We start from the raw sequence: 54,380 nt of genomic DNA, 5'->3' as shown, positions 1-54,380 counted from the left end.
GTCGAAGCCCGCCGCTCCGACGGCGGGCCCCAGCAGGCCGGTCAGCTCGGCGACGGCGGCGTCGCGCGGGGGCCGTGCGGAACCGGCGGCGCGCCGCCGGCCGGCGCCCCGCTCGGGGGCGCGCCTCCCGGCGCGGTGCCCGCCCTGAGCGCGGCCACCGCGGGACTCGACGCTCATGGGCCCTCCTCGTGTTCCCTCTGTTGTCACGCCTGCGGTCGCGGATGTCGCCGTATCGCTCGTCCGCCCACATCTCAAGACTATCGACAGCCGGGGACCGCGGCGGTCTTTCGGACGGCTCACCGGCGCGGCGGATATGGAATGCTTGAGCTGGCCCGATGTGCGCGTTCGGGGACGGGGACCGCGGAGGGCCACCGCCACCACACCACCGGGTGAGGAGTCTGCCTTGCCAGAGGCGATGCCGCGGCGCGCGCTGCTGCTCGGCGGCGGGGCCGCGCTGGTCCTGCCGTGGCTCTCGGGCTGCGCCGCGGAGGCGGCCCCGCGCAGGGACGTGTCCGTGCTCGTCCGCGCGATGGCGTCCGAGCAGGAGCTGATCGCGGCGTACGGGGCGGCGCGGTCCGCCGGCTCCGCGCCCGCCGGGCGGCTCGACGCCGCCCTCGCGCACCACCGGGAGCATCTGGCCGTCCTGAAGCGCCACTACGTGCCGGGGTCCGGCGACCGGGCGGACGAGGGCGGCGCCATGCCGGGCCCGAGCCCCGCCCCCGCGGTGCCCGGCGGCTCGGTCCTCTCGTGGCTGCGCGGGCTGGAGGACCGCGCGGCGCGGGCCCGCACGGCCGACGCCGCGGCGGCCGGCCCCGCGCTGGCCCAGCTGCTCGCCAGCATCGGCGCCTGCGAGGCGGGCCACGCCGGGACGAACAGGGGGGAGCCGCCCGCCGTCCGCTCGACGTCCGACGCCGAGGCGGTGCGGACGGCGCTGGCCGCCGAGCACGCCGCCGTGTACGGGTACGGGGTGCTCGGGGCCAAGCTGAGCGGAGCGCTGCGCGGGACCGCGAAGGACATGTGGAACGACCACCGGGCGCAGCGCGACGAACTGGAGTCGGTGCTGTCGGTCCGGCCCGTCCCGGCGGCGGCCGCGTACCGGCTGCCGGTCCGGGTGACCGACGCCCGCAGTGCCGCGCGGCTCGCCGCCGCGCTGGAGGACGACCTCGTCGGCGCCTATGTCGGCCTCGCCGGCCTCTCCTCCCCCGACCTGCGGGCCTTCGGCGCCGACAGCGCGCAGCGGGCGGCGGCGCGGGCGGCCCGGTGGCGGGAGAAGGCGGGCGCCGCGGTGCCGCGGGACGCGTTCCCCGGGCTGCCGCCGGCGGCGCTGTCGCCGCGTCCCGAACCGGGTGAGTGATCTTCCGCACGGCGGGAACGATGCGCGGGATCGACCGCGTTGCCCCTATGGCGGCACGCATAGAAGGACACCCATAGAGGGACACGCACAGAAGGACACGGGTACTACGAGGACACAGGTACAGGGACGACTCGGGGGAGGAGCCCAGAGGTGACCACGACTCCGAGGGAGGGCGGACGCAGCGCCCTCGACGAGCTGCGGGACGCCTACCGCGAACAGCTGAACCAGCTCGCGGCCGAGCGCGACGCCGCGCGGCGCCAGGCGCGCAGGGCGCAGGCGCAGGCGGACGTGGCGCGCGCCGATCTCGCGAGCCTGCGGAGCCGCGTGCAGGAGCTGCTGGCGGCCGCCGCACGGCATCTCCCGGACCTGCCGCCTCCGGAGGTGCCGGCCGGGGAAAGTCGGGCGGAGCTCGGAGCGGGCGACGCGCCGGAGGTCTCCGCCGCCGGGGACGCGCGGGCCCTGCCCGCCGCTCCGGACGCTCCCGCGGACGACGCCGCGCGTCCTGAACGGTCCGGGCCCCGCACACGACCCGAACGCGCCGAGCGTCCGGCGCGGGCGGCCTGACCGGGGAGGAACGGCCCGCCCAAGGGCCGTGCGGGGGCCGCCGGGACCCCGTCCCGGCGGTCTCCGCTCGCGGCGTCCCTTAGGGTTCTGCGAATGACCGCGTACGGCCTTCTCGTCTCCCCCTCCCACAACCGCGTGTACGCCCAGTCCGCCGCCGCCCTGGTGCGCGCCGAGCTGACCGTGTTCGGTGAGCGGGCCCTCGGCGGACGGCTCGGCGACGTCCGGGAGACGGAGATCGGCGGCGTCCCGTACGTGACCTTCGACGCCGACGAGCTGACGGAACTGGACATCCGTCTCCTGTCGAACCTGTCGTCGTTGTACGCGCTGTTCCAGATCGAGGGCGATCTGCTGCGCCCGGTCCCACTCCAGCCGCTGGACCTGTTCGGCAGCGATCTCCTGTCCATCCAGAAGTACTCCGGCAAGACGAACGAGTACTTCACCAAGCTGCTGCTGAACGTCACGGCGATGGCGATGGATTCGCCCATGGACCTGGTGACCGGCCGCCCCCGCGTCCTCGACCCCATGTGCGGACGGGGCACGACCCTCAACCAGGCCATGATGTACGGGCTGGACGCCGCCGGGATCGACATCGACGGCAAGGACTTCGACGCCTACGCGGCCTTCATCAAGACCTGGCTGAAGAACAACAGGGTCAAGCACCAGGCGGAGACGGCCAACATCCGGCGGGAGAAGGCCGTCATCGGGCGCCGCCTGCACGTGACGCTCGGGGCGTCCAAGGAGCGGTACAAGAGCGGCGAGACGATGGAGATCACCGTCGTGAACGGCGATGCCGTCGAGGCCGAGCGGTTCTTCCGCCCCGCCTCGTTCGACCTGATCGTGACGGACGCGCCGTACGGCGTCCAGCACGGCAGCCGCCGCGGCCGCGCGGGGGACTCCCCCCGCACCGCCAAGGGTGCGCAGCCCGGCCGCGGGGGGAAGGCGCGGCTGTCGCGCAGCCCCGTCGAGCTGCTGGCCGCGGCGGTCCCCGGGTGGGCGCGGCTGCTGCGCCCCGGCGGCGCGATCGGGATCTCCTGGAACACCTTCGTCGGCCGCCGCGAGCAGCTCGCCGGGATCCTCGCCGCTAGCGGCCTGGAGGTGCAGGACTCCGAGTCCTACCGCGGTTTCCGCCACCGCGTGGACCAGGCCATCTCCCGCGACCTCATCGTGGCCCGGAGGCCGTCAGGCTGAATGCCACTGCTCTACGTGCGGGAGCAGCTCGTCCAGGCCGTGGATGACGGCGTCCGGGGGCGTGAGGCCGGGGCGCTGGAAGGCGTGGGTGGTCTGGTGCCAGATCTGGACGGCGCGCAGGCCGGCGGACTTGGCGCCGTGGATGTCGTCGTACGGCCGGTCGCCGACGAAGACGCAGGCGGCGGGGTCTGTGGCGCCGACGGCGTCCATGGCGGCGCGGAACGCCTCCGCGTGCGGCTTCGTCCAGGGGATCTCGCTGGAGTAGACGGCGCCGTCGAGCAGGTCGAGGACGTCGTCGCGGGCGAAGACCCGCTCGTGCCACTCGCGGGTCCAGATGGTGTTGGACAGGACGCCGATCTTGATGCCGCGCTCGCGGAGGGCGTGGAACAGGCCGGGGACGGCCGGGTCGGTGTGGGTGTGCGGGGTCCACGTCTCGAAGTGCGTCGCGAGGAGCTCCTCGGTGGGCTCCACGCCCGCCATCTCGAACGCCTCGGCGAGCGTGGCGCTGCGGTGCTCCTCGACGCCGCGGCGCCACAGCTCCAGCTCGGCTCCGGCGAGCGCGGCGGCGGCCTTCTCGACCTCGTCCTCGGGCAGGTGGGCGGAGCAGATCGCCCGCCACATGTCGGCCAGTTCGAGGTCGTGCCACGGGGTCAGGGTGCCGCCCCAGTCGAAGATCACAGCTTGTACGCCCATGACCGGATCGTAACCATAGGGCGGAGACGGACGATCACCGTTTACGCTGTGGATCCTCCCGGAGGGCGCGACCGGGGGCAGGTCACGTCCGACGAGGAGCCCTCGATGCGCAGACCCCTGCTCGCCGCCCTGCTCGCCGCCGCCCTGGCGGCGCCCATGGCCGGCGCGGCCGCGCCGGCGGCGGCCGACCCGATCCCCGACGGGCCCGGCAGGGGCTTCGTCCCGGCGTTCGTCGGCGGGCCCGCCGTGCCGGAGCCGCTGGCCGGACGTCCTGTTCCGGCCAACCCGCACCAAGGGCCGGTGGGGACCTCGTCGATGCACGCCGACAGCTACGCGTCCGACACGTACCCGTTCCTCGGGCCGCTCGGCCGCGCCCCCGAGGTCCTGGACGAGGCCAAGGGCGGCGGGCTGCCGGGGCTGTGCTCGACGGTGACGTTCGCCCGCCGGACCGGCCTGATCGTCGCGCAGTGCACCCGCGGGCAGAACTTCGTCCTGCGGCTGATCGACCCGAAGACGCTGAAGGACCTCGCGACGTACGACCTGCCGCCCAGGCCGTCGACCGTCCAGGCGGTGTTCTCGCTCAGCCTGGACAAGGTGCTCACCGACACTTCCGGCGGGGCGTACTACTACCTGGACCCGCAGGACCGCGCGGTGCTGGCGGACTCGGCGTTCCATCTCCGCCGTTTCGCGCACGAGAAGGGCCCGGACGGCAAGTGGCGCTTCAGGGTGACCGACGACTGGGACCTCAGCGGCCGCCTCCCCCACGACTGCGCCACGTGGACGAACCCGTGGCCGAAGGGCGAATGCGACCCCATCACCGCGGTCGGCCCCGACTGGGACGGCCTGATCTGGTGGATCACCCGGAACGGGCGCGTCGGCACGGTGGACCCGGACTCCGGCGCCGTCCGGATGACGCGGCTCGCGGGTGAGAGCATCCAGAACTCCTTCGCCGCGGCCGAGAACGGCGTCTCGATCGTGTCCGACCACGCGCTCTACCAGATGCGGGCCGACGCGAGCGGCACCCCCGAAGTCGTGTGGCGCCGTACTTACGACAGGGGGACGGGACGCAAGCCCGGCCAGATCGACCAGGGCTCGGGAACGACGCCCACGTTCTTCGGAGACGGCTACGTCGCCATCACCGACAACGCCGACGACCGCATGCACGTCATCGTCCGCCGCAGCGACGACGGTGGGCTGGTCTGCCAGATCCCCGTCTTCGGCAGCGGGGCAAGCGCGACGGACAACTCGCTGATCGGCTACGGCGACAGCCTCTTCGTCGAGAACAACTACGGGTACCGCAACTTCTTCGAGCTTCCGCCGGGAGGGTCGTCCGCGGGCGGGGTGAGCCGCGTGGACGTGAAGCCCGGCGGGAAGGGGTGCGAAACGGCCTGGACGAGCGCGGAGCGTTCGCCGTCCACCGTGCCGAAGGTCTCCGTCCCGGCCGGGCTGCTGTACCTCTACACGAAGGAGCCCCGCAGGGACCTCCTCGACGCCTGGTACCTGACCGCGGTGGACGTCCACACGGGCCGGACCGTCTACAAGGTCCTCACCGGCATGGGCAAGTGGTTCGACAACAACTGGGCGCCCATCACCATCGGCCCGGACGGAACCGCGTACGTGGGCGTCATCGGCGGGCTCGTCGCGGTCCGCGACCGCGGGTAGGGCGGGTCCGCGACCGCGGGTAGGGCGGGTCAGCGGCCGCGGTGGCGCGGTTCCGCGGCCGCGAGTAGGGGCGCGGTCAGCGGGGATACCGGTGCGATCAGCTGAAACCGCTGCGAACCGGGAGGAATCCATGAGGGCAGGCGAGCCCGGCGGGACCCGCGGCTTCCGCGAGGACGCCGACGACATGGGCGACAACGATCAGGACGAGGAGATCGCCCTGACCGAGGAGTACGTGACCGATCCGCCGGAGGAGCTGGTGATCGAGGAGCCCGAGCAGAGCAGGGACGGGCTCGGCATCACCGAGTACGAGGAGCAGGCCGCCAGGCCCGGCGACGACGAGCGCCCCCATCCGGACGCCCCCGCCGAGTCCGACGCGGTGAACCCCACCCGCCGGCCCTGAACCCGACCTCGCCCCTCGTACCGCCCGGGGCGCCCGCGTCCGATCCCGGGGTGCGGGAGCCGGGGGCGAGATCGCCGAAGGGCCCGCGGCGCGACCGCGGTGACGCGTGTGGCAGGGGTCTCTTTGCGGTTCGTTTCCGCATCGGGGGGAATGTCATAGGCGGGCCGTAGGTTGCGCTTGGCGGGCTGACTTGCGAGGTGACCGGGACATGCACGAAACAGTCGCGGCACCGGCCCGTCCCCCGGCCGAGGCCGAAGCCGAATCCCCGTTCCCGCCCGCCGGTCCGGCGCGGGACGACGACGCGGCCCGGCGCCCCTGGTGGCGGCGCAGGCTGGGGCTGATCACGCAGTGGGCGCTGGTCCTGGCGGCCCTCGCCGCCGTCCCGCTCTACCGCGACGAGCTGCCCGACCTCGGCGCCGTCTGGTCGGCCGCGGCGCACGCCGACCCCGGCTGGCTCACCGTGGTCGTCCTCGCCGTGGCGGGGTCGATGGGCGCGTTCGCCCGGCTGCAGCGCCGGCTGCTGCGCGTCGGCGGCCTGCGGATGACGCTGCGCCGCGCGTTCGCGATCACCTACGCGGGCAACGCGCTGTCCACGACGCTGCCGGCGGGCCCCGCGGTGAGCGTCGTCTACACGTTCCGGCAGTTCCGCCGCGGCGGTGCGTCGGCCCGGCTGGCGACCGCGGTGATCCTGGCCGGCGGCGTCATCACCACCACCGCCTACTCGCTGGTGGGCCTGCTGGCGCTGCTCGCCGACCCGCACGCCCGCGGCCCCGCGCTGATCGCGCTGGCCGTCCCGCTGGCCCTCGCGGCCGCGCTCGTCCCCGCGCTGCGCCGGCCGCGGCTGCGCGCCCGGGTGACGGCGCCGCTGCGCCGCGCCCGCCGGTTCGCGCTCGCCCACCCCAGGACGGCCCCGTACGCCGAGCGGCTGGCGGGCGTGCGCGACGTGCTGCGCCCCACCGGCCGCGACTGGGCGGCGCTCGCCTCGCTGGCCCTGCTGAACTGGGTGTTCGACATCCTGGCGCTGCTGTCGGCGGCGCACGCGGTCGGCATCGACGTCGCGCCCAACGGCGTCGCCCTCACCTACTTCGCCGCCCAGGCGGCGGGCAGCATGCTGCCGCTGCTGCCCGGCGGGCTCGGCGCGATCGAGGGCAGCATGGCCGCCTCCCTCGTCGCGTTCGGCGCCGCCCTGTCCCCCGCCGCCGCGGCCGTCGGCCTCTACCGCCTGGTGTCCTACTGGGCGGTCGTCGCGGTCGGCTGGCTGGCCTGGGCCGCCCTGCACGAGCACGCCCGCGTCAAGTCCCGCCTCGCCGCCGCCGGAACCCTGCTGATGGACGGCATGACGGCCTTCGCCTTCGCCACCCCGTACACCACCGTCCCGCTGAACCCCCAGGCCAAGCCCAACCGCCCGTGACGCGGCCGGGCGCAACGGCACGGGGCGGCTAGACGGGGCTGTCCTCGGGGGCGCGGAGCCTGGTCAGCACCTGGACGGGGTCGGCGAGGACCTCGGCGAAGGCGAACTCGGCGGCGCCGACGAGGGTCGTGTCGTCGCCGAGCGCGGCGGTGCGGAGCTTGACCTTCTCGCGCGGCGCGGCGAGGGCGCCGGTCGCGAGGACGCTGCGGATCTGCGCGGCGGCGCCGAGGTAGATGTCGCGGAGCGTCCCGCCGAAGACGACCATGCCGGGGTTGAACACGTTGACGAGGTTGGCGACGCCGAGGCCGAGCCAGGCGCCGACGCGCTGCAGCGCCTCCCGCGCCACGATGTCGCCCGCGTCCGCGGACGCGAGGACGTCGCGCACCGCGTCGCGCCCCGCCTGCCCGGGGGTCTCCTCCCGGCCGGCGTGGGCGAGCAGGGCCCGCTCCCCCACCTCGGCCTCCAGGCAGCCCTTGGAGCCGCACGCGCAGCGCCGCCCGCCCGGGTTGATGATCATGTGGCCGATCTCGCCGCCGAAGCCCTCGTCGCCGCCGAGCAGCCGGCCGTGCGCGATGATGCCGCCGCCGACGCCGACGTCGCCGTGCAGGTAGATGAGGTTGTCGCAGTTGACCCCGGCGCCGCGCTCGTGCTCGGCCAGCGCGCCGAGGTTGGCGTCGTTGCAGACGGAGACCGGGATGCCGAGGCCGAGGCGGCGCGACAGCGCGTCGCCGAGCCGCAGCTCGCCGACGTCGAGGTTCGGGCCGAACATGATGGTGTCGTCGGAGCGGCGGACGGTGCCCGGGAAGCCGAGCGCCGCGCCCACGCAGACGGCGTCGCGCTCGGCCTTGCGGACCAGGGAGCGGGCGCCGGCGACGAGCACGCCGAGCAGCTCCGACGGGTCGGAGTCGCGGGTCCGCACGCCCTCGCGCCGGTCCAGCACGACGCCGCCGAGCCCGACGCGGGCGACGACGAGCCGGTCGACGCCGACCTCGAACGCCAGCACGTACACGCGGGTCGACTCGGGCCGCACGACGAGGGACGGCCGCCCGGCGCGCCGCCCGGGGCCGCGCGGCAGCTCCTCGCGGACGAGTCCGGCCGCGGTGAGGTCGGCCGTCAGCGCCATGATCGTGCTGCGGTTGAGGCCGAGGGACTCGGCGAGCGTCGCCCGCGACGCCGGGCCGCGCAGGTGCACGAACCGCAGCAGGGTTCCGAGGTTGTGTCGCCGGATGTCCTCTTGTGACGGGCCCGCCTTCATCATCGGCGCAGCCCCAGCTCTCCCGTGGTGCCCGAGGTGATCAGCTCGACCACCTGCCGGTGGGTGATGTCGGCGGTCCTGACCTGGGCGACCATGCGGCCGAGGTACAGGGCGGCGATCCGGTCGGAGATCGCGAAGACGTCGTTCATGTTGTGCGAGATGAGCACGACCGCGAGGCCCTTGTCGGCGAGCCGCCGGACGAACTCCAGGACCTGCTGGCTCTGCGCGATGCCGAGCGCGGCGGACGGCTCGTCCAGCACGACGACCTTGGCGTCCAGCAGGACGGCGCGGGCGATCGCGACGATCTGCCGCTGCCCGCCGGACAGCGTGGCGACCCGCCGCCGGACCGAGCCCAGCGTGCGGACGGCGAGCGTCGACAGCGCGGTGCGCGCCGTCTCCTCCATCAGCTCCTCGTCCAGGGTGAGGCGGCTGCGCTCCTCGCGGCCGAGGAAGAGGTTCTCGACGATGTCGAGGTTCTCGCAGAGCGCGAGGTCCTGGTGGACGATCTGGATGCCGAGCCGGGTGGCGGCGCGCGGGCTGGACACCTTCACCGGCTCGCCCTCGAACCGGTACTCGCCCCGGTCGATGGGGTGTATGCCGCCGATGCAGTTCACCAGCGTCGTCTTGCCGGCGCCGTTGTCGCCGACGAGCGCGGTGACCTCGCCGGGGTAGGCGGAGAACGAGACATCGTGCAGGACCTTGACGGACCCGAAGCTCTTGTCGATGCCGCGCAGGTCCAAGGCCGGCGTCACTGACATGCCGAGGGGCTCCCACCGTGCCGCACCGCCGCCGTGCGCCAGGCGGTCGTGGCTCGTGAGCGTATCAGCCGTGCCCGGAGCCCCGGAACCGCCGGAGGCCCCGTCCGGCCACGCCTGGGAGCCGATGGTGCGGGCCACCGGCTCCCAGGCGTCCCGGGCCGCGTTCACGGGATCACCGCGTCCGCGGTCTCATCGCCCGGCGGACGACCGCCGGCGCCTGGCCAGCGCGTCCATGGTGGCGGCGAGCAGGAGCACCACCCCGGTGATGAGGAAGCTCAGGTACGCCTTGGTCCCGAGCAGGCCCAGGCCGTTCTCGATGATGGCGATGACGAGGCCGCCGAGGACGGCGTCGCGGGCCTTGCCGCGCCCGCCGAACAGGCTCGTCCCGCCGATGACGGCGGCGCCGACCGCGTACAGCAGCGTGTTGCCGCCGCCCGCGTCGGTGGCGACCGAGTTGAGCCGGGAGGCGGCGACGATGCCGCTCACCGCGGCCATCCCGGACCCGATCATGAAGACGGAGATCCGGATGCGGGTGACGTTGATGCCGGCCCGGCGCGCGGCCTCGGCGTTGCCGCCGACGGCGTAGATGTGCCGCCCGTAGGCGGTGCGGCCGAGCACGAACGTGCAGACGATCAGCAGGATGCCGACCAGCAGGACGCCCCACGGGATGCCGCCCAGCGTGATCAGCGGGCTCGGCGCCCGGTCCTGGCTGAGCACGTAGGTGCTGATCAGCAGCGCCGCGGCGACGACCGCGGACTGCGCGATCACGAACTCCAGCGGCTTGGAGTGCAGGCCGCGGACGCGCTGGCGCCGCCAGCGCAGCAGCAGGGTCGCGGTGTAGCCGATCGAGCAGGCGGCGGCGAGCGTCCAGCCGAGCCAGATCGGCATGTTCTTGGTGGCGATCGCGACGATGACGTCGTCGCGGACGGGCACCGTGCCGCCCTCACCGATGAGCCGCAGGGTGATGCCCTGCAGGCCGAGGAAGAAGGCGAGCGTGACGACGAACGACGGGATGCGCAGTACGGCGACCAGCCAGCCGATGACGGTGCCGATGACGATGCCGGTCGCGATCGCGCTGATGATCGTGACGTACCAGGGCTGGCCGCCGTCCACGAGGAGCTTGGCCATGACGGCCGCGCTGAGCCCGCTCGCGACGCCCGCGGCCAGGTCGATCTCGCCGACCAGCAGGACGAACACCAGGCCCATGGCGAGGATCGTGATGGGGAGCGCCTGGGTGGACAGGTTGGCGAGGTTCGCCTTGCTGAGGAAGGTGTCGGGCTTCAGGGCGGTGAACAGGATGACGAGGGAGATCAGGCCGAGGATGGCGGGCAGCGCGCCCAGCTCACCGGACTTGATCTTGTTCCAGTAGTCCTGCACCGCCGACTTCACGTCGTGTTCGCGCCGGTCGGTCGCGAAGTCCGAGTCCGCCAGCTTCATGGCGGCGTCCTTCTGGCTCGGGATGTCGGTGGACACGCGGTCCCCCTTCAGATGCTTTCGGCGGCGGTCGTCGGCGCGAGGCCGAGATCACCGGAACGGCCGGCGGTGATGAGCTCCACGACCTGGCCGTGGGTGACCTCGGAGCGGGCGACGTCCGCGGCGACACGGCCGAGGTACAGCGCGGTGATCCGGTCGGCCACCTCGAAGACGTCGTTCATGTTGTGCGAGATGAGCACGACGGCGTGGCCGCTGTCGGCCAGGCGCCGGACGAGGTTGAGCACCTGCCGGGTCTGGGCGACGCCGAGGGCCGCGGTGGGCTCGTCCAGGATCACGACCTTGGACTCCCACAGCGCCGCCTTGGCGATGGCGACCGTCTGCCGCTGCCCGCCGGACAGGCTCGACACCTGCTGGCGGACGGACTTGACGGTGCGGACGGAGAGCCGCGCGAGGACCTCGCGGGCGGACTCCTCCATCGACGCCTCGTCCAGGACGATGCCGGTGCGGCGTTCGCGGCCGAGGAACATGTTCTGCACGATGTCCAGGTTGTCGGCGAGCGCGAGGTCCTGGTAGACGACCTCGATGCCGAGTTCGGACGCGGTGCGCGGTCCGTCGATCGTCACCGGGCGGCCGTCGAACTCGATCTGCCCCGAGTCGATGGGGTGGATGCCGGCGATGCACTTGATCAGCGTCGACTTGCCGGCTCCGTTGTCGCCGACCAGGGCCATCACCTCGCCCAGCCGCAGCGTGAAGTCCACGTCGTGCAGGACGTGGACGGCGCCGAAGCTCTTGTTGAGCCCGGTCAGGCGGAGGACGGGGTCTCCGTTTTCAGCCACGTGTTTCCTTCCAGGTTCTGCCGCACGCCCGTGGCGGGCCCCTGGCGTCCCGGGCTTCCGGGTACCCGGGACGCCCTCAGCGGTGCGGGGCCCGCCACGAGGTTCGACGGGGGTCGTTACTGGACCGTGATGCCGGCGGCCTCGCACTTGGCCGCGTACGCCCCCTTGCAGAGGTCGGCCGCCTTGACGGAGCCGTCGTCGACGACCTTCTTCACGTTCTCCTTGGTGACGCTGATCGGGTCGAGCAGCACCGACGGGACGTCCCGCTTGCCGACCGGGTCGTGCTCGGTGGCCGTGGTCTCGCCCTTCTCACCCTTGATCAGCGAGATGGCGAGCTTGGCGGCCGCGTCGGCCTCCTGCTTGGTCGGCTTGTAGACCGTCATGCACTGGTTGCCGTCGAGGATGTTCTGCAGACCCTGGACGGTGGCGTCCTGACCGGTGACCGGGATGTCGCCGGCCCGCTTGTTCTTCTTCAGGATCGAGATGACGGCGTTGCCGAGGTTGTCGTTCGCGGCGATGACACCGTCGATCTTGCCGTGCTGCTCGGTCCACATCTGCTCGAAGATCGTCGCGGCCTTCTCGGCCTCCCAGTCCGGGACGGGCTGCTCGGCGACCTTCTTGTAGTTGGAGACCTTGTCGAGGACGTTGTGCGCGCCCTTGGCGAACAGGGTCGCGTTGTTGTCGGTCGGGGCGCCGTTCAGGTAGACGATGTTGGAGTCCTTGTCGCCCAGGCACTTCTGCAGGCCCGCGCCCATCGTCTCGCCGACCTTCACGTTGTCGAAGGAGACGTAGTAGTCGGCGACGCCGCCCAGGGTGAGCCGGTCGTAGTCGATGGTCTTGACGCCCTGCGCCTGCGCCTTGCGCTGCACGGCGGCGGCGGAGTTGGAGTCGAGGCCGGTGATCAGCATGACCGTGACGCCGCTGGTGAGCATCTGGTCGGCGATGGTCTGGAACCGCTGGGCCGAGCCCTCGGCGTTCTGGATGTCGCTCTGGATGCCGGCCGCCTTGAAGGCCTGCTCCAGGTAGGGGCGGTCGAAGTTCTCCCAGCGGGGGGAGGAGGCCGTGTCGGGCAGGATCACGCCGACCTTGCCCTTGGCCGCTTCTCCGCCGCCGGAGTCGTTTCCGTCGTCCCCGCACGCGGTGAGGCTGAGCGCCGCGGCCGTCGTGAGGGCCATCAGGCTGAGGATCCCCTTGCGCATTGCCCGGGTCCTTTCTGGGGGCGGCCGCCGTGGCGCGGCCGGGGGTCTGCATTGGCCCGGTGAGCGAGATCACACGTTCACCGGGGTGAATGTTGTGTCCCGCAACTTATGTCGCCCATGTCCGTCGCGCCAGACCTGACGGCATGTTGATTTGTTGTCGGCGGTAACAATCACGTAACACGAGATCAACAAGGGTGATCCGCACGATGACCGGGACGCGGCGGCGGGGCGCCGCGGCGGGGCCCCGGGCATGCCCGTGCGGGGCCGCGTCCAGCGAAATGTTTCTCGGCTCAACATTCAGCCCGAGCCGCCGGGGCCGCCCGTCCCTCCCCCGGGACCGGGCGGTGCGGGGCTCGGGCCGGACTCCGGAGCCGTCCCGGAGTCAGCGCACGGCGAGGACGGCCGCGATGCGGTCGGCTGCGGCGGTGACGTCGTCGGCCCCGGCGATGCGCTCGCCCCACGACCACCAGTACCACCAGCCGTCCGCGCCCTGCTCCGCCAGGATGTTCTCGGTGAGGGCGGCGGCGTCCGGATTCATCACGTGCAGGCTCGGCGACTGCCCGCGGGGCAGCAGCAGGCGCACCCGGAGGCCGCGCTTGACCAGCTCGCCGCCGAGCTCTTCCAGATATTCGATCCGCGTCTTCGACGGCGCGGCCGTTCCCGTATCGTCAGGCGTCATCCTTGCTTCCTCACGGACTCCGCGCGGCCCGACGTGCCTTCACCCTCCCGCTTCACCGGCCGGGGCGCAAGCACATCGGCTGGTCAGCGCGGTGCGCCGCCCGTCCGGGGGCGGCGGACGGCCCGCGTTCGGCGGGTCCCCGGGACCCTATCCGGGATATGTTGCGCGTAGCACACGAACCGGAACAGGGGGACGGAGATGACGGTGGACGCGGACGTCCCGGCGGCATCGGGCGTGCGGACGTGGCACCGGTTCCACACCGCGGTCGGCGTGTTCCTCCTCGCGTACGGCGTGACGACCCTGCTCAGCGGGCTGCTGCTCTGGGGCGACCGGGTGGACGAGGCCGAGGGCTACTTCGGGTCCGGCCCCGCGACCGGCGTCCTCGTCGTCGTCAAGGCGGTGGAGGTCCTGCTCGTCCTCTGCGCGGCGGCGGGCACGGCGCTCCGCCGCGACGTGCTGTTCGTGCCGCCGCTGGCCGGCTGGATGGCGGGTTTCGCCATGTTCGCCGTCCTGGACGTCTTCAAGGGGCGGTGGGGCGGCCTGATCGAGCACCTGCTGTACCTGGCGGCGTTCGTCGTGCTGCTGTTCCTGTCCTACGGGCTCAGCGCGAAGGCCCAGCTCGCGAGCGCGCCGCGGGCCGCCGCCGGGCCCGGCGCGCCGCCCGCCGGGCCGCGCGGGCTCACCCGCACCCAGGAGTTCGCCCTCCAGGCGATCGAGCGGGCCGCCGCGCTGACCGGGCCGCGCCCGCGCCCCCGCCCGGAGAAGCGCGACTGATCTCGGCGGAGGCCGCCGGCGGCGGGGCCTCTCGCCCGGCGGCCCGCCTCCGCGCCGTTCGCGCTACCCGCGGACGATCCACGCGATCGCGGTCATGGTGCCCGGCGGGACCTCGGTGAACCCGCCGTCGCGCACGGCGACCGCCGCCTTCTTCACGCACATGCTCCACGGGACGTCCCGGGCCAGGTGCACGGGGGCGCCCGCGTCGACCCACGCCGCGACGTCCTTGCGGCGGCCCTGCCGGAGCAGCAGCTGGGCCGCGTGCCCGCACTGCGCGGCGGCCTTCCCGGTCGTGATCGTCACGTCCGGGTTGAGGGCCATCGCCGCGTACGGGGGCGCGGGCGGCGGCGGGGGCTCCTCGGCCTCGGCCAGGTCGAGGCCCGCGACCTGCAGCTTCGCCAGCTGCGGCGGGACGTCCGACACCGGGCCGGGCGGGAACGCCCGCACCTGCGCGCCCGCGTGCTCGACGGTGACGCCGGGCAGCGCCTGCACCTCCGGCCACCGCACCCCGCGCGCCCGCCTCGTCACCTTCCGTATGCGCCGCGACTCCCACTCGCGGACGGCGTCCCGCCATTCGCCCTCGACGGCGCGCGGGTCGGTGAGCAGCCGGACGACCGCGGTCGCGGCCGCCTCGCAGACCGCGCCGTGACTGGGCGGATCGGCCTTCTCTGCGCGTACTACCAGCTGCATCGCCCAGGGCGGATCATCGAGGGGGTCGTAGTCGGGTCGCACCCGAGGAGTATTCCAAAACCGGATCCGGCTTTCTCCCCGCGGATGCGGGGTAATGCAACTCTTGCCGTCCCCCGGACGTCGTTCAGGTACGGGAGGTCTCCGGTGACCAGTGGTACGTGGAGTGATTCCATACCGGGAATCGGAACATACTTCGTCGGTATCGACGTCGCTCCCGGCCGTTACCGATGCGAGGACGGCAAGGGCGGCTGGTGGGTGCGCTTCACCGGCCCGGGCGGGGGCGACCCGGTCGGCTCCTGGCCGCTGCCCGCCGGCCCGACCGAGATCGAGATCGCGCGGACCGACTTCGCGTTCGAGACCCACGTCTCCACGTCCTGGCGGCGGATCGCGCCCCCGCGCTCGCCCGAGGACGGCTCGCCCGGCGAGCCGCGCCCCGTCGCCGACCCCACGCTGCGCGCCGAGCTGGACACGATCGTCGGGCGCCGCCGCCCGCTGCTGTGGCTGGCGCCGCTCACGGTGCTCGCCCTCGGGCTGGTCGGGTCGCCGCTGCTCGGCTCCCTGTGGCTGATCGGCCTCGGCATGCTGGCGGTGCTGGTCGCTCTCGGCACCCCGTCGGTCTCGCTGGACCTGCGCCGCGCCCGCGAGCTGGAGCGGCGCCGCGACCGCTACCTGACCCCGGAGGACCTCGACGACGAGGGCCGCGCGATGCTGGCCCGCGTCCAGGCGGCGATCGACGCCGTCCGCGACTCCGCCGTCAACCGCGAGGGCCTGCTGGACGCCGTGGACAACGCGGTCACGCTGCCCCACCAGGAGTGGGAGATCGCGCAGGTCCTCGCCAAGCAGTCGAAGCTGCGCGCCGACCACGCGGCGATGGCCGGGGAGTCGGCCCTCCCCGAGGTCGCGGCGGCGCTCCGCCCGCTGCGCGAGAAGCTCGACATCTCGGTCGAGGCGGTGACGCGCCGCGTCGAGGCGCTGGAGCGCTACGCCGAGCGCGCCAAGGCGGCCGACGAGGTCCTGCGCGCCCAGCGCCACCTGGAGGCGATCGCCGAGAAGGCGCACGAGTACGACGAGCTGCTCGCCGACACCGTCCGCGACGACCTGGCGCTCCCCGCGATCGAGCGGCTCACCGAGCAGGGCGAGGAGCTGCTCCGCACCCTCCGCGAGCGCCTCGCCAAGGCCGCCGAGGCCGGCAGCGAGCTCCCGCCACCGCGGTGACCCCTCCGCCGGGCGCCGCCCGCGGACGCTAGCGCGGGAGGACCTCGTCCAGGTGGCGGCGGAGGATCTCCATCGCGGACTCCGCGCTCCGCCGCCCCACCAGGACGCTCGTCCCGAGGCCGTGGGCGAGGGCGAGCAGGCGCGCCGCCTCAAGGCCGGGGTCGCCGGGCGCGCCCGCCTCGGCGAAGAGCTCCGCGAGCTGCCGTTCCAGGCGGTCGGGGCCGTCCACGAAGGGCTGCGCCGCCAGCGAGGGCTCGGTCAGCGCCAGCACGGCGTAGGACGTCCACACCTGGTGGAACGCGCGGCTCTCCGGATCGGTCGGCAGCGCCTCGGCGAGCAGCGCCTCGACGACCTCGCGCGGTGACGGGTCGTCCAGGCCCGCGAGGCGGGCCGCCCACCGCTCGCGGCTCTGCCGTTCCAGCCGCTCCAGCGCCGCGTTCATGAGCCGCGCCTTGCTCTCGAAGTAGTACTGGACGAGCCGCAGCGACACCCCCGCCTCCGCGGCCACCGACCGCATGGTGACGGCGTGCAGCCCGTCCCGCGCGGCGGAGCGGACCAGCCCGTCGATGATCTGCGCGCGGCGCGCGTCGTGGTCGGCGGTTCTCGGCACACCCCTATGGTACCGATGTATCATAATGATACAGCCGTACCACAGTGAGGAGCCCTCCCGCCGCCCCTCGGGCTGACGACTTCCGGGGACGCCGCCTCCGGCGCGTCAGGCGGTCAGGGAGCGGACCTGGGCGGGGCCGGTGAAGACCTCGGCGCGCATGCCCGCTTCGCGGGCGGCGCGGACGTTGCGCTCGCTGTCGTCGAAGAACAGGACGTCGCCGGGTGCGGCGCCGAGGCGCTCGGCGCAGATCTCGAAGGCGCGCGGGTCGGGCTTGGCGACGCCGATGCGGCACGAGTAGACGAGCGCGTCGAAGCGGTCGAGCAGGGCGCCGTGCCGGGCCTCGAAGCGCGGGACGAGGTCGGCGATGATGTTGGAGAGCAGGCCGAGGGTGCGGCCCGCGTCGGCGAGGTCGTGGACGAGGGCGACCATCTCGTCGTCCACGCGGGTCCAGCTGTCGAGGTCGGCCTCGATCAGCGCGGGGACGTCGCGGAACCGGACGCCGAGGCGGGCCGCGACGTCCGCCCAGTAGGCCGCGCTCTCCTGGCCGGCGTCGTAGGCGGGGCGGCAGGCCCAGTAGGCGTCCCAGAACGCCGGGCCGCCCGCCCCGGCCAGCTCCTCGATCCGCCGGACCGCCTCCGGCGCCTGGGTGCGGGCGATCACTCCGTACAGGTCGAACACGATCACATCGGCCATGCGCCCGAGCCTATGCGGCGCGCGGCGGATCCCTCCGCACGGACCCGTAGCAAGCGCTTGGTAATACCCGTAGCCTGGGGCGGCGGCCGAATCGAGCAAGCGGTTGGGCGGCACGGCATAATGAGAGGGTGACGACCACGAGCGCTAAGTCCGGACGAACCAGAACCCGCGCGGCGGGCGAGGGCGGTCCCCGCCGGCGCGGCAGGGGCTCCTCGGCCCTGACGTCGGAACGGCGCGAGCACCTGGTCAGACTCGCGGCCGAACTCTTCGCCGAGAAGGGCTTCCAGGCCACCACGGTCCGCAACATCGCCGACGAGGCGGGCATCCTGTCCGGCAGCCTCTACCACCACTTCGACTCCAAGGAGTCGATCGTGGACGAGATCCTCTCCGGCTTCTTCACCGAGATCATGGCCTCCTACCGGGCCGTGATCGAGGAGGGCCGCGACCCGCGCGAGACCATCGCCGGGCTGGTCAGGGTCGCGTTCGGCACGCTGGAGCCGCACCGGGCCGCCATCACGGTGATGCAGAACGACTGGAACTACCTCAAGGGCATGGACCGGTTCGCCTACCTGACCAAGTCCGAGGACGAGGTCGAGAAGATGTGGGTGGACACGCTCGCCGCGGGCCAGAAGGAGGGGCTCTTCCGCCCCGACCTCGACCCGAAGCTCACCTACCGGATGATCCGCGACACCGTGTGGGTGGCGGTCCGCTGGTTCCGGCCGGGCGGCCGGCTGGACGCCCAGGGCCTGGCCGAGCACTACCTCAAGGTCATGTTCGACGGCATCAACCTGCACTAGCCCCTGCCCGCCCGCAGGCCCCGTGCGGCGCGCCCCGGCCTTTCGGCCCTCCGAATACGTCCGTTCGGACACATCCGGCGCGGTATCCCACAGTGAGCGGCTGCTAACCCCCATAGTGTGCTTAGTCACAAATCGCCGAGTAGGGGTGACGCATTGGCCCGTGGGGACGCTGTTAGCGGACTGATCGACGGGGGAGGGCGGCATGACGGCTGAGCGCGGCACCGCCGGTCATGACGGGCCCACGCCCGCGGCCCTGCGAGCCGCCACGGCGCGCGCCCTTCAGGAGACGTTCCCCGGAGTACGGGTCTGGTACGGCGAGGCGACCGGATCGTGGTGGGCGATGGTGCTCCTGCGGGACGGGCCGCGGCTGGTGGAGGCGCCCTCGGCGGAGCGGCTCCGCGAGGAGATCGTGAACCTGCGCGGCTTCGGCTGACCGCGCCCCGCCGGCCGGGAGGCGTGCGCCGCCCGCCGGGAACGGGGCGCGATCCGTTCCCGGCGGGCGTCTCTGCAGAAACTAACCCGAAATTCGTTCGGACACAAGCGCTTGCTCGGTTACGCTCGGCGCTCACATCTCGTACTGGATCGCCGCGCGCTCCGCGACGATCGGGGTGATGTAGGCGTCGATCACCGCGCGGTGGTCGGGATGGTCCCGGTAGACGAGGTAGGCGTCCCGGTCGGCGAAGTCCGCGACGACCGCGAACTCGTAGCCGCCGGGGTTCACGCCCGCGTTCACCCCGAGGCTGTACGTCTTGATCTCGGGGATGCGGCCGGGCAGCTCGCCCAGCTTCTCCGCGACCTCGTCCTGCTGGCGGGTCGTCGTGCCCTCGACCCATTTGAACAACACCACATGGCGGAATCCACTCATGGGGGAAAGCTATCGGCCGGCCCCTCAGACGCCGCCGAGTTCCGCCGCGGTGATGGCGCCGAGTTCCCAGCACGCCTCCAGGTCGGCCCGGCCGGGCTCGCCGGTCACCACCACGGGCGGCTGGACCGCCTTCCACTTCAGCCCGCCGGTGATGGAGGTCAGCGCGCGCAGCGCGCCGGTCGCGTCGCTGTTGCCGTGCAGGAACGCCCCGAACGGGCGGCGGACCGTCTCCTCCAGGCACGGGTAGTAGATCTGGTCGAAGAAGTGCTTGAGCGCCCCGGAGAGGTAGCCGAGGTTGACGGGCGAGCCGAGCAGGTAGCCGTCGGCCTCCAGCACGTCCACGGCGGACGCCGTCAGCGCCGGGCGGGACACGATCTCCACGCCCTCGATCTCGTCGGTGGACGCGCCCGCGCGCACCGCCTCGAACATCGCCTGGACGGACGGGGACGGCGTGTGGTGGACGATCAGCAGCCTCTTCATCACCACGAGACTATCGGCGGCCCGCCGCCCCTGGCCGGGTGCGGCCACCGCCCGGCCCTCCGCCGTAGGCTGCACTTACGAGGCATACTCAACGTCCGCCCCGGGGAATGAGTTCCAAAGGATCTTGGTTGGGGGCTCAGCGGAGGTGTACTTCGTGCGACCAGACGAGTCATCGCGGGGGCCGGGCCCCCAAGGCTCCCCGGCGGAGGGGCGGGAGGCCGATCCGCCCGCGCGGTCGGTGCGCCCGCTCGCGCTGGCCACGGCGCTCGTCGCCGTGCTCGTCGCGGTGCCGGCGCTGCCCGCCGCCCCGTCCTGGCTGGAGCGGCTGTCCCGGCTCGTCACCGGCAGCCCGCTCGCCCCCGCGCACGCCCTCGCCCTCGGGCTGGCGCTCGCGCTCGTCGCCCGCGGCGTGCTGCTGCTGCGCCGCGCCGCCTGGTACGGCCTCGTCGTGCTGATCGCGCTCGGCCTGCTCGCCGTCGTCACCGGCGAGGACCCGCTGTGGCGGCTGCCGCTGCTCGGCGCCGTCCTCGGCGGGCTGTGGCTGGAGCGCGACCGGTTCCCGGTGCGCCCGCACCACGAGCGCGTCCGCACGGCGCTGAAGACCGGCGCGCTGCTGGTCGTCGCCGCCATCGCCGTCTCGCTGGTGTTCGGCGGCGTGTCGGTCCGGTCGGTCGGCGCGGTCGCGGCCGGCCTCGGCTCGACCGGGGCGCCGCTGGACGGCGCGTCCTGGCTGCCCGGGCTCCTCGGCCTGGCCGGCGCCGCCGGGCTGCTCGTCCTCGTCACCACGCTGCTCGCGCCCGACCCGTCCCCGCCGCCCGGCGACGAGCCGGAGCGCCGCCGCGTCGCCGCCCTCGTCGCGCACCCCGGCTCCGACACCCTCGCCCCGTTCGCGCTGCGCCGCGACAAGGCGTACGTGTTCAGCGCGGACGGCCGGGCCGCGATCGGCTACCGCGTGCTGTTCGGCGTCGCGGTCGCGGGCGGGGACCCGGTCGGCGACCCCGCCTCGCACGCCGCGGCCGTCCAGGAGTTCCTCGCGATGTGCCGGGCGGCGGGCTGGCGCCCGGCCGTCCTCGGCGCGAGCGACGAGCTGCTCCCCGCCTGGGGCCGCGTCCGCACCATCGGGTTCGGCGACGAGGTCGTCATCGAGCCCGGCGCGTTCACGCTGACCGGGCGCCGGATGCGCAACGTCCGGCAGGCGGTGCAGCGCACCGAGAACGCGGGCGTCACCTCCGAGATCGTCGCGGAGCGCGACCTCGCGCCGGAGCTGCGCGGCAGGCTGCTGGACGTCGCGTCCAGGTCCCTCGGCGGCGCGGCCGAGCGCGGCTTCTCGATGAACCTGGACGAGCTGCTCACCGGCTACCACCCGGGCGCGGTCGTCGCGATCGCCTACGACGAGGACAAGGAGCCCATCGCGTTCCAGCGCTACGTCACCGCCGGGCAGGGCATCAGCCTGGACGCGATGCGGCGCGTCCCCGGCGGGCCCAACGGGGTCAACGAGCGGCTCATCGTCGAGATGATCGAGTACGCCGCCGAGCGCGGCCACGGCGTCGTCTCGCTGAACTTCGCCGCCTTCCGCGAGCTGCTCGACAACGACGAGCGCGGCGTCCTGGAGAAGGCCGGCTACCAGGCGCTCCACCTGCTGGACCCGTGGATCGCCGTGGAGTCGCTGTACCTGTTCAACAAGAAGTTCCGGCCGTCCTACAAGCCGCGCAACGTGGTGTTCCGCTCCTGGTCCGACATCGTGCTGCTGGCCGCCGCGCTGCTGACGCTGGAGTTCGGCCGCACCCGCGCGGCCCGGCCCGCGGCGGAGCCCCTCACCGAGCCCGTCCACCACCTGGGCCGCTGACCGCCCGCCCTCGCCGGGGAATCCTAGAACGTGATTCTATGGACTCCCGTCGAGAGGAATGCGGCATGAGCACACAGGTGCAGGGCCACTGCGACCCCGCGTTCGCGGGCGTCCGCGAGGTGTTCGAGCGGAACTTCGCCGAGGGGCGCGAGCTGGGCGCCGCCGTCGCCGTCTACGCGGGCGACCGCAAGGTCGTCGACCTGTGGGGCGGCGTCGCCGACCGGCGCACCGGCCGCGCGTGGCTGCCCGACACGCCCTGCTTCGGGTTCTCCTGCACCAAGGCGGTCACGGCCGCCGCCGCGCTGCTGCTCGCCGAGCGCGGCGCCTACGACGTGGACGGCCCGGTCACCGGCTGGTGGCCGGAGTTCGGCGCGGAGGGCAAGGACGGCGCGACCGCCGCCCACCTCCTCTCCCACCAGGCGGGGCTGCCCGCGTTCGCGCGCCCGGTGCCGGCGGAGGACGCGGCCGACGCCCCCGGCCTCGCGGCCGAGCTGGCCGCGCAGAAGCCGGAGTGGACGCCCGGCGAGGCGCACGGCTACCACGCGCTGACCTACGGCTGGCTGGCCGGCGAGATCGTCCGGCGGCACTCGGGCCGGACGGTCGGCGCGTTCGTGAAGGACGAGTTCGCCCGCGGCCTGGACCTGTGGATCGGCGCCCCGGACCACGTGATCGAGCGGGCCGCGAAGCTGTCGGCCGCACGGCGCGGCGCCGCCCCCGCCGCCGAGGCCACCGAGGCCGCCGACGCGTCCGCGGGCGCCGAGGCCCGCAGAGGCGCCGGCCGCGACCTGCTGGCGCGCCTCGCCGCCGCGTACACCGACCCGGACAGCATGATGAACCGGGCGCTGAACAACCCGCACCCCGGCAAGGGCGGGTACAACAACCCGGTCGTGCTGCGCGCGGGCTGGCCGTCCGCCGGGATGCTCGCCACCGCGCCCGCGTTCGCCGCGTTCTACCGCGACCTCGTGGCCGGCCGGATCGTGCGGCCCGACACGCTGCGCGAGGCGATCCGCCCGCGCGTCAGCGGCCCGGACCGGACGATGCTCGTCGACAGCGCGTTCGGGCTCGGCTTCATGCGGCCGGCGCAGACGTTCTTCGTCCCGGCGGCGGGGCGGGAGACGGCGTTCGGGCACACGGGCGCGGGCGGGTCCATCGGCCTCGGCGACCCCGACGCCGGGCTCGCGTTCGCATACCTGCCGAACCTGATGGGCGACCAGCTGTCCGGCGACCTGCGCGCCTACCGGCTGGTCGAGGCCGCCTACGCGGCCCTGTCCTGAACGGGATCCGAGCGCCCGGTAACGTGCCGGGGCATGGAGGTGCGCGAGCTTCATGCCTGGCCGGCCACGGCCGAGGAGGCCGAGGCCGTCCAGGACCGGCTGCGCCCGATGCTCGAACTGGACGTCCCCGGGCCCGCCGCGCCGCGCACGGTCGCCGGCCTGGACGTCTCCTACGCGGGCGACGGCGGCGGCACCGGCACGCGGCTGGCCGCCGCCGCGGTCGTGCTGGACGCCGCGACCCTGGAGGTGCTGGAGGAGTCGGTGGCCGTCGGCACCGCCTCCTTCCCCTACGTGCCGGGCCTGTTCGCGTTCCGCGAGCTGCCCACGCTGCTCGACGCGCTCCGCGCCCTGAAGACCACCCCCGACCTGCTCGTCTGCGACGGGTTCGGGATCGCGCATCCCCGGCGGTTCGGGCTCGCCTGCCACGTGGGCGTGCTGACCGGGCTGCCGGCGGTCGGCGTCGGCAAGACCGCCTTCGTCGGCGCCTACGAGCGGCCGGGCCCGCGGCGCGGCGACGCGAGCCCGCTGCTGGACGGAGGCGAGGTCGTGGGGCGCGTCCTGCGCACCCGGGACGGGGTGAAGCCGGTGTTCGTGTCCGTCGGGAACCGCATCGGCCTCGACACCGCGTGCCGCCACGTCCTGTCGCTGGCGCGCCGCTACCGGCTGCCGGAGACCACCCGCCGGGCCGACCGGCTGTCCCGCGACGCCCTCGCCGGGTAGCGCTCGCCCCCTCGGAGATGGCAGGCTCGTCCCAACGCCAGTCGGCGACCATCGCAGGTCGTCCGCTGAACCGCTGGACGGTGCCCATGGACACCCGGCCGATGCGGGCCGACGCCCGCCGCAACTACGAACGACTCATCACGACCGCCCGCATCGCGTTCACCGAGCACGGCACGGGCGCGTCCCTCGACGACATCGCCAAGCGCGCGGGCGTCGGCTCCGGGACGCTGTACCGGCACTTCCCCACCCGCGACGCGCTGCTGCACGCCGTCCTGCGCGAACGGATCGACGGGCTCCTCGCGCACGCCGACGAGCTGCTGGCCGAACCCGACCTGTCCGAGGCGGAGGCCGCGCTCGGCCGCTGGCTGCGCACCTATCTCGCCGGCGCGATGACGCCGCGCGGCACGGCCACCGTGATCATCGAGGCGATGGGCGCGGAGTGGGCGGACACCGGCCTCGGCGCCGCGGCCGCGGCGATCTGCGACGCGCTCGGCCGGCTGCTCGACCGGGCGCAGCGCGCGGGGGCGATCCGCGCCGAGATCGACCCGCGCGACCTGCTGCGGATCACCAACGCGATCGGCGTCGCGTCCGAGCGCACCCCCGACCCGCCGGCCTACGCCGACCGGATGCTGAACCTGCTCTTCGACGGCCTGCGCACCGGCTAGGGCGCCTTGTTCGGTTGACCAAGCGTTCGCTAGGTTACTGGACAGGCAACCGGCTTCGAGGAGCGTTGATGGGGCAGCTTGACGGCAAGGTGGCGCTGATCACCGGCGGCGCGCGCGGGATGGGCAAGGCGCACGTCCGCCGGTTCCTGGCCGAGGGCGCCAGGGTGGTGTTCGGCGACGTCCTGGAGGAGGAGGGCGCCAAGCTCGCCGCCGACCTCGGGGACGGCGCCCGGTTCGTCCGGATGGACGTGACATCGCCGGACGACTGGCGGGCGGCCGTCGAGACCGCGACGACCACGTTCGGCGCGCTGAACGTCCTGGTCAACAACGCCGGCATCATCCGGCACAAGACCATCGAGGACATGGCGCTCGACGAGTTCCGCCGCATCCTGGAGGTGAACCTCGTCGGCCAGTGGCTCGGCGTGAAGTCGGTGATCGCGCCGATGCGGGAGGCGGGCGGCGGCTCGATCGTCAACGTGTCCTCGACCGAGGGGTTCATCGGCGCGGCCGGCCTCGCCGCCTACAGCTCCAGCAAGTTCGGCGTCCGCGGCCTCACCAAGTCCGCCGCCCGCGAGCTCGGGCAGTACGGCATCCGGGTGAACTCCATCCACCCCGGCGGCGTGGTGACCCCGCTGTTCATGCAGGACGACATCATCGCGGCGAAGGCGGGCAGCGCCGACGCGTTCATGAACTCGCTGCCCCTCGGCCGCATGGCCAAGTCCAAGGAGGTCTCGGGCCTCGTCGTCTACCTCGCCTCGGACGACTCGTCCTACTGCACCGGCAGCGAGGTCCTGGTCGACGGCGGGATGCTGACCGGCGCGGGGTACTGAGCCGGTAGCGCCGTCACGGACGCCGCTCGACCCACCCCTCGACCGCCTCCAGCTGGGCGGCGAGCGAGATGAGCGTGGCCTCGTCGGAGTCGTGCCCGAGGAGCTGGGCCCCGATCGGCAGTCCGCTCCTGGTGAACCCCGCCGGGACGTTCACCCCGGGCCAGCCGAGCACATTCCACGTCCACGCGTAGGGGCAGGCCGCCGCGACGCCCGACTGCGTCTTCCGGTAGCCGGCCCCGTCGAAGGCCCCCACCCGGAAGGGCGGCTGAGCGGTGGTGGGGGTCATCACGACATCGGCGAACCGGAAGATGCGCCCGACCTTCCGCCGCAGGTACGGATCCATCTTCTTCGCCAGGGGCAGCAGCCGCTTCCCGACGACCCTGCCGATGCGCGCCTCGGCCTCCGTCCGGGGATCGGGCCGCGGATTCGGCAGGGAATCCAGCCAGTCCGCCACGCCGGCCGTCCCGCGCGGGATGAGCCCGAGCCCCACCGGCCCGTAGTCGGGATCGGCGGGGAAGACCTTGTGCCCCAGGTCGGTCAGCCGCCTCGCGAGCCTTTCGACGGCCGCCCGGATCTCGGGGTCGAGTCTGCCGCTCACCCCGAAGGCCGTCCGGAACGAAACGGCGATACGCAACCGCCTCGGCTCGCGCCTCGCCGCCTCGGCGAAGGAGCGCACCGGCGGGTCGAGCTGATACACGTCCTCCGGATGGCTCCCGGTCAGGACGTCGAGCATCAGTGCGGCGTCCTCGACGCTCCTGGCCAGCGGCCCCCACACCGTGATGCCGTTGAACGGATCGGTCTGCGGATACCCGGAGACCCGTCCCCGCTGCGGCTTGATGCCCACCAGCCCCGTCCATGCCGCCGGAATCCGGATCGAACCGGCCCCGTCGGAACCGACCGCCCCGGCGACCATCCCCGCCGCCACGGCCGCCGCCGACCCGCCCGACGACCCGCCCGGCGTGTACTCGGGATTCCACGGGTTCCGGGCGCACCCGAACTCCTCGGACTCGCTGAACGGCCACAGCCCCAGCTCGCACGTCGTGGTCTTCCCGACGATGACGGCCCCGGCCGCCCGCAGCCTGCGCACGACCTCCGCGTCCCGCTTCGCCGGAAGGTGGTCCCCCGACACCGCGAACGGCGTGGTCTCCCCCGCCAGGTCGGTGTCGTCCTTGACCGCCACGGGCACCCCGAGCAGCGGCAGGCGCTCCCCGTCCGCGAGGCGCTTGTCCGCCTCCAGCGCCTCCTGCGCCGCGGCCTCGGACCGCACCACCCGGAACGCCCCGAGCGACTCCTTGCGCCCGATGCGCTCCAGGCTCTCCTCGACCAGCTCGCTGGACGTGACATCGCCCCGCGCCAACGCCTCAGCCTGCCCCGCCAGCCCCAGCACCACGCGACCTCCCGCTATCGTTCGTTCGAACGAACGATACAGAACGCACCGGCCGTAGGGAAGACTGTGCACCGATGAGCGCCCGCGACGAAATCCTCCAGGCCACCCTCCGCCTCATCGGCGAGCGAGGGATCGGCGCCGTGACCAACCGCGCCGTCGCCCGCGCGGCCGGCGTCTCCCTCGGATCCCTCACCTACCACTTCCCGAGCCAGGAGGACCTCCTCCGCGAGGCCCTGCACACCTTCGTCGAACGAGAGATAACCCGCATCACCGCCTATGTCACGGCCCTCGCCGAAACGGGCATGCCCCCCGACCAGGCCCCCGACGAGGTGGAGAAGGCCATACTCGCCTTCACCGACGGCCCCGAGCACATAGCGAACCTGGAGCTCCACCTGCACGCGGCCCGCGACCCGGGGCTCCGCGAGACCTCGAAGCGCTCCGTGGCCGCCTACGACGAGCTCGCCACCGCGGTCCTGAAGGCCCTCGGCATCCCGGACGCGGAGAGCCACGCCCCCGCGGTCGTCACGATGCTCTACGGACTCGCCATCCGCCGCCTCGCCACCGGCGACACCTCCGGCACCGGCACCGCGGACGCCTTCCGCCTGCTCCTCTTGGGCGCACTCCCCCGCTGAAAAAGGATTCTGGCCCGCACGGCCCCAGAGCGGGGTTACGGGGCCGTGCGGGCCAGAAACCTGTCTCAATCAGGAACCTCAGTCGGAACCTCAGCCGACGTTCGCTTCGCTCTCCGCCTGTGCACCTCCGCCGTCTCTTCAATCTGACACCCGCAACGCTAGGCCCCGCGAACCCCCGGCAGAACGCCCTTAAGCCTCACTTAGGGAAGCGCTGAGCCGCGCTTATTCGGGGCGGGCGGTGACCGCCGGAAAGGTGGCCGGGCGCCGGAAATGTGTTCCGTGTTCGGAACGTGGCAGGGCTGTGATCTGGGATGGCGTACGATCGGCGGCTGTGAGGTGGGTCACAGCGGTCCTCGCGGCGTGCATGCTCGCCGCCGCGGCCGGGTGCGGAGCGCCGGAGGCGCGGCCCTGGCGGCTGGTGATCGCGACCGGGAACCGGGAGGGCGTCTACTACGCCTACGGCCAGGGGCTCGCCAAGGTGGCCCGGGAGCGGCTGCCGGGGGCGCGGCCGCAGGTCATCTCGACCGGGGCCTCGGTGGAGAACCTCCGGCTGATGGGCCTGGGCCGGGCCGACGTGGCGTTCACGCTGGCCGACTCGGCCGCACTGGCGTTCGAGGGGCGGCCCCCCTTCACGAGACGCGAGCCGGTCGTCGCGCTGGCGCGGCTGTACGAGAACTACACGCACCTCGTCGTCCCGGCGGACAGCGGGATCCGGCGGCTGACCGACCTGAAGGGGCGGACCGTGTCGCTCGGGGCGGCCGGTTCGGGGACGGAGCTGATCGCGACCCGGCTGCTCACGGTCGCCGGGGTCGGCCGGGACGGGGTCCGGGTCCGCGAGCTGCCGGTGGGAGAGGCCGCGGACGCGCTGCGGAGCGGCCGCGTCGACGCGTTCTTCTTCTCCGGTGGGCTGCCCACCGGGGCGATCGCCGAGCTGGCGCGGCAGATGCCCATCCGGCTGATCGACCTCAGCGGCTACGTCGAGCCGTTGAAGCGGCGGTACCGGGCGTTCTACGAGGAGCGGTCGATCCTCGCGTCCGCGTACGGCCTGGTGAAGCAGGTGGGGACGGTCGGGGTGCCGAACTACCTGGTGGTCAACGCCTCGATGCCGGACGAGCGCGCCTACGAGCTGACCCGGCTGCTGTTCACGCGGCGGGACGAGCTCGCCGCCGTGCACCCGGAGGCGCTGCACCTGAACCGGAGGTCGGCGGTCTCGACGTACCCGCTGCCCCTGCATCCGGGCGCGATTCGGTACTACCGGGAGGCGAAGCGCCAGGGCTGACCGCCGGCAGGACGACGGTGGCGTGCAGGCCGTGCGGCTGGGCGGGGCGGAGCCGCAGGGCGCCGCCGGACGCCTCGGCGAGGGCCGTGGCGATGCTCAGGCCGAGGCCGGTGCCGTCGACGTTCTGGTGCTCCGGGCTGCGCCAGAACCGCTGGGCGGCGTTGGCCAGGTCGGTCTCGGGGAGGCCCGGTCCGTCGTCGACGACGTCGATCGCGACCATCGGGCCGTCCGGGGAGGGGAAGGGGCGCGACACCGCGACGGTGACGGTCGCCCCCCGGCCGGCGAACTTGACCGCGTTGTCGAGGAGGGCGTCGAGGATCTGGCCGACGCCGTCGTGCACGGCGAGGACGGCGGCGTGCTTCGCGCCGCGGTGCCGGACGCGCACACCGGACGGGTCGCCGCGGAGCGCCTCCACGCGTTCCCGGACCACCCGGCCGCAGTCGACCACGCCGATGGGGCAGCCGCCGCCCTCCGCTCGGGCCAGCGCCAGGATGCCGTCCAGGATGCGGCCCAGCCGGGCGACCTCGTCGACGGCCAGCGCGAGGTCGCGCTCCCCGTCGGGCGGGACGTGCGGGGCCAGGTTCTCCACCCGCAGCCGCAGCGTGGCGAGGGGGTTGCGCATCTGGTGGCCGGCGTAGGAGACGAACGAGCGCTGCTGTTCCAGGACCCGGCCGACCGCCGTGACCATCGCGTTGAAATGCTCGGCGAGCCGCCGCAGCTCGGCGGGGCCGGTCGTCACGGCGACCCGGGCCTGCCACTGGCCGGCGGACAGCTCGCCGGTGACCTCGTCCAGCCGGCGGACCGGGTGCAGCACCCAGCGGGTCAGCGGGACGGCGGCGAAGCCGAAGACCAGCATGGCGGCGAGGCCGGCGGCGGCCAGCTCCGCCCACCGGGTGAGGGTGTGGGACCGGACGGCGCCGGTGGGCGAGATCGTGATGACGGCGGCGACGACCCGGCCGCCGAGGCCCACCGGCTCCGCCACGATCATCGGCGCGCGCTGCCAGGGCCACACCACGTCCTTGTTGTCGGAGCGCTCCCCGGAGAGGGCGTCGCGCACCCGGAGCCGGGCGGTCTCGCCGAGGGCCAGCCCGCGGCGCGAGGCCAGCACGACGGTCCCGTTCCGGTCGATGACGGCCGCCGCGATGCCGTAGAGGTCGTCGTAGCGGGTGAGCTCCGCGCGCAGCGTGACCATCTCGCCGGTGCGCAGCGCCGGCTCGGTCAGCGAGGCGAACCGGGCGGTGTCGTTGAGCTGGTCGATGAACAGGTTCTGGGTGCTGCGGGCGGCGAACCCGATGGCGAGCGGGATCTCCAAAGCGGCCAGCACCAGCAGCAGCAGCGACGCGTAGAGCACCAGCATTCGGCGCAGCATGCCTCTCACCCTCCCGGCCGCAGCCGCATCACGCGTCCTTCCCCGGTCGTCCGGATCCGCCGGGAGCGGCCGGGGCGGCGCCGGCGGCGGGGGCGGCGCCGACGGCGAGCCGGTAGCCGACGCCGTGCACGGTCTGCACGATCCCCGGATCGCCGAGCTTGGCCCGCAGCGTCGCCATGTGCACGTCGAGGGTGCGCCGCCCGCCCGGCCACGTGCTGTGCCACACCTCGGCGAGCAGCCGATCCCGGGGGACGACGACGCCGGGTTCGCGGGTGAGGGCGGCGAGCAGCTCGAACTCCTTGCGGGTCAGCGTGATCTCGGCGCCCTCGGCGGTGGTGACGCGGCGCCGGGCGGGGTCGACGCGCACGCCGCGCACGGTCACGACCGGGCGCGCGGCGGGCCGGACCCGGCGCATGACGGCGTCGATGCGGGCGCTCAGCTCGGCGATGCCGAACGGCTTGACCAGGTAGTCGTCGGCGCCGGAGCGCAGCCCGATGACGCGGTCCCGCTCCTCCCCGCGGGCGGTGATGGCGATGATCGCCACGTCGCCGCCGCGCAGCCGCCGGCACACCTCGATGCCGTCGAGGTCGGGCAGGCCGAGGTCCAGCAGGACGAGGTCGGGTTCGGGCGCGCTGAGCGCGGCGGCCGCGGTGGACGCGCGGCACACGTCGAAGCCCTGCCGCCGCAGCGCCACCGTGAGGGCGTCGGCGAACCGGTCATCGTCCTCGACGAGCAGGATCCGCATCGCCCACAGCGTAGAAATCCGGACGCTCGCGGCATATAGCAAAGATCCTAGAAAATTCTTAAATTTCATAGTTTGCCCTTCCCTGCACTCACCCGGCGGCCCTTACCTTCCCGTCCATAAGCGCTGGCCAGGCGCTTGCGGGCCGCTCTCCGATCGGGGCGGACGGTGGCCCGGCCGATCGCAAGAGGACGGGCGAACGTGATGCACACGAAGAAGGCCGCGGCGGTGGTCGCGGCGGTCGCGCTGGCGACGGCGGGATGCGGGTCCAAGGGCGAGCACGAGGCGAGCGGCGGCGGGGACACCCTGCGGATCGGCGCCTCCCTGTCGCTCACCGGGTCGCTCGCCCGCGAGGGCGGCCTCACCAAGGAGGGCTACGAGCTCTGCCGGCAGGCGGTGAACGCCAAGGGCGGGGTCCCGGTCGGCTCGAAGAAGCTCAAGCTGGAGATCCAGTACCAGGACGACACCTCGAAGCCGGACACCGCCGCGCAGCTCGTCGACCAGTTCAACGACAAGGGCGTCAAGCTCATCCTCGGCCCCTACGGCTCGGCCACCACCGAGGCGGCCGCCGCGGTCGTGGAGCGCAACGGCCAGGTGATGGCCGACAGCTCCGGCGCCGACGACAAGATCTTCCAGAAGGGCTACAAGCGGACCTTCGCCGCCCTCTCCCCCGCGCACTCCTACGCCGCGTCCATGGTCCAGGCGATCAACGAGATGGCCAAGCCGAAGCCGAAGACGATGGCGTTCCTCTCCGCCGACGACGGGTTCTCCAAGACGGTCGCCGAGTCCGGCGCCGAGGAGGCGCGCCGCCTCGGGTTCGACGTCGTGGCCACCGAGTACTTCCCCAGCGGCACCTCGGACGTGTCCGCCGCGCTGACCAAGGTCAAGTCGCTCAAGCCGGACGTGATCCTCGGTTCGGTGCACGTCGCCGAGGGCATCGCGATCATCAAGCAGGCCAAGGAGCTGGGCGTGACGCCGGCCGGCTTCGCCGAGACCGTGGCGCCGCCCACGCCCGACTTCGCCAAGTCGCTGGGCGCGGACGCCGAGGGCACCCTCGGCTCCACGCAGTGGACCGAGAAGACGACCGGCGAGGACAAGTGGATCGGCTCCGCGGCCGACTACGCGACCGCGTTCAAGGCCGCGTTCGGCGGCCGGGCGCCGGAGTACCACGGCGCGGAGGCGACCGCCGCCTGCCTGGCCCTGGTCTTCGCCGTGGAGCATGCCGGCAGCACCGAGCCGGACAAGGTCCGCGACGCCATGTCCGCGCTGGACGAGCAGACCTTCTTCGGGCCGCTGAAGTTCACCGACAAGGGCCAGAACCTGACCAAGAAGATGCAGGTCATCCAGATCCAGGACGGCAAGCCCGTCACCGTGTGGCCGAAGGACGTCGCCGAGAGCGCGATGATCTGGCCCGGCACCGGGAAGCGCTGATGAGCCAGTTTCTGCAGGCGACCGTGTACGGGCTGCTCCAGGGCGGGCTGCTGGCATTGATCGCCGTCGGGTTCTCCCTGGTCTGGGGGGTGATGAACGTCATCAACCTCGCGCACGGGGCCTTCGTCCTGATCGGCGCGTACCTGACGTTCGAGCTGAACCAGTGGCTCGGCCTGGACCCGTTCCTGGCGATCGTCCCCGTCGCCGCCGTCCTGTTCACCGTCGGCTACCTGGTGCAGCGCGGGCTGATCAACCTGGTCGTCAAGGCGCCGATCTTCATCACGCTGCTGCTCACCTTCGGGCTGGACCTGGTCCTGGTCAACGGCCTGATCCTGCTGTACTCCGGCGACTACCGGTCCGTCACGACCGGGTACGCCGGGGACGGCTTCACACTGCTCAGCGGCGTCCGCGTCCCGCTCGGCCGGCTGCTCGCGGCCGGCGTGGCGCTCGCCTTCACGCTCATCCTGGTCGCGATGATGCGGCGCACCCGCACCGGGCTGGCGATCCTGGCCACCGGCATGGACCGCGGCGCCGCGCGGCTGATGGGCATCCGCGCACGGCACGTCTACGCGCTCACCTTCGGGATCTCCACCGCGATGGCGGGCGCGGCCGGCGCGGCGGTCAGCGCCGTCGAGACGTTCAGTCCCGCCGACTCCGTCCGGTTCACCCTGTTCAGCTTCGTCGCCGCCGTGCTCGGCGGGCTGGGCAACATGTACGGGGCGCTGATCGGCGGGATCCTGCTCGGCCTGGTCGAGGCGTGGGGCGGGCAGCTGCTGCCCGGCACGCTGGTCAACGCGGTCGCCTTCGGCCTGCTCGTCGTCGTCCTCGCCGTCCGCCCGCAGGGCATCGCCGGCCGGGCGTTCTACGCGAGCCGGGTGGAGGTGTGAGCATGGAGGCGAGCACCGCCCCGGCCGGCACCGGCCGGGGCGAGAAGGCGCCCGCCCCGAAGGGGCGCCGTCCCGCGTGGCTCCCGTGGGCCGCCGGGGCGGTGGCGGTCCTGGCCGGCCTGGGCCTGCAGAGCCAGCTCTACTCGGGCCAGGAGCGCACCGTCACCACGGTCTACATGTTCGTGGCGCTGGCGGCCGCATGGAACCTCATCGGCGGTTTCACCGGCTACGCGTGCTTCGGGCAGGTCGGCTTCTTCGGCCTGGGCGCCTACACGACGGTGATCCTCATGGTCCACGGCGGCCTGTCGTTCTGGGTCGCCTGGCCGGTCTCGGCGGTGGTCGCGGCCGTGTTCGCGGCCGTGATCGGGCTGCCGCTGCTCCGGCTCAAGGGGCACTACTTCGCGGTGGCGACGCTCGGGGTCGCCGAGGGTCTGCGCGAACTGGTCACCAACGTCCCCCGCTGGACTGGCGGCGGAGCAGGCGTCACCATCCCGTCCACCGGCGACCTGGCCCCGACCCTGTGGCTCGGCAACGACGGCTTCTACCTGCTGTTCCTCGGCCTCGCCGCGGTCACGGCACTGATCTCGGCGCTCATCTCCCGCGGCCGCACCGGGTACGCGCTGCGCGCCATCAACCAGGACGAGGACGCCGCCGCCGCGATGGGCGTCAACACCACCCGGGCCAAGACGCTCGCGTTCGCCGTGTCCGCCGCGCTCACCGGCGCGATCGGCTCCGCCTACGCCTTCCAGCAGGTCACCATCTACCCCGAGCGGCTGTTCGACGTGAACATCACGGTGCTCATGATCGTCATGGTGGTGATCGGCGGGTCCGGGACGGTCGCGGGGCCCGTCCTCGGCGCGCTGGGCATCGCCGTCGTCTCGGAGTACCTGCGGCAGCACTTCCCGCAGATGCACAGCCTCACGCTCGGCGTGCTCATCATCGCGGCGGTGATCCTGCTGCCGCAGGGCCTCGTCAACTTCGTCCGGGACGCGATGCGCACGCGCGACTTCTCGCTCCTTTCGAACGTACGGAGGTACCGGCTATGACCGAGCCGGAGGGCTCGCCGCCGGCCGGCGGCACCGAGGCGGGCGACGCCCCCGTGCTGCGGACGCGGGGGCTGGGGCGCCGCTTCGGCGGCCTGTTCGCCGTGTCGGACGTCGCCCTGGCGCTGCGGCCGGGCCGCACGCTCGGCGTGATCGGCCCCAACGGGGCGGGCAAGAGCACGCTGGTCAACCTCGTCAGCGGCCACCTCAAGCCGACCACCGGGTCCGTCCACGTCGGCGGCAAGGACTTCACCGGGGCGCGGCCGTGGCGGATCGCGCACGCGGGCGTCGCCCGCACCTTCCAGATCGTCAAGCCCTTCCGCGGCCTCACCGTCGCCGACAACGTGGCGGTGGCCGCGATGTTCGGCCCGTCCCCGGTCCGCAGCCCGGCGCAGGCGCGCCGGGAGGCGGAGCAGGTGCTGGAGCGGGTCGGGCTCGGCGGCCGGGGCGGCGTCCCGCCGGCCGAGCTGTCGGTCGCCGACGCGCGCCGCCTGGAGCTGGCGAAGGCGCTGGCGCTGCGGCCGCGCGTCCTGCTGCTGGACGAGGTGCTCGCGGGGCTGCGCCCCGCCGAGATCGACCCGGCGCTCGCGCTCATCGACGAGCTGCGGCGGGACGGCCTGGCGGTGCTCGTCATCGAGCACATCATCCAGGCCATCGCCGCGATCTCCGACGAGGTGCTGGTCCTGCACCACGGCACCGTCCTCACCCAAGGCCCGCCCCGGCAGGTGCTCAGCGACGAACGCGTCGTCGAGGCCTATCTCGGGCACCGCTACACCAGGAAGAACCCCTCATGATGCTGGAGATCGACCGGCTCACCGCCGGATACGGGCGGGTGCGGGTGCTGCACGAGGTGTCCCTGGAGGTCGGCGCGGGCGAGATCGTCGCGCTCGTCGGCCCCAACGGCGCGGGCAAGTCCACGCTGCTGCGGGCCGTCAGCGCGATGATCCCCGACCGCAGCGGGACGCTGACCGTGGACGGGCGATCGCTGATCGGCGCGTCCATGGAGGCGGTCGCCGCGGCGGGCGTGGCGCACGTCCCGGAGGGGCGGCGGCTGTTCCCCGGCCTGTCGGTGCGCGACAACCTGCGCCTCGGCGGCTGGCTCGGCCGCAACTCCGACCTCGCCCCGGTGCTGGAGATCTTCCCGGTGCTGGCCGACCGCCTCGACCAGGTGGCGGGCAGCATGTCCGGCGGCGAGCAGCAGATGTGCGCGATAGCGCGGGCGCTGATGAGCGGGCCGAAGCTGCTGCTCATCGACGAGCTGTCGCTCGGGCTGGCGCCGGTGCTGGTGGACGAGATCCTGGCGCGGCTCTCCGGCATCGCCGAGTCGGGCACCGGCATCCTGCTGGTCGAGCAGGACGCGGGCGCCGCGCTGGAGGTCGCCCACCGCGGCTACGTGATGGAACTGGGCGAGATCGTCCTGGCCGGCACGTCCGCCGAACTGGCGGCCGACCCGCGGATGCGCGACGCCTACCTCGGCGGGGAGTGGGCGGCGGACTGACCGGGTCGCTGCGCAGCCAAAGAAGAGTCTTCGTTGCATTGCGTCCACGTTGTGTGACTCTGGGTAATGTTCCGACTGCACGTCAGACGACTCCTGGAGGGGGATAGATGCGCGTAAGCACGAAGCTCGGTGCGGGGCTCGCGGCGGGTGCGCTCGCCTGGGGCACGCTGACCGGCGGGGCGGTCGCCGGGGCGCAGCCGCCGCCGCAGCCGGGGCAGCAAGAGGAGGAAGGGCACGGGCCCGGAGCCATCGAGGTGGGGCCCGAGGGCGCCGCCAAGGCCATGGACCGGCTCCTCAGCCGGGACGAGGAGCGCAGCCGCTGGTGCCGCGGGGTGGTGCTCCCGGCGAACGGGCTGAACGTCCGAACCGGGCCGGGCCTCCACTACCGCAGGGTCGGGGCCCTGGAGCACGGCACCCGCGTCTGGACGGACTGGGACACCATCCAGCGCCGCGACGGATACCTGTGGGTGCGGATGAGCCAGCGCCGCTGGATCGCCGACTACAAGCTCGGTAACGGCAACGGCAAGTGGTACGTCAAGTACTTCGACTGCTGACCGTGCGGGGGGCCGCGGCCCGCGGCCCCCTTCACGAGTTGCGGGACGCCTGCCTGCGCTGCCGCTCGTACCACCACAGCACGGTTTCGACCAGCAGGATGCGCAGGCAGATGAGCAGGCCGAAGGCGCCGCCCAGGAGGTAGACGACCGGCGCGATTCCGGCGAGCGTCACGTGCGCGAGGATGCCGAGCCCGGTGCCGAGCCCGGCGCCGGCGAGGGAGACGAGCGGTGTGCCGCGCGCCTTGTCGCCCTCTTCGCCGACGAGCCGGTCCAGCAGTTTGCGCAGGGCGGTGATCGTCCAGCCGTGGTCGGGGCTCAGCTCGGGGGTGCTCCACAGGACCGGACGCTGCCGGTAGAGGCGGCCCTGGATGAGCTCCTGGACGCCCGGCCCCATGAGGAAGGCGACCGCGCCGCCGGCGAGCAGGCCGAAGACGCCGGTGAGGATGCCGGCTAGCGCGGTGCTGCTCAAGGGGCGGTCGCCCGCGATGCCGAGGAGGATCGGCAGCTCCAGGCCGGCGGTGAGCGACAGGAAGAACGTCAGGACGAGCCGCGCCGCCATGGTGGAGAGGTTGCCGAACAGGTGGCACGCGTCGGTGATGGAGATGAGGCGCCGGAGGCTCTCGGTCTGCGGCGCGCGACCGGCCCGGGCGCGGCCCACCGAGCGCGCCGACCTGATCAGGCCGAGGGAGAACCGGACGCCGATGAACAGCCGGGACACCGGCCTCGTCTCGGCCTCGGTGAGGATGTGCAGGAGCTCCGGCTCCCACTCCTGGTCGTGCAGGCTCTCGCGCAGGTGCGGCGGGAGGCGGCGGCGCGCCACCCGCAGGAGCGCCACGGGCAGCCGGTTCAGCTGCCCGCGGATCTCCTCGCTGACCATGTCGCCCGCGATCGTCCCCGCCACCATGCACACCAGCCCCAGCAGCGCGGAGAGCAGCACCTCCGCGCTCATGCCGGGCTCTCCCCGGGACGGACCCGGCCGGGCAGGCCCGGTGGCCGCAGCTCGGCGCTCAGCCGGGCGAGCTCGTGGTGCGCCGACCGGGCTCCCTCGCCCGTCATCGTGTAGAAGCGGCGCGGCGGGCGGCCCGCTTCGGACGGGTCGATCGACTCCAGCTGGCCGACGATCCACCCGGCGTTCTCCAGCCGGGCGAGGATCGGGTACAGCGTGCCGCTCGCCAGCCCGGCCTGGCGCATCAGCTCGAAGCCGTAGCGTCTCTCATCGACGTCCTCAAGGAAGATCCTCAGGACCTTGGCGACGGTCGTGGTGATGCGGACCTGCATGTCGCTCCATCAGAAGGGGGGCTGTAGCAACTCTACATAGCCCCCCACCGGGCGAGCAGGCCACAAAACCCTTACCCGCTAGGCGAAGGCCTTCATGAAGGCGAAGGGTTGCTGGTCGATGCTGCTGCAGGTCGGGTCGGCCTTGGGCTGGGGGCCGCCGGGGCACGGCCGGTCGCGGTTCGCGGACCACATCGCCGTCCAGGCCAGGCCCTTGGACGAGGCGAACTCGGCGACCCGCGCGGCGTCGGCGAGCGTGAACGTCTCGGTGACCACGTCGTTCACACCGATCATGGGCGTGACGGCCAGCCGGTTCCAGGCGGACGGGACGTCCAGTGCGGCGCGCAGCTGGGCCTCCGTGGACGTCGCGGCCTGGATCGCCAGATCGCCCATCGCCGAGGACGGCGGGCCGTAGTCCATCGCCATGATGTTGACCGCGTCGACGGCGACGCCGTTGGCCTTCGCGTTCGAGACGAGGTTCACGCCGTCCGGGGTGAGGCCCGTCGGCAGGACGGGGAGCGTGAACGAGACCTTCAGGTCGGGGTGCTTCTTCTGGAGCGCGGCGATGGCCTGGGCGCGACGGGTGTTGGCCGCGGCGTCCGGCAGCGCGGCGCCCTCGATGTCGAAGTCGGCGCGCTTGAGGTTGAACGCGGTGACGACCTTGTCGTAGGCGGCGGTGAGGGACGCGACGCTGGTGCAGACCGTGCCGAGCTCGCTGCCGGACGCTCCGCCGAACGAGATCCGGATGTCGCCGCCGGCGGCGCGGAGGGCGGCCGCCTGGTTCGCGACCGGGTTCGCGTCGAGGGCGGTCGTGCCGCCCCACGCGGGCGTGCAGCCGCCGGCGGCGGTGACGAACGCCAGCGTGAAGGTGGTGACGCCCGTCTTCTCCGCCGTGCCGACGAGGTCGTACGGCGGGCTGAGGCCGACGTCGACGTACGGGGCGAACGCGGGTCCGGTGTCGGCGACGCGGACCACCTGGACCTTGTACGAGGTGGGCGCCGTCGGGATGTTGCCGCTGGCGAGGATGGCGGCGACCGCGATGACCGCGGCGACGACCAGGCCCACCACGGCGATGACGGCGGCGGCCGCGTACTGGGAGCGGCGCGGCGCGTACGGGGAGCGGGGGCGTTTCATGGCCGTCAAGTTAGGACCGCGCCGATCCGCCGCCGCGGCGGTTAAGGCTGATTTAAGGCCGCGCTATGCCCGCGATGTACGGGAGTGGCGGCGCCGTCCGACGAGGCGGCGGGAGCGCCGGGCGGGCGGCAGCCAGCGGGTCCGGAACCACATCTGCACCTGGGCGCCGCCGAGGACGCTGCGGTGGATGCGCAGGTAGCCGCCGGTGGACTCGGCGGCGCGGCGGGCGATGTCCAGGCCGAGGCCGGTGGAGCCGCCGCCGCTGCTGCCGCGCTTCAGCGCCGCGTCCGGGTCGCTGATGCCGGGCCCGCCGTCGGCGACGAGGATGCCGGTGACGCCCTGCCCCTGGTGGAGGGTGACGACGAAGCCGGTCCCCTCGGCGGTGTGCCGGAAGATGTTGCCGAGCAGCGCGTCGACGGCGGCGGCGAGCTCGGTGCCGGGGATCGGCAGCGGCGCGGGCCCGTCGGCGCCGATCAGCTCGCAGGAGCGGCCCTCGTCCTCGGCGAGGACGGACCAGAACGCGACGCGGTCGCGCAGCACCTTGGCGGCGTCGCAGCTGCCCCGCCCGGTGGGCCGCCGGACGGTCCGGATGATCTGGTCGACCTCGCGCTCGATGCGGTCGACGGCCTCGCGGGTCTGCTCGGCGACCGGGCCGTCGCCGAGCGCCTCGGCGTTGAGGCGGAGCGCGGCCAGCGGCGTGCGGAGGCGGTGCGACAGGTCGGCGGCCATCTCGCGTTCGGCCGACAGGAGCTGGACGACGTGGTCGGCCATCGCGTTGAACGCGAGCCCGGCCTCGATCAGCTCGGGCGGCCCGTCCGGCTCGATGCGGACGGACAGCTCGCCGTCCCCGAAGGCGCCCGCGGCCTCGGCGAGCCGCCGGGTGGAGCGGATCATGCGGTTGCCGAGCCGGTCCGCGACGGCGACGGACCCGGCGACGAGCGCGCAGGCGACCGTCGTCATCACGAGCCACGCCTTCCACACGCCGCGCGACAGGTCCTCGTCCGGCAGGAACACCTCGACGACGGCGGTGCGGCCGGCGTCCAGCGACACCGGCTGGAGCAGGGCGTAGCCGCCGCTGACGCGGGCGGTGTAGGAGCGCCCGCGCCGGCCGGCCTCGGTGAGCTGCTCGGGGCGGGCGCTGAAGTCGCCGTGGGCGTCCTTCGGGACGAGCCCGCCGTCCGGCAGGTGCACGGTCATCCGCCCGGCGGCGCCGGCCTGGGTGCTGGCGACGGCGCGTTCGAGGGCGGCGGGGTCCTCGGTGACGACGAGGACGGGGCCGAGCGCGCTGGCCTGCCGCTCGGCGGTGGTGAGGGCGCGGTCCCGGGCGATCTCCCGGACGGTCAGCGCGAGGGGGATCAGGAACGCCAGCGCGACCATCGAGGTGACCGCCAGCGACACCAGGACGAGCGTCTTCCTCATGACCGCGGGTCGGGTTCGGCCAGCCGGACCCCGACACCGCGCACCGTGTGCAGGTACCGGGGGGCGGCGGCGGTCTCGCCGAGCTTGCGGCGCAGCCACGACAGGTGGACGTCGATGGTCTGGTCGTCGCCGTACGCCTGCCGCCACACCTCGGCGAGCAGCTCGCGCCGCGCGACCACCCGGCCGGGGCGGGCGGCGAGGTAGGCGAGCAGGTCGAACTCGCGGCGGGTCAGCTCCAGCCGCTCGCCGTCCAGCTGCGCCTCCCGCCGGTCGAGGTCGATGTGCAGCCCGCCGACGCTGAGCTCGGCGGTCGGCCCGGACCGCGCCGACCGGCGCAGCACCGCCGCCAGCCGGGCGCTGAGGTGCTCGATCGAGAACGGTTTGATGAGGTAGTCGTCGGCTCCGGCGTTCAGTAACCGGACGATCTCCGGCTCGTCGTCGCGTGCCGTCGCGATGATGACGGGGACGTCGGAGATGCCGCGCAGCATCTTCAGCACCTCCGCGCCGTCGAGGTCGGGAAGCCCCAGGTCGAGGACGACGACGTCGGGCGGCGACTGCGTGACCTCGCGCAGCGCGTCCATCGCGGTCCCGACGCTGCGTACGACATGCGACCGCACGCTCAGTTCCCGAATTAGGGCGGTCCGGACATTCGCGTCATCCTCGACCACCAGAACACTCGCCATGGCGGAACCGTATGCCACCATGTGCCCATGCGTCGCGCAATGTCGTATGTTGCCCCGTGGGTCGGGGTGACTGCGCTGGCCGTCGCGTTCTCCTGGCTCGGGGTGCGCGACGTCGTCCGCGGCGCGGTGTCGGAGCGGTCGGCGCCGCCGCCGATCGCCGGGCCCGTCATCCACTCCAGCCCGGCGGCGCCGCCGGGGCCGACGACGGTCGGCTCGCCGACCGCGCGGCCCAGCCCGCCGGACGGCGAGGACACGGCGCCCAAGCCGTCGAAGTCCGCGAAACCCCCGTCCGGCAAGCCGGAGAAGACCCCGAGGACGCCCGACAACGTGCGCAGCTACGCCACGCGCGGCGGGCGCGCCGCGATGTCGATCGAGAAGGACCGCGTGCGGCTCGTCTCCGCGACGCCGAACTCCGGCTACGAGACCCGCGTGACGCAGGCCGAGGGATGGCTCCGCGTCGACTTCCTCGGCGACGAGCACACCTCGTCGGTCATCGCGTCCTGGTACCAGCACGAGCCGACCGTGAAAGTCTACGAATACTGAGCCGCGCGGAGGGAAAGGACGGCGCCATGCCCATTATTTCCCGCGGATTCCACGGACGGCGCCCCTCCGGCGACCACGAACTGCCGCCCGGCCAGTACGAGACGTCCGATTTCCCGGTGCTGTCGGCCGGCCCGACCCCGCGCGTCCCGCTGGACGAGTGGGAGTTCACCATCAGCACCGAGACCGGCGAAGAACACCGCTGGAGCTGGGACGACCTGATGGCGCTGCCCGCCGAGACGCCGACCGTCGACCTGCATTGCGTAACCAAATGGTCAAAATTCGACACCGAATGGCGCGGCGTTTCTTTGGACGTTCTTTTCGAGGACGTGGAGAGCGCCGCCGACTTCACACTCGTCCACTCCTACGGCGGCTACACGACGAATGTCCCGCTGGAGGACCTGCTCGACGGAAAGGCGTGGATCGCCTACGGCTACGACGGCGGGGAACTGCCTCCGGTGCACGGCGGCCCGGCTCGCCTGCTCGTCCCGCACCTGTACTTCTGGAAGTCGGCGAAATGGGTGCGCGGCATCCGGCTCGGCCTTGAGGACGAGCCCGGGTTCTGGGAGACGGCCGGCTACCACGACTACGGAGACCCATGGCGGGAACAGCGGTACCAGGGCGACTAGGCGGGCGGCTGCGCTGGCAGCCGGCCGAGCTGCTGGAGCGGCGCGCCGAGACCGCGACGGCCGCCACGCTGGTCTTCGACGTGCCCGGGTGGCCCGGCCACGTCGCGGGCCAGCACGTCGACGTCCGGCTCACCGCCGAGGACGGCTACAGCGCGCAGCGCAGCTACTCGGTCGCGTCGGCGTCCGACGGCGAGCACGTCGAGCTCACCGTCCAGCGCGTCGTGAACGGGGAGGTGTCGCCCTACCTCGTCAGCGAGATGATGCCGGGCGACATGGCGGAGATCCGCGGGCCCGTCGGCGGCTGGTTCGTGTGGCGGCCGGAGCAGGCCGAGCCCGTGCTGCTGGTCGGCGGCGGCTCCGGCATCGTCCCGCTGATGTCGATGGTCCGGACGCGGCAGGCGGCCGGCAGCCGGGTGCCGTTCCGGCTGCTGCAGTCGGTGCGCGGCCCCGACTACCGGTTCTACGCGACCGAGCTGTACAAGGGCTCCCCCGGCCTGGACGTGACGTATCTGTACACGCGCAGGACCCCGTCCGGCGGGATCCGCCCTGCGGGCCGGCTCACCCCGGACGACCTGGTCAAGCACGGCTGGCCCGCCGACTTCGAGCCGACCTGCTACGTGTGCGGCCCGACCGGCTTCGTCGAGCGGGCCGCCGCCTACCTGGTCATGCTCGGCCACGCCCCCGAAAGAGTCCGGACCGAACGCTTCGGCCCCAGCGGAGGATGACATGGCCACCCTCGACGACCAGCTCTCCGGAGACCGGGACCACTTCGTCGACGGCAACGTGCTCGCGGGCCCGCTGTCGGAGGTCTTCGCCGCCGACCTGACCGCCGCCCAGAGCCGCTGCGCGAACTGCGGGTGCACGGGCCCGGTCGCCGCGCTCCGCGTCTACGGGAACGCGCCGGGCTTCGTGGCGCGCTGCGCGCGGTGCGACCACATCGTCCTGCGGGTCGTGCACGGCGGGGGCAGGGTCTGGCTCGACCTGCGCGGCACGGTCGCGCTCGCCATCCCGGTCGACGACTGAGCGTTCCGGCACGGCTCCGGGTCAGGAGTGCGGGACGAACCGCTGCGGCATGATGAACATCGCGGTGGCCTCCACCGTGACGCGGCCGTCCGGTCCGCAGATGGTGCCGGACGCGAACACCTTGCGCCCCTCGACCCGGCTCGCCTTGGCCTCCACCGACAGCGGGACGCCGAGCGGCGTCGGGCGCCGGTAGCGCGTCTCCAGCGTGGCGGTCATGCCGGGCGTGCCGGACGCGGCGGCCGCCATCCCGAGCACCTGGTCGAGCACCATCGCGGACACGCCGCCGTGCACGTACGACGGCGGCCCCTCGTAGACCGCGCTGAGCGTGAACTCGCCGCGCACGATGCCGTCCGAGCCGACCGTCAGCTCGACGGGCGGCGCGAGCGGGTTGAGGGCGCCGGTGACCGGGTTGCCGATCTGCCGGTCCATCCGCCGCTCGGTGGACGGGACGAACGGCGGCGCGTCCCGGCGCTCGGCGGACAGCCGCGCCGTGAGCGCCTCGATCTCGGCGGCGACGGCGGCCGCCTCGGCGCCGCCCACGGCGGTGAGCACGGTGGCCTCGGCCAGCTCGCGGACGCGCGCGGCGAGGCCGCTCAGGGCCGCCGCCTCGTCCTCCCCCAGCACCGGCCGCTCCATCGGGATCCCGCTCATTCAGCCTCCTCGCGGGGGGCGCCCCCCGCAACACCGCCCCAGTGGCCGAATGCAATTCTAGAAGAGGGCGGCGGGAGCTCCCGACACCGGGGTCCGGCGCACGGTAGATTTCCCGCATCGAGGCACCCGATCACCAAGGACAGCCGTGACGGACAAGCTCCCGCCGCCGCCCGAGCAGCCGCCCCCGTACTCGCAGCCCTACGGTCAGCCGCCCGGCGGCTACGACCCGCGGTGGGGCTACGGCCCGCCGGGCGTCCCGTACGGCGTGCCGCCGCAGGGCCCGCCGGAGGACACGACCTGGGCGATCTTCGCCTACGTCGGGAACGTCCTGATCGGCTTCCTGCCGGCGCTGATCGTCTACCTGGCGAAGAAGAACACCTCGCCGTTCACCCGCTTCCACGCGGCCCAGTCGATGAACCAGCAGCTCACCATGCTGATCCACGTCATCGCCGTGGTGGCCGTGTGCGTACCGCCGGCGATCGTCATGAAGGCGCCGGCCTTCCTCGCACTGCTGGCCATCCCGTACCTGGAGCTCCTGGCCGCCGGGTGGACGTTCATCATCCTCGGCGCCGTGAAGGCGGGCAAAGGCCAGTACTACCGCTTCCCGACCTTCTTCTGCTACCGCATGATCCGCTGACCCCGCGGGGTCAGACGAGGACGGCGCGGTCGTCCACGCGGGCCACGGCGCGGGCCGGGGCGCCGTCCGCGGCGGCAAGGGCGATCGGGAACAGGAAGAGCTCGATCGAGCAGCCCGCCTCATAGGCGTCGACGACTGCGTCCAGGCCCGTCACGTTCTCGGCTATGACCGCGCCCGCGCCGCAGAGGACGCGGTGGACGGCCAGGGAGAAGTCATCCGAGCCGGGCGGCGGGGTGGGGTCCACGCTGAGGGCGTCGACGGCCACGGTGCGCACGCCCGCCGCGATGATCGCCTCGGCCGTCTCGGGGGCCGGATAGGGGTGGGCCAGGTAGTCGTCCGTCCCCCAATGGGCCGACCAGCCCGTCGCGATCAGCAGGACGTCGCCGGGTTCGAGGCCGGGCGGCAGCGCGCCGGGCGGTATCGGGGCGCGGGGCGGCAGGCCGCGGACGTCCATGACCGCGGCGGGGCCGGTGAAGCGGGTCAGCGGCAGCTCGTCCAGGCGCGGCAGGGCGTCGTCGATGTGGAACGGGGCGTCGACGTGCGTGCCGGTCTGCGACCCCATGTGCAGCCGCAGGACGTTCACGCCCGACTCGGCGGTCGTGAGGGCCGGGGCCGCCTCGACCTCCGGGTCGCCCGGGTAGACCGGCATGCCCGTGGTGATCGGCACGGAGAGGTCGAGCAGCTCAACGCCCATATGCCGATTATCCCGCGCGCATCCCCGGACGGTAGCGTTGCGACGTGTTGCCACATGTGACGGCCATCCGATACGTGACGCCGCTCCGCGAGGGCGGTTCCCTGCCGGGCGTCGTCGAGGCCGACGACCTCGGCACCTACGTCATGAAGTTCCACGGCGCGGGGCAGGGACGCAAGGCGCTGATCGCCGAGGTGATCGCGGGCGAGCTGGCCCGCAGGCTCGGCTTCCGGGTGCCCGATCAGGTGCTCATCGACCTGGACCCGGCCATCGGGCGGCACGAGCCCGACCCCGACGTGCAGGACCTCCTCAAGGCCAGCCCCGGCTGGAACCTCGGCGTCGACTTCCTGCCGGGCTCGCTCGGCTTCGACCCGCTCGGCTGGACCCCCGACCCCGGATTCGCGTCGCGGGTGCTGTGGTTCGACGCGTTCATCGGCAACGTCGACCGCAGCTGGCGCAACCCGAACATGCTCGTGTGGCACGGCGACGTGTGGCTGATCGACCACGGCGCGAGCCTCATCTTCCACCACGCGTGGACGAACGCGGCCCGGCTGTTCTCCGGCCCGTACGACGTCGGCGACCACGTGCTGACCCCCTACGCGACCCGGCTGGAGGACGCCGAGGCGGAACTCGCGCCGAAGATCACCGAGGGGCTGCTGCGCGAGGTCACCGGGCTGGTGCCCGACCGGTGGCTGGACGGGGAGCCCGGCTTCGCGAGCCCCGGGGCGCTCCGCGACGCCTACGTCGAGATCCTGCTGCCGCGCGCGGGCAAGCCGCGGGACTGGCTGCCGGACCTGGACGTGTCCGGCCACGGTCCGGACACGTCCGCGCGGCGCGGGGAGAACCGTCCCGGCTGGCTGGGCGGCCCGGCATGAGCAACATCCGGACGGCCGGCGAGCCGACGGTGTTCGAGTACGCGGCGCTGCGCGTCGTGCCGCGCGTCGAGCGGGGCGAGTCGATGAACGTGGGCGTCGTGGTGTACTGCCGGGCGGCCGACTACCTCGGCTGCCGGACGCACCTGGACGAGCGCCGCCTCCGCGCCCTGGACCCTTCGCTCGACCTGGAGGGCGTCCGGGCGGCGCTCAAGGGCGTGGACGCGGTGTGCTGCGGCGGGGAGCGCGCCGGGCGGGCCGCGGCCGAGCCGCCGGGCCGGCGGTTCCGGTGGCTGACGGCGCCGCGCAGCACGATCGTCCAGCCGGGCCCGGTGCACGCGGGCCTCACCGAGGACCCGGCCGCCGAGCCGGACCGGCTGCTGCGCCTGCTCGTCCTCTAGTCCCACTCCCAGCGGATGCCGTGGTAGCCGGCGGCCATGCCGAACTCGATGAAGTGCACGCTGTGGTAGCTGGACAGCCGCAGGTCCGCGGAGTCCTTGAGCGCGGTGTGGCCGTCGGGCCGCCACGTCCGGTGGCAGCGGGCGGGCAGCGCGGACGGGTGGAACCGCACCTCGATGAGGAACTCGTGCTGCGGGGTGCGGAAACCGCGCCCCTCCTCGGTGATGGGCGGCCCCGTCTCGTCGAACCCGAAGCCGTACTCCAGCAGGTACGTCTCGCCGCGGCCGAGCGCCCGGTCGAACAGCAGCTCGGCGGCGATGAGCCCGCTGGCCTCGTCCATCCGGACGCGCCCGAACCGGCAGCCGCGCACGGTCCGCGAGGACGGCAGGACGCCCTGCGGGTGGTGGTACACGGCGATCCACCGGTCGACGCCGCGCTGCTGCGCCTGGAACACCGCCCGGCAGCGCACCTCGCGCAGCTCCCTGCGGCGGCCGATGATGTACTGGTCGTGCAGGCTGAGCCCGGTGAGCGTCCGCTCGCCGCGGTCGCCGATCTCGTCCAGCAGGTCGCGGACGCCCGGCTCGGGGCACAGCTCCTCCACCGGCAGCCACGTCCCGGCGGTCCGCTCGGTGGTGGGCCGCAGCAGCGTCAGCAGCGAGTGGCGCGGCAGTTCGAGGATGACCTCGAGGCCGCGGACGGCGCGCAGCGAGTCGGCGCGCTCGGGCCTGGTCCGGCCGCGCTGCCAGTAGCTCAGCGTGGACAGGCTGACGGCGATGCCCTGCTCCTCCAGGCGGCGCCGCAGCGAGTCGAGGCTGAGGCCGCGCGCCTGGATGGCCGCGTGGAGGGCGACGTTGAACGGACCGTACTGCAGGACCTGCAGGAGATCGTCCTCTGCGACACTCTGCACCTGTGGCCTCCGGATCAGCTCCGGCCGGCCCCCGTACAACGGCCTTGACTACCGCAATTGCTACTTCCGCGCTCACTGTAAGGCCCATGGCCCTCATTGCCAACAGGCAACTTGTCACAACCAGGGGTCCAAACGCTAGTGCCACTCCCATTCGATGCCGACGATGCCGCGCCGGACGGCGCCGACCGCGATGTTGGCGCTGCCCGACGTGCCGACCCACAGCTCGCCCAGCCGCTGCCGCGGCGCGTGCGAGCTCTCCGCGGTGAACCCGTAGCAGCGCGCGGGGAGCCGGTCGCCGTCGAACTGGATGATCGCCACGTAGTCGTGGACGGGGTGGGAGAAGCGCCGGTCGTAGCTGTCGGACGCGGGCCCGGCCACCGGGCCGAGCTCATACTCCACTACCGCCGTGTCCCCCGCGGACAGCACCCGGTCGAAGACCAGCTCGAACGCCATCATGCCGCCCCCGGCGCGGATCCGGCCGGGCCTGCAGTACCGCACGCTCGCGAGCCCGCCGCCCCCTGCGCCGGGCGCGGCGGCGGCCTCGCCGCCGGCCACCTGGTGGACGCAGACGACGCGGTCGATGTCGTCGCCCGCCGCGCGCAGGACGGTGCGGACCGACAGCGTCCAGGAGCGGCGCACCCCGTCCAGCCGGTAGACGTCGTGGATGCTGAGCCGCTCCAGCCGGTGGTCGCCGGACCGGTCGAGCTGCCCGACGAGGCACGCGTAGCGCTCGGGGTCGGGCCACAGGTCCCGCGCGCTGCGCCCCCGGTCCGCCGCGCCCGCCGGCCCGGCGGCCGACCCGGCGCGGCCGGCCGGCGGCAGGGCGGGCGCGGCCGCGGGCGCGGGGTCGTCCAGCAGCTCGGTGAGGGCGCCGGGCGGCACCTGGAGGATCTCCTCCAGCGCGGCGACCACGGTGCGCGAGCGGGGCCGGCTGCGGCCGCGCTGCCAGTAGCTCAGCGTGGCCACGCTGACGGTCAGGCCCCGGCGCCCGAGCCGGTGGCGGATCCGTTCCAGGGTCAGCCCGCTCGCCTGGACGGCCTGCCGCAGTGCCCCGGCGAACTCCACGGCGGGATGGTACCCGGCGGGCGAGCTCAAATCAGGTACCGGGGCAGATCAGGCACGCAACGACAAGACGGGCGCCAGGTCAGAAGAGGACCGACATGAAAGAACCGAGCTCGGTGAACCCGACCCGGCGGTAGGCGGCCCGCGCCCGCGTGTTGTAGTCGTTGACGTACAGCGACACGGTCGGTGCGACGCTGCGCAGCGCCTCCCGCACCACCGCGGACATCCCGGTCTCCGACAGGCCCCGGCCGCGCAGGTCGGGCGGCACCCACACGCCCTGCACCTGGCAGGCGCGCGGGGTGACGGCGCCGATCTCGGCCTTGAACATGACGCGGCCGTCCTCGATGCGGGCGAACGCGCGGCCGTCGCGGATCAGCTCGGCGACGCGGGCGCGGTAGAGCACTCCCCCGTCGCCGGCGTTGGGCGACACCCCGACCTCCTCGGTGAACATCGCCACGCACGCCGGGTAGACGATGTCGAACTCCTCCATCCGGACGCGCCGGACGGCCGGGTCGGGCGGCACGTCCGGGACGGCGGAGGTGGCCATCACCGGCTGGGACGCGCGCACGGCCCGGGGCGGCCCCCAGTACGGCGCGAGGATCTCCCACAGCTCGCCGACCGCGTCGACGGGCCCGACGATGGACGAGCAGCGCCGCCCGTGCGCCTGCGCGCGCTCGGCGAACGCGCGGACGGCCTCCGGCCCGGCGGCGACCGGGATCAGGTTGGCGCCCGAATAGCACAGCGAGACGAGCCGCCCGTCCCGCAGGTATCCCCACATCTGCGCGCCGAGCCGCCTCGGGTCGAGCCCGGCGGCGTGCACGCGCGAGCTGACGAACACGTTGGACACCGGGTCGGCGTCCAGGATCGCGAGGGCCTCCGCCCGGTACCGGTCGTCCAGCACGCGTACGGGCATCGAGCCCAGCATGCGCATGGCTACCGGCCCCCGGACGGGAGCGGCCCCCGTTCGGCCCCCAGCAGTGAAAGCTCCACGTGGACAAGCCTATGCGGTCTGCCGCCCGCGCACCTCCGCAGGCCCTATAACGGCCGCCTCCGGCGGGGTCAGCGGTGCGCCGCCGACTGCCCGGCGCGGTCGTGCTTCGCGCCGGCGGGCTCGGGCGCCGGTCCGGCCTTGCACGTCGCGTCGGGGCCAGGCCGGCTCGGCGGCAGCCCGCCGCCGCCGAGATAGGCGGCGACCCGCTCGTCGACGCACTCGTCGCCGGAGAACGTGACGCCGTGGTTGTGCCCGCCGGCCTGCACGAGCAGCCGGGAGGTGGGGAACCTGCGGTGCATCTCCAGCGCGCCCGGATACGGGGTGGCGGCGTCGCCGGTGGCCTGGACGAGCAGGATCGGCGGCAGCGCGGAGCGGCCCCGCACGCGCGGCGGCGGGCCGCCGTGCACGGGCCAGAACGCGCACGGCGCGTTGTACCAGGTGTTGCCCCAGGTCTCGAAGCGGTACCCGGCGCGGTAGAGGCGCTCGCTGTCGGCGTGCCAGCGCGCCCAGTCGCGCGGCCAGGCCGCGTCGCGGCACTGGACGGCGTTGTAGACGGTGTAGTTGTTCTGGTCGAGCCGCCCCGGCGGCTGCCACGCCTTGCGCAGCGGCCCGGCGTCGTGCCGGACGGCGAACGCCGACAGGGCGCGCGCGTGCGCGGCCCAGGAGTAGTCGGCGTAGCCGTCGGCGAGGAACACGTCGTCCAGTTCGGACGGCCCGATCTTCCCGTCGATCGGCTTCCTCTTGAGGGCGGCGCGCACCGCGGCGTAGGAAGCGGCGACCTTCCGCCCGGTGCCGCCGAGCCGGTAGACGTCGTGGTGGCGGGCGATCCAGGCGAAGTACGCGCGGATGCGCTTCTCGAACGCCACGTTCTGGTCGAGGTTGTCCTGGTACCAGACACCGCTCGGCTTGACGACGCTGTCGAGGACCATGCGGCCGACGTGCCCGGGGTACATCGTCGCGTACACGGCGCCGAGGTACGAGCCGTACGAGTAGCCGAAGTAGCTGATCTTCCGCAGGCCGAGCGCGCGCCGGATCGCCTCCATGTCGCGCGCCCAGTCGGCCGTCCCCATGTGCGGGAGGATCGCCCCGTACCTGCGGGCGCAGTCGCCGGCGTACGCCTTGGCCGCGGCCGTCCAGGCGCGCTCCTCCGCCGCGTCCGCGGGGACGGCGTCGGGCCGCGCGCGGCCCGGGTCCTGGTAGCCCGGGTCGCAGATCAGCTCGGGCCTGCTCGCGCCGACGCCGCGCGGGTCGAAGCCGATCCAGTCGTAGGACGCGGCGACCCGCTTCGGCAGCGACCGGGTGAAGAAGGCGGGCAGGTCGCGGCCGTGGGCGCCGGGCCCGCCCCGGTTGAGCAGCACCGCGCCCTCCGGCTTCGCGGCGGTGTGCCGGGCGCGGGTCAGGGCGAGCGTGATCTTCGGGCCGTCCGGGCGGGCGTGGTCGAGCGGGACGCGGAGGGACGCGCACTGCAGGCCCTTGAGCCGGGAGCCCTCCACGGGATCGTCGGCGGGGCAGGGCTTCCAGGCGAGGCCGCGCGGCGCGGTCTCCGGTGCGCGGCGGGCGGCGGCGGCCGCGGGCGTTCCCATCGCTGCGGCCCCGAGCGCGACCGCCGCGGCGGCCGTCCCGGCCGCCGCCCTTCTTCCAGCGTCGTTCAGCACCCCCGCTTTCTACCGGCGGGGCGGCCTGGACCGCGGGAACCCCGGATCGCGCGATTCCGCCCCTAACCGGGGCCACCGTCCGCGAAACGAACGGCGGAGGTGCGTCCTCCCGGCCGGAAACGGACCGTGGCGCGCCCGCCCCGGCAGGGGAGCGGACGCGCCACGGGGTTCTGGCCGGGTCCTACCGGCGTCCGACCGGAAGGTCCTTGCCCGCCGTGGTGCGGGCGGCCTTCAGCGTCATGGCCGTCGGGTCCGGGTCGTTCAGCGCCGGGACGGCCTGGCAGTAGGCGTCCGGGCCGCGGTGGCTCGCCGGCAGCGCGCCGGTGTCGAGGTACGCCGCGACCTTGTCGTCCAGGCACGCGTTGCCGTTCAGCGTGTTGGCGTGGGTCTTGCCGCCGACCTCGAACACCAGGCGCGAGGACGGGAAGACCTTGTGCATCTCCAGGCCGCCCGCGACCGGCGTGGCCGCGTCCTGGGTGGACTGGACGAGCAGCATGCCCGGCAGGCCGCGGCTGCCGTGCAGGCGGAACGCCGGCCCGCCCTGGAAGGGCCAGAAGGCGATCGGGGCGTTGAACCAGACGTTGCCCCACGTCTCGAACTTGTAGCCCTGCCGGTAGAGCTTCGCGGCGTCGTTGTGCCACTTGTTCCAGTTGCGGGGCCAGCGGGCGTCCGCCGCCTGGACGGCGTTGTAGACGGCGAAGTCGTTGTCATAGCCGCCCGGGTTGAGCCAGTCGAGCAGGCCGGACGGGTCCTTGTCGTTGATCCAGGCCGACAGGGCCTCGGCGAACGGGATGTAGAAGCCGGTGTTGTAGCCGGCGCTCAGCACGATGTCGGTCAGCTCCGCCGGGCCGATCTTGCCGCCGATCGGGGACTTCTTGGCCCCGTCGAGCGCCGCGTAGTACTTGGCGCGGACGGCCTTCTCGCTCGTCCCGAGGTGGTAGACCGAGTCGTACTTGGCGATCCAGGCGAACCAGGCGCGGATGTTGCGCTCGAACGCCTTGTCCTGCTCCAGCTGGCCCTTGTACCAGACCGTCTTCGGGTTGACGTTGCCGTCCAGCACCATCCGCTTCACGCGGTTCGGGAAGAGGGTGGCGTAGGTGGCGCCGAAGTACGTCCCGTAGGAGAAGCCGTACCAGCTGATCTTCTGCTGGCCGAGCGCGGCGCGGATGGCGTCGACGTCGCGCGCGGCGTCGGTGGTGCGCATGTGCGGCAGCATCCAGCCGAACTTCTTCGCGCAGTCCTGCGCGTACTTCTTCGACTTGGCGATCCAGGCCTTCTCGTCCTTCGACGAGCTCGGGACGTAGTCGGGGCGGATCGGGTCGTTGAAGTGCGGGTCGCAGGTCAGCGCGGGCTTGCTGGACCCGACGCCGCGCGGGTCGAAGCCGATGATGTCGTACTTGGCCGCGACGTCGGCGTGCCCGGTGGCGCCGATCCAGCGGGCGAGGGCCGGCGCGTACGCCAGCCCGGAGCCGCCGGGGCCGCCCGGGTTCACGAACAGCACGCCCTGGTAGTTCTTCTCGTCGGTGTGCCGGAAGCGCGACACCGCGATGGAGATCTTGCGCCCGTTGGGCCGGCCGTAGTCGAGCGGGACCTCGACCTGGGCGCACTGGGCCTGGTTCATCGGGTCGTTGGGGCCGCTGACCTCGCACTTGCCCCAGTCGATGCCCTTGGCCGCGACCGTGGCGGCACCGGCCCGGCCGGTGTCCGCGCTCGCGGAGGCGGCCACCACGGTGCCGCCGCCCGCCGCCGCGACCACCGCGGTCGCGACGATGACGATCTTCTTCACTTGACCCCCTCAGATCGGCGGCTCCGGATGCCCCGCCACGGGGCCGGAGGGGGGAGCCACGCCGATGCATAGCGGATGCGGATTGCGTGGAGATTGTGGCGGTTATGTCGCTTATGACGGCAGAGCGGTGCGCGACTGGATGCGTAATCGTGACAAGATCAACGGAACTTCGTGATGTCCTTGCGCGTTTGCCGCGGTCCGGGCCGCCGACCGCGGCCCCGCGACGCGGAAGGGCCCCGGGGATCGCTCCCCGGGGCCCTCGCGAAGGGCCGATCGCCCGCCTCCGGTGCCGGCGGCCGGCATCGGCGTCCGGCATCGGCGTCCGGCATCGGCGTCCGGCATCGGCGTCCGGCGTCAGCGGATGACGTCGGCCTTCAGCCGCGCGGCGTTCGGCGCCGCCGTGCCGCTCAGCGTCCGGGCGGACGCCTGCGACGGCGGAACCGGGTCACCGAGCTGCGGGACGTGCACGGTGCGGTGCTTCGGACGCTCTCCCCGCAGGAAGTAGGCGTCGAAGTAGGCGTCCACCTCGGCGGAACCGCGGTGCACGATGCAGTGCGTGCGGTCGCCGTCCTGGACGACCAGGCGCGAGCCCTTGAGCCGGCGGTGCATGTCCAGCGCGCCCTGGTACGGGGTGGCCGCGTCGGCGGTGGACTGGAACATCAGGATGTTGCCCGGCAGGTCGCGGGTGTGCCCGATGTTGATCGGCTTGCCGGCCTTGGCGCCCCAGAACAGGCAGGGCGCGTTGAACCAGACGTTGCTCCACGTCATGAAGGGGTGCTTGCGGTTGATGCGGGTGTTGTCCCGCCACCACTTGCCCCAGCTGCGCGGCCACTGCACGTCGGTGCACTCGGTCGCCAGGTACATCGCGGTGCCGTTGTCGTCGGACTCGCCGGACGTCTGCGCGCCGAACGTGCCCACGAAGGTGGCCGTGTCGCCGGCCTTGTAGGCGGCGAGCCCGGCGGCGTAGCCGTGCCAGATGGCCTGGCTGCGGCGGTAGCCGGCGTTCAGGATGACGTCGGTCAGCTCGTCCGGCCCGACGGCGTACTCCTGGCCGTCGAAGGTCTGGTAGACCGGCTTCTTCTTGAGCTGGCGCCGCAGGTCGTAGAAGAAGTCGCGCACCTGCCGCTGCGTCGTGCCGAGGTGGTACACCGAGTCGTACTTGGCGATCCAGCCGAAGTAGTACTCGATGTTCTTGTCGAACGCGACGTCCTGGGCGAGGTTGGCGTCGTACCAGACGTCCGACGGGCCGACGTTGCCGTCCAGCACCATCTTGTCGACGTTCCTCGGGTACACGGTGGCGTACGCCGACCCGAGGTAGGTGCCGTAGGAGGCGCCGTAGTAGTCGATCTTGTCGTTGCCGAGCGCCTTGCGGATCGACTCGATGTCGTTCACCGAGTCGATCGTCTTGACGTGGTCCAGCAGCCCGATCCGGTCGTTCGCGGCGCAGTCGTCCGCGTAGCCCTTGGACTTCTTCAGCCAGATGCCCACGGACTTCGGGTCACCGGTCCCGTAGTCGGGACGCGGCCCGTTCGACCAGGTCGGGTCGCACCTGATGGCCGGGACGCTCATCCCGACGCCGCGCGGGTCGAACCCGATGACGTTGTAGGCGTCGCGCATAGGCGCGGAGTTCTGCGCGAACACCCGCGGCCCGAACAGCGCGCCGCCGCCGCCCGGTCCGCCCGGGTTGACGATGATGTCGCCCTTGGCCGCGCCCTTGCCGGTGTGCGGCGTCCGGGTGAGCTGGAGCGTGATCTTGGTGCCGTGCGGCTTGGCGTAGTCCAGCGGCACCTGCAGCTCGGCGCACTGCACGATCTTGGAGACCGGGTACAGGCCGTCGTAGAGGTCGTGCACGGTCTGCACGAAGTCCGTCGGGCACGCGTGCCACTTCGCTGCGGCGGGGTTGAAACCTCCGGCCGTTCTGGCGGAAGGGCCCGCGGCCTGCGCGCTTGTGGCGCCCACGCCGGTGAGACCGAGCCCGGCCACCGCGGCCACGACAACGATCCTCTTCACATATCCCCCTAACGTGCTGACTCCGGTTGAGTCAGACATACGGGTAAAAGACAGGAGATTGTGACTTCTCTACGGCGAGCGCCGACAGGGCCCAACACAGTGGATGCCGAATCGTGACAAGATCAACGGAACTTCGTGACACCCTCGAACGTTCCGGAGTCCGGAGGGCGCGCCCGTGCGCGCACCCTCCCGCACGGCGCGCACACGATCGAGTAGGAGGGCCGGGTCGCCCGGCCCTCCTCTCACACCACCGGACATGCGGGCCCGCATCCGGCGGTTCGTCAAGCCGTTGATCTGAGCCT

General features: G+C 73.2%; 58 protein-coding genes and 1 pseudogene (1 of these 59 running past the window's edge). 30 read left to right on the top strand and 29 right to left on the bottom strand.

Features of this window, described 5'->3' with window-relative positions; translation table 11 throughout:
• Positions 1–177 carry the beginning of a ribosome maturation factor RimP gene (gene rimP / locus ABTW95_RS29295; protein WP_500227961.1) on the bottom strand. 504 nt of this gene lie to the left of the window's left edge, so the window shows 177 of its 681 coding nt (coding positions 1–177); it begins with the start codon at positions 175–177; its stop codon lies beyond the left edge, outside the window.
• Positions 178–403: 226 nt separating this feature from the next.
• Between rimP and ABTW95_RS29290 the strand changes: the two genes are divergently transcribed.
• The 3 genes from ABTW95_RS29290 to ABTW95_RS29280 all read left to right on the top strand — a co-directional run bounded on the left by ABTW95_RS29290 (position 404) and on the right by ABTW95_RS29280 (position 3,106).
• Positions 404–1,354: a ferritin-like domain-containing protein gene (locus tag ABTW95_RS29290; protein WP_396451629.1), complete on the top strand. Its 951-nt coding sequence runs from the start codon at positions 404–406 to the stop codon at positions 1,352–1,354.
• A 150-nt stretch (positions 1,355–1,504) separates the two neighbouring features.
• The gene (locus ABTW95_RS29285) at positions 1,505–1,918 is read left to right on the top strand and encodes a hypothetical protein (RefSeq protein WP_500227960.1); all 414 of its coding nucleotides are present in this window, start codon (positions 1,505–1,507) and stop codon (positions 1,916–1,918) included.
• Positions 1,919–2,011: 93 nt separating this feature from the next.
• Complete coding sequence (locus ABTW95_RS29280) at positions 2,012–3,106, top strand: TRM11 family SAM-dependent methyltransferase (protein ID WP_500227959.1); 1,095 nt, start codon at positions 2,012–2,014, stop codon at positions 3,104–3,106.
• Here ABTW95_RS29280 and ABTW95_RS29275 read toward each other — a convergent pair.
• A complete protein-coding gene (locus tag ABTW95_RS29275; protein ID WP_396451623.1) occupies positions 3,098–3,799 on the bottom strand; it encodes an HAD family hydrolase in 702 nt (233 codons plus the stop codon). The genes ABTW95_RS29280 and ABTW95_RS29275 overlap by 9 nt on opposite strands.
• 105 nt (positions 3,800–3,904) lie before the next feature.
• On the opposite strand from ABTW95_RS29275, the gene ABTW95_RS29270 reads away from it, so the two are divergent.
• The 3 genes from ABTW95_RS29270 to ABTW95_RS29260 all read left to right on the top strand — a co-directional run bounded on the left by ABTW95_RS29270 (position 3,905) and on the right by ABTW95_RS29260 (position 7,272).
• Complete coding sequence (locus ABTW95_RS29270) at positions 3,905–5,461, top strand: PQQ-binding-like beta-propeller repeat protein (protein ID WP_500227958.1); 1,557 nt, start codon at positions 3,905–3,907, stop codon at positions 5,459–5,461.
• Positions 5,462–5,591: 130 nt separating this feature from the next.
• The gene (locus ABTW95_RS29265; protein WP_396451619.1) at positions 5,592–5,861 is read left to right on the top strand and encodes a hypothetical protein; all 270 of its coding nucleotides are present in this window, start codon (positions 5,592–5,594) and stop codon (positions 5,859–5,861) included.
• A gap of 208 nt (positions 5,862–6,069) precedes the next feature.
• Entirely contained in the window at positions 6,070–7,272 is a 1,203-nt protein-coding gene (locus ABTW95_RS29260) for a lysylphosphatidylglycerol synthase transmembrane domain-containing protein (protein ID WP_500227957.1), read from the top strand.
• A 28-nt stretch (positions 7,273–7,300) separates the two neighbouring features.
• Here ABTW95_RS29260 and ABTW95_RS29255 read toward each other — a convergent pair whose 3' ends face one another.
• The 6 genes from ABTW95_RS29255 to ABTW95_RS29230 all read right to left on the bottom strand — a co-directional run bounded on the left by ABTW95_RS29255 (position 7,301) and on the right by ABTW95_RS29230 (position 13,433).
• Positions 7,301–8,527, bottom strand: a complete 1,227-nt coding sequence (locus ABTW95_RS29255) for an ROK family transcriptional regulator (protein WP_396451636.1) — start codon at positions 8,525–8,527, stop codon at positions 7,301–7,303.
• On the bottom strand, positions 8,527–9,285 hold the full coding sequence (locus ABTW95_RS29250; protein WP_500227956.1) for an ATP-binding cassette domain-containing protein: 759 nt from the start codon (positions 9,283–9,285) through the stop codon (positions 8,527–8,529). The genes ABTW95_RS29255 and ABTW95_RS29250 overlap by 1 nt, the downstream gene beginning before the upstream one ends.
• A gap of 189 nt (positions 9,286–9,474) precedes the next feature.
• A complete protein-coding gene (locus ABTW95_RS29245; RefSeq protein WP_500227955.1) occupies positions 9,475–10,758 on the bottom strand; it encodes a sugar ABC transporter permease in 1,284 nt (427 codons plus the stop codon).
• Positions 10,759–10,769: 11 nt separating this feature from the next.
• Entirely contained in the window at positions 10,770–11,555 is a 786-nt protein-coding gene (locus ABTW95_RS29240; RefSeq protein ID WP_396451612.1) for an ATP-binding cassette domain-containing protein, read from the bottom strand.
• A gap of 116 nt (positions 11,556–11,671) precedes the next feature.
• Positions 11,672–12,754 carry a sugar ABC transporter substrate-binding protein gene (locus ABTW95_RS29235; RefSeq protein ID WP_396451610.1) on the bottom strand — a complete coding sequence of 361 codons (1,083 nt, stop codon included), beginning with the start codon at positions 12,752–12,754 and terminating at the stop codon, positions 11,672–11,674.
• 382 nt (positions 12,755–13,136) lie between these two features.
• Entirely contained in the window at positions 13,137–13,433 is a 297-nt protein-coding gene (locus ABTW95_RS29230) for a hypothetical protein (protein WP_500227954.1), read from the bottom strand.
• Positions 13,434–13,631: 198 nt separating this feature from the next.
• Between ABTW95_RS29230 and ABTW95_RS29225 the strand changes: the two genes are divergently transcribed.
• Positions 13,632–14,207 carry a hypothetical protein gene (locus ABTW95_RS29225; RefSeq protein ID WP_500227953.1) on the top strand — a complete coding sequence of 192 codons (576 nt, stop codon included), beginning with the start codon at positions 13,632–13,634 and terminating at the stop codon, positions 14,205–14,207.
• A 63-nt stretch (positions 14,208–14,270) separates the two neighbouring features.
• Here the strand turns inward: ABTW95_RS29225 and ABTW95_RS29220 are convergent, their stop codons facing one another.
• On the bottom strand, positions 14,271–14,939 hold the full coding sequence (locus tag ABTW95_RS29220; RefSeq protein ID WP_500227952.1) for a hypothetical protein: 669 nt from the start codon (positions 14,937–14,939) through the stop codon (positions 14,271–14,273).
• A gap of 102 nt (positions 14,940–15,041) precedes the next feature.
• Here ABTW95_RS29220 and ABTW95_RS29215 point away from each other — a divergent pair, with 102 nt between their 5' ends.
• Complete coding sequence (locus ABTW95_RS29215; protein ID WP_500227951.1) at positions 15,042–16,112, top strand: Rv1352/Rv1906c domain-containing protein; 1,071 nt, start codon at positions 15,042–15,044, stop codon at positions 16,110–16,112.
• A 28-nt stretch (positions 16,113–16,140) separates the two neighbouring features.
• Here the strand turns inward: ABTW95_RS29215 and ABTW95_RS29210 are convergent, their stop codons facing one another.
• On the bottom strand, positions 16,141–16,722 hold the full coding sequence (locus ABTW95_RS29210) for a TetR/AcrR family transcriptional regulator (RefSeq protein ID WP_500227950.1): 582 nt from the start codon (positions 16,720–16,722) through the stop codon (positions 16,141–16,143).
• Positions 16,723–16,827: 105 nt separating this feature from the next.
• A complete protein-coding gene (locus ABTW95_RS29205) occupies positions 16,828–17,415 on the bottom strand; it encodes an HAD family hydrolase (RefSeq protein ID WP_500227949.1) in 588 nt (195 codons plus the stop codon).
• A gap of 128 nt (positions 17,416–17,543) precedes the next feature.
• Here ABTW95_RS29205 and ABTW95_RS29200 point away from each other — a divergent pair, with 128 nt between their 5' ends.
• Together ABTW95_RS29200 and ABTW95_RS29195 are read left to right on the top strand one after the other, a co-directional pair.
• On the top strand, positions 17,544–18,212 hold the full coding sequence (locus ABTW95_RS29200; RefSeq protein ID WP_396450033.1) for a TetR/AcrR family transcriptional regulator: 669 nt from the start codon (positions 17,544–17,546) through the stop codon (positions 18,210–18,212).
• A 202-nt stretch (positions 18,213–18,414) separates the two neighbouring features.
• Positions 18,415–18,645, top strand: a complete 231-nt coding sequence (locus ABTW95_RS29195) for a hypothetical protein (RefSeq protein WP_500227948.1) — start codon at positions 18,415–18,417, stop codon at positions 18,643–18,645.
• Positions 18,646–18,777: 132 nt separating this feature from the next.
• Here the strand turns inward: ABTW95_RS29195 and ABTW95_RS29190 are convergent, their stop codons facing one another.
• On the bottom strand, positions 18,778–19,077 hold the full coding sequence (locus tag ABTW95_RS29190; protein ID WP_396450037.1) for a Dabb family protein: 300 nt from the start codon (positions 19,075–19,077) through the stop codon (positions 18,778–18,780).
• A gap of 24 nt (positions 19,078–19,101) precedes the next feature.
• Positions 19,102–19,557, bottom strand: a complete 456-nt coding sequence (locus tag ABTW95_RS29185; RefSeq protein ID WP_396450038.1) for a flavodoxin family protein — start codon at positions 19,555–19,557, stop codon at positions 19,102–19,104.
• Positions 19,558–19,711: 154 nt separating this feature from the next.
• Here ABTW95_RS29185 and ABTW95_RS29180 point away from each other — a divergent pair, with 154 nt between their 5' ends.
• From ABTW95_RS29180 to ABTW95_RS29160, 5 genes are all read left to right on the top strand, one after another.
• A complete protein-coding gene (locus tag ABTW95_RS29180) occupies positions 19,712–21,403 on the top strand; it encodes a bifunctional lysylphosphatidylglycerol flippase/synthetase MprF (protein WP_500227947.1) in 1,692 nt (563 codons plus the stop codon).
• 65 nt (positions 21,404–21,468) lie between these two features.
• Complete coding sequence (locus ABTW95_RS29175) at positions 21,469–22,677, top strand: serine hydrolase domain-containing protein (RefSeq protein WP_500227946.1); 1,209 nt, start codon at positions 21,469–21,471, stop codon at positions 22,675–22,677.
• A gap of 33 nt (positions 22,678–22,710) precedes the next feature.
• Complete coding sequence (locus tag ABTW95_RS29170) at positions 22,711–23,397, top strand: endonuclease V (RefSeq protein WP_396450046.1); 687 nt, start codon at positions 22,711–22,713, stop codon at positions 23,395–23,397.
• Between the two features lie 86 nt (positions 23,398–23,483).
• Positions 23,484–24,062: a TetR/AcrR family transcriptional regulator gene (locus tag ABTW95_RS29165; RefSeq protein WP_396450048.1), complete on the top strand. Its 579-nt coding sequence runs from the start codon at positions 23,484–23,486 to the stop codon at positions 24,060–24,062.
• A 68-nt stretch (positions 24,063–24,130) separates the two neighbouring features.
• Entirely contained in the window at positions 24,131–24,892 is a 762-nt protein-coding gene (locus tag ABTW95_RS29160) for a glucose 1-dehydrogenase (protein WP_396450050.1), read from the top strand.
• Positions 24,893–24,905: 13 nt separating this feature from the next.
• On the opposite strand, the gene ABTW95_RS29155 is transcribed toward ABTW95_RS29160, so the two are convergent.
• Positions 24,906–26,282 (bottom strand): amidase, encoded by a 1,377-nt coding sequence (locus ABTW95_RS29155; protein WP_396450052.1) that lies wholly within the window; start codon positions 26,280–26,282, stop codon positions 24,906–24,908.
• Between the two features lie 71 nt (positions 26,283–26,353).
• Between ABTW95_RS29155 and ABTW95_RS29150 the strand changes: the two genes are divergently transcribed.
• Both ABTW95_RS29150 and ABTW95_RS29145 read left to right on the top strand, forming a co-directional pair.
• Entirely contained in the window at positions 26,354–26,911 is a 558-nt protein-coding gene (locus ABTW95_RS29150) for a TetR/AcrR family transcriptional regulator (protein ID WP_396450054.1), read from the top strand.
• Positions 26,912–27,242: 331 nt separating this feature from the next.
• Positions 27,243–28,190 carry a TAXI family TRAP transporter solute-binding subunit gene (locus ABTW95_RS29145; protein WP_500227945.1) on the top strand — a complete coding sequence of 316 codons (948 nt, stop codon included), beginning with the start codon at positions 27,243–27,245 and terminating at the stop codon, positions 28,188–28,190.
• 13 nt (positions 28,191–28,203) lie between these two features.
• Here ABTW95_RS29145 and ABTW95_RS29140 read toward each other — a convergent pair.
• Both ABTW95_RS29140 and ABTW95_RS29135 read right to left on the bottom strand, forming a co-directional pair.
• Positions 28,204–29,046 (bottom strand): annotated as a pseudogene (locus ABTW95_RS29140) (sensor histidine kinase); the annotation flags it as partial.
• Positions 29,047–29,587: 541 nt separating this feature from the next.
• A complete protein-coding gene (locus ABTW95_RS29135) occupies positions 29,588–30,304 on the bottom strand; it encodes a response regulator transcription factor (RefSeq protein ID WP_396450058.1) in 717 nt (238 codons plus the stop codon).
• Between the two features lie 201 nt (positions 30,305–30,505).
• Between ABTW95_RS29135 and ABTW95_RS29130 the strand changes: the two genes are divergently transcribed.
• The 6 genes from ABTW95_RS29130 to ABTW95_RS29105 all read left to right on the top strand — a co-directional run bounded on the left by ABTW95_RS29130 (position 30,506) and on the right by ABTW95_RS29105 (position 35,714).
• Positions 30,506–31,732 carry an amino acid ABC transporter substrate-binding protein gene (locus tag ABTW95_RS29130; RefSeq protein ID WP_396450060.1) on the top strand — a complete coding sequence of 409 codons (1,227 nt, stop codon included), beginning with the start codon at positions 30,506–30,508 and terminating at the stop codon, positions 31,730–31,732.
• Positions 31,732–32,619, top strand: a complete 888-nt coding sequence (locus ABTW95_RS29125; protein ID WP_396450062.1) for a branched-chain amino acid ABC transporter permease — start codon at positions 31,732–31,734, stop codon at positions 32,617–32,619. The genes ABTW95_RS29130 and ABTW95_RS29125 overlap by 1 nt, the downstream gene beginning before the upstream one ends.
• A gap of 2 nt (positions 32,620–32,621) precedes the next feature.
• A complete protein-coding gene (locus ABTW95_RS29120) occupies positions 32,622–33,665 on the top strand; it encodes a branched-chain amino acid ABC transporter permease (protein WP_396450063.1) in 1,044 nt (347 codons plus the stop codon).
• The gene (locus ABTW95_RS29115) at positions 33,662–34,456 is read left to right on the top strand and encodes an ABC transporter ATP-binding protein (protein ID WP_396450065.1); all 795 of its coding nucleotides are present in this window, start codon (positions 33,662–33,664) and stop codon (positions 34,454–34,456) included. The genes ABTW95_RS29120 and ABTW95_RS29115 overlap by 4 nt, the downstream gene beginning before the upstream one ends.
• A complete protein-coding gene (locus ABTW95_RS29110) occupies positions 34,453–35,160 on the top strand; it encodes an ABC transporter ATP-binding protein (RefSeq protein WP_396450067.1) in 708 nt (235 codons plus the stop codon). The genes ABTW95_RS29115 and ABTW95_RS29110 overlap by 4 nt, the downstream gene beginning before the upstream one ends.
• Before the next feature lie 107 nt (positions 35,161–35,267).
• Positions 35,268–35,714 carry an SH3 domain-containing protein gene (locus tag ABTW95_RS29105; protein WP_396450069.1) on the top strand — a complete coding sequence of 149 codons (447 nt, stop codon included), beginning with the start codon at positions 35,268–35,270 and terminating at the stop codon, positions 35,712–35,714.
• A gap of 31 nt (positions 35,715–35,745) precedes the next feature.
• On the opposite strand, the gene ABTW95_RS29100 is transcribed toward ABTW95_RS29105, so the two are convergent.
• The 5 genes from ABTW95_RS29100 to ABTW95_RS29080 form a co-directional block, all read right to left on the bottom strand.
• Positions 35,746–36,663: a hypothetical protein gene (locus tag ABTW95_RS29100; protein ID WP_396450071.1), complete on the bottom strand. Its 918-nt coding sequence runs from the start codon at positions 36,661–36,663 to the stop codon at positions 35,746–35,748.
• The gene (locus ABTW95_RS29095; protein ID WP_396450073.1) at positions 36,660–36,992 is read right to left on the bottom strand and encodes a PadR family transcriptional regulator; all 333 of its coding nucleotides are present in this window, start codon (positions 36,990–36,992) and stop codon (positions 36,660–36,662) included. The genes ABTW95_RS29100 and ABTW95_RS29095 overlap by 4 nt, the downstream gene beginning before the upstream one ends.
• Positions 36,993–37,070: 78 nt before the next feature.
• Positions 37,071–38,123, bottom strand: a complete 1,053-nt coding sequence (locus ABTW95_RS29090) for a chitinase (protein ID WP_500227944.1) — start codon at positions 38,121–38,123, stop codon at positions 37,071–37,073.
• A gap of 63 nt (positions 38,124–38,186) precedes the next feature.
• Positions 38,187–39,542, bottom strand: a complete 1,356-nt coding sequence (locus tag ABTW95_RS29085; RefSeq protein ID WP_396450076.1) for a sensor histidine kinase — start codon at positions 39,540–39,542, stop codon at positions 38,187–38,189.
• Positions 39,539–40,225 (bottom strand): response regulator transcription factor, encoded by a 687-nt coding sequence (locus tag ABTW95_RS29080; RefSeq protein WP_396450078.1) that lies wholly within the window; start codon positions 40,223–40,225, stop codon positions 39,539–39,541. Before ABTW95_RS29080 ends, ABTW95_RS29085 begins: the two co-directional genes overlap by 4 nt.
• Positions 40,226–40,264: 39 nt before the next feature.
• On the opposite strand from ABTW95_RS29080, the gene ABTW95_RS29075 reads away from it, so the two are divergent.
• Genes ABTW95_RS29075 through ABTW95_RS29060 form a run of 4 tightly spaced genes read left to right on the top strand, consistent with a single transcriptional unit; the run spans position 40,265 to position 42,417 of the window.
• A complete protein-coding gene (locus tag ABTW95_RS29075; RefSeq protein WP_396450079.1) occupies positions 40,265–40,768 on the top strand; it encodes a hypothetical protein in 504 nt (167 codons plus the stop codon).
• Positions 40,769–40,794: 26 nt separating this feature from the next.
• Positions 40,795–41,394, top strand: coding sequence for a sulfite oxidase-like oxidoreductase (locus tag ABTW95_RS29070; protein WP_396450081.1), 600 nt, complete (start codon positions 40,795–40,797; stop codon positions 41,392–41,394).
• On the top strand, positions 41,364–42,119 hold the full coding sequence (locus ABTW95_RS29065) for a ferredoxin reductase (protein WP_500227943.1): 756 nt from the start codon (positions 41,364–41,366) through the stop codon (positions 42,117–42,119). Before ABTW95_RS29070 ends, ABTW95_RS29065 begins: the two co-directional genes overlap by 31 nt.
• 1 nt (position 42,120) lies before the next feature.
• Positions 42,121–42,417 carry a DUF6510 family protein gene (locus ABTW95_RS29060; protein ID WP_396450084.1) on the top strand — a complete coding sequence of 99 codons (297 nt, stop codon included), beginning with the start codon at positions 42,121–42,123 and terminating at the stop codon, positions 42,415–42,417.
• Between the two features lie 21 nt (positions 42,418–42,438).
• On the opposite strand, the gene ABTW95_RS29055 is transcribed toward ABTW95_RS29060, so the two are convergent.
• Complete coding sequence (locus ABTW95_RS29055; RefSeq protein ID WP_396450086.1) at positions 42,439–43,068, bottom strand: PaaI family thioesterase; 630 nt, start codon at positions 43,066–43,068, stop codon at positions 42,439–42,441.
• A 145-nt stretch (positions 43,069–43,213) separates the two neighbouring features.
• Between ABTW95_RS29055 and ABTW95_RS29050 the strand changes: the two genes are divergently transcribed.
• On the top strand, positions 43,214–43,705 hold the full coding sequence (locus ABTW95_RS29050) for a DUF4870 domain-containing protein (RefSeq protein WP_396450087.1): 492 nt from the start codon (positions 43,214–43,216) through the stop codon (positions 43,703–43,705).
• Between the two features lie 10 nt (positions 43,706–43,715).
• Here the strand turns inward: ABTW95_RS29050 and ABTW95_RS29045 are convergent, their stop codons facing one another.
• A complete protein-coding gene (locus ABTW95_RS29045) occupies positions 43,716–44,399 on the bottom strand; it encodes a cyclase family protein (protein ID WP_500227941.1) in 684 nt (227 codons plus the stop codon).
• A 44-nt stretch (positions 44,400–44,443) separates the two neighbouring features.
• Between ABTW95_RS29045 and ABTW95_RS29040 the strand changes: the two genes are divergently transcribed.
• Positions 44,444–45,271, top strand: coding sequence for a HipA family kinase (locus tag ABTW95_RS29040; protein WP_396450091.1), 828 nt, complete (start codon positions 44,444–44,446; stop codon positions 45,269–45,271).
• Positions 45,268–45,669 (top strand): DUF3037 domain-containing protein, encoded by a 402-nt coding sequence (locus tag ABTW95_RS29035; protein ID WP_396450093.1) that lies wholly within the window; start codon positions 45,268–45,270, stop codon positions 45,667–45,669. The genes ABTW95_RS29040 and ABTW95_RS29035 overlap by 4 nt, the downstream gene beginning before the upstream one ends.
• Here ABTW95_RS29035 and ABTW95_RS29030 read toward each other — a convergent pair.
• The 6 genes from ABTW95_RS29030 to ABTW95_RS29005 form a co-directional block, all read right to left on the bottom strand.
• Entirely contained in the window at positions 45,666–46,574 is a 909-nt protein-coding gene (locus ABTW95_RS29030) for a hypothetical protein (protein WP_396450095.1), read from the bottom strand. The genes ABTW95_RS29035 and ABTW95_RS29030 overlap by 4 nt on opposite strands.
• 135 nt (positions 46,575–46,709) lie before the next feature.
• Entirely contained in the window at positions 46,710–47,639 is a 930-nt protein-coding gene (locus ABTW95_RS29025) for a helix-turn-helix domain-containing protein (protein WP_396454426.1), read from the bottom strand.
• Positions 47,640–47,718: 79 nt separating this feature from the next.
• On the bottom strand, positions 47,719–48,561 hold the full coding sequence (locus tag ABTW95_RS29020) for a GNAT family N-acetyltransferase (protein ID WP_500227963.1): 843 nt from the start codon (positions 48,559–48,561) through the stop codon (positions 47,719–47,721).
• 134 nt (positions 48,562–48,695) lie between these two features.
• Entirely contained in the window at positions 48,696–50,282 is a 1,587-nt protein-coding gene (locus ABTW95_RS29015; protein WP_396452940.1) for an alpha/beta hydrolase, read from the bottom strand.
• A gap of 181 nt (positions 50,283–50,463) precedes the next feature.
• Positions 50,464–52,068 carry an alpha/beta hydrolase gene (locus ABTW95_RS29010; RefSeq protein ID WP_500227940.1) on the bottom strand — a complete coding sequence of 535 codons (1,605 nt, stop codon included), beginning with the start codon at positions 52,066–52,068 and terminating at the stop codon, positions 50,464–50,466.
• A gap of 354 nt (positions 52,069–52,422) precedes the next feature.
• A complete protein-coding gene (locus tag ABTW95_RS29005; RefSeq protein ID WP_396452944.1) occupies positions 52,423–54,078 on the bottom strand; it encodes an alpha/beta fold hydrolase in 1,656 nt (551 codons plus the stop codon).
• Between the last annotated feature and the right edge of the window lie 302 nt (positions 54,079–54,380).

It is taken from the genome of Spirillospora sp. NPDC127506 (genome assembly GCF_040302145.1).
Lineage (GTDB): Bacteria > Actinomycetota > Actinomycetes > Streptosporangiales > Streptosporangiaceae > Spirillospora.
This window is presented reverse-complemented; position numbering and strand designations above follow the sequence as displayed.

What these genes read in the sequence shown, in the direction of transcription:
- ABTW95_RS29035 (WP_396450093.1), top strand. Translation starts at nt 45,268, where the DNA reads ATGAGCAACATCCGGACGGCCGGCGAGCCGACGGTGTTCGAGTACGCG.
- ABTW95_RS29255 (WP_396451636.1), bottom strand. Translation starts at nt 8,527, where the DNA reads ATGAAGGCGGGCCCGTCACAAGAGGACATCCGGCGACACAACCTCGGA.
- ABTW95_RS29175 (WP_500227946.1), top strand. Translation starts at nt 21,469, where the DNA reads ATGAGCACACAGGTGCAGGGCCACTGCGACCCCGCGTTCGCGGGCGTC.
- ABTW95_RS29190 (WP_396450037.1), bottom strand. Translation starts at nt 19,077, where the DNA reads ATGAGTGGATTCCGCCATGTGGTGTTGTTCAAATGGGTCGAGGGCACG.
- ABTW95_RS29150 (WP_396450054.1), top strand. Translation starts at nt 26,354, where the DNA reads ATGAGCGCCCGCGACGAAATCCTCCAGGCCACCCTCCGCCTCATCGGC.
- ABTW95_RS29065 (WP_500227943.1), top strand. Translation starts at nt 41,364, where the DNA reads ATGGCGGGAACAGCGGTACCAGGGCGACTAGGCGGGCGGCTGCGCTGG.
- ABTW95_RS29235 (WP_396451610.1), bottom strand. Translation starts at nt 12,754, where the DNA reads ATGCGCAAGGGGATCCTCAGCCTGATGGCCCTCACGACGGCCGCGGCG.
- ABTW95_RS29075 (WP_396450079.1), top strand. Translation starts at nt 40,265, where the DNA reads ATGTCGTATGTTGCCCCGTGGGTCGGGGTGACTGCGCTGGCCGTCGCG.
- ABTW95_RS29275 (WP_396451623.1), bottom strand. Translation starts at nt 3,799, where the DNA reads ATGGGCGTACAAGCTGTGATCTTCGACTGGGGCGGCACCCTGACCCCG.
- ABTW95_RS29170 (WP_396450046.1), top strand. Translation starts at nt 22,711, where the DNA reads ATGGAGGTGCGCGAGCTTCATGCCTGGCCGGCCACGGCCGAGGAGGCC.
- ABTW95_RS29270 (WP_500227958.1), top strand. Translation starts at nt 3,905, where the DNA reads ATGCGCAGACCCCTGCTCGCCGCCCTGCTCGCCGCCGCCCTGGCGGCG.
- ABTW95_RS29205 (WP_500227949.1), bottom strand. Translation starts at nt 17,415, where the DNA reads ATGGCCGATGTGATCGTGTTCGACCTGTACGGAGTGATCGCCCGCACC.
- ABTW95_RS29045 (WP_500227941.1), bottom strand. Translation starts at nt 44,399, where the DNA reads ATGGGCGTTGAGCTGCTCGACCTCTCCGTGCCGATCACCACGGGCATG.
- ABTW95_RS29265 (WP_396451619.1), top strand. Translation starts at nt 5,592, where the DNA reads ATGAGGGCAGGCGAGCCCGGCGGGACCCGCGGCTTCCGCGAGGACGCC.
- ABTW95_RS29125 (WP_396450062.1), top strand. Translation starts at nt 31,732, where the DNA reads ATGAGCCAGTTTCTGCAGGCGACCGTGTACGGGCTGCTCCAGGGCGGG.
- ABTW95_RS29260 (WP_500227957.1), top strand. Translation starts at nt 6,070, where the DNA reads ATGCACGAAACAGTCGCGGCACCGGCCCGTCCCCCGGCCGAGGCCGAA.
- ABTW95_RS29165 (WP_396450048.1), top strand. Translation starts at nt 23,484, where the DNA reads ATGGACACCCGGCCGATGCGGGCCGACGCCCGCCGCAACTACGAACGA.
- ABTW95_RS29130 (WP_396450060.1), top strand. Translation starts at nt 30,506, where the DNA reads ATGCACACGAAGAAGGCCGCGGCGGTGGTCGCGGCGGTCGCGCTGGCG.
- ABTW95_RS29070 (WP_396450081.1), top strand. Translation starts at nt 40,795, where the DNA reads ATGCCCATTATTTCCCGCGGATTCCACGGACGGCGCCCCTCCGGCGAC.
- ABTW95_RS29055 (WP_396450086.1), bottom strand. Translation starts at nt 43,068, where the DNA reads ATGAGCGGGATCCCGATGGAGCGGCCGGTGCTGGGGGAGGACGAGGCG.
- ABTW95_RS29110 (WP_396450067.1), top strand. Translation starts at nt 34,453, where the DNA reads ATGATGCTGGAGATCGACCGGCTCACCGCCGGATACGGGCGGGTGCGG.
- ABTW95_RS29250 (WP_500227956.1), bottom strand. Translation starts at nt 9,285, where the DNA reads ATGTCAGTGACGCCGGCCTTGGACCTGCGCGGCATCGACAAGAGCTTC.
- ABTW95_RS29230 (WP_500227954.1), bottom strand. Translation starts at nt 13,433, where the DNA reads ATGACGCCTGACGATACGGGAACGGCCGCGCCGTCGAAGACGCGGATC.
- ABTW95_RS29120 (WP_396450063.1), top strand. Translation starts at nt 32,622, where the DNA reads ATGGAGGCGAGCACCGCCCCGGCCGGCACCGGCCGGGGCGAGAAGGCG.
- ABTW95_RS29135 (WP_396450058.1), bottom strand. Translation starts at nt 30,304, where the DNA reads ATGCGGATCCTGCTCGTCGAGGACGATGACCGGTTCGCCGACGCCCTC.
- ABTW95_RS29090 (WP_500227944.1), bottom strand. Translation starts at nt 38,123, where the DNA reads ATGAAACGCCCCCGCTCCCCGTACGCGCCGCGCCGCTCCCAGTACGCG.
- ABTW95_RS29115 (WP_396450065.1), top strand. Translation starts at nt 33,662, where the DNA reads ATGACCGAGCCGGAGGGCTCGCCGCCGGCCGGCGGCACCGAGGCGGGC.
- ABTW95_RS29160 (WP_396450050.1), top strand. Translation starts at nt 24,131, where the DNA reads ATGGGGCAGCTTGACGGCAAGGTGGCGCTGATCACCGGCGGCGCGCGC.
- ABTW95_RS29225 (WP_500227953.1), top strand. Translation starts at nt 13,632, where the DNA reads ATGACGGTGGACGCGGACGTCCCGGCGGCATCGGGCGTGCGGACGTGG.
- ABTW95_RS29195 (WP_500227948.1), top strand. Translation starts at nt 18,415, where the DNA reads ATGACGGCTGAGCGCGGCACCGCCGGTCATGACGGGCCCACGCCCGCG.
- ABTW95_RS29100 (WP_396450071.1), bottom strand. Translation starts at nt 36,663, where the DNA reads ATGAGCGCGGAGGTGCTGCTCTCCGCGCTGCTGGGGCTGGTGTGCATG.
- ABTW95_RS29085 (WP_396450076.1), bottom strand. Translation starts at nt 39,542, where the DNA reads ATGAGGAAGACGCTCGTCCTGGTGTCGCTGGCGGTCACCTCGATGGTC.
- ABTW95_RS29095 (WP_396450073.1), bottom strand. Translation starts at nt 36,992, where the DNA reads ATGCAGGTCCGCATCACCACGACCGTCGCCAAGGTCCTGAGGATCTTC.
- ABTW95_RS29280 (WP_500227959.1), top strand. Translation starts at nt 2,012, where the DNA reads ATGACCGCGTACGGCCTTCTCGTCTCCCCCTCCCACAACCGCGTGTAC.
- ABTW95_RS29080 (WP_396450078.1), bottom strand. Translation starts at nt 40,225, where the DNA reads ATGGCGAGTGTTCTGGTGGTCGAGGATGACGCGAATGTCCGGACCGCC.
- ABTW95_RS29020 (WP_500227963.1), bottom strand. Translation starts at nt 48,561, where the DNA reads ATGCTGGGCTCGATGCCCGTACGCGTGCTGGACGACCGGTACCGGGCG.
- ABTW95_RS29185 (WP_396450038.1), bottom strand. Translation starts at nt 19,557, where the DNA reads ATGAAGAGGCTGCTGATCGTCCACCACACGCCGTCCCCGTCCGTCCAG.
- ABTW95_RS29105 (WP_396450069.1), top strand. Translation starts at nt 35,268, where the DNA reads ATGCGCGTAAGCACGAAGCTCGGTGCGGGGCTCGCGGCGGGTGCGCTC.
- ABTW95_RS29060 (WP_396450084.1), top strand. Translation starts at nt 42,121, where the DNA reads ATGGCCACCCTCGACGACCAGCTCTCCGGAGACCGGGACCACTTCGTC.